This window comes from Flavobacterium xizangense, assembly GCF_054075145.1.
Genome location: NZ_JBSIPG010000007.1, coordinates 113768 through 168548 on the forward strand (window position 1 = coordinate 113768; position 54781 = coordinate 168548).

Here is a 54781-nt window from a genome sequence, read left to right on the forward strand (position 1 = left end):
CAGTAAAAAAGAAATCAAAATTGCAGTAAAAGACGGCTTCATTCAGCTTTTGAGTTTGCAATTTCCAGGAAAAAAGAGAATGCAGGCAGCAGAAATCTTAAACGGCATCACTTTTTCTGATGACGCCAAGATGTATTAAGGTCAGTAAAACAGGGGTTTCTACCTGATTTTAGTCGATAAACAACATGCTTTATGAACAAAAAAAGCAAGTTATTAACAATTATTGCTAAAATTAAAGAAAAGACTTGCACGCAACGGATTTCCTACTAAATTTGTGTATTAACAATTTTTTTTAACCAACAATTAATAACTAATTATTATGAACAAATCAGAATTAATCGATGCTATCGCTGCTGATGCAGGAATTACAAAAGCTGCGGCAAAATTAGCTTTAGAGTCATTTTTAGGAAATGTAGGAACTACTTTGAAAAAAGGAGGAAGAATTTCATTAGTAGGTTTCGGATCTTGGTCAGTATCTGCTAGAGCTGCTAGAGACGGTAGAAATCCACAAACTGGAAAAACTATCAAAATTGCAGCTAAAAATGTAGTAAAATTCAAAGCAGGAGCTGAATTAGAAGGAGCAGTGAACTAAGTAAGAAAGTTCTCTAAACTTATAATATAATTAAAACCCTCCTTATGGAGGGTTTTTTTGTGCGGTTTAACGATTTTTTTTGGGCAGTTCGAAATTTTATGACTAAATTTAATAAAAATTGTAGCCGTATGATTTCAGAAAAATTAAAAAAAGGACACCTGCTTATTGCCGAGCCTTCAATAATTGGAGATTTATCTTTTAACAGATCGGTAATTTTATTAGCAGACCATAACAAGGAAGGATCAATTGGATTTATCATTAATAAGCCTTTAAAATATACTATTAATGATTTAATCCCAGAGATTGATGCGAACTTTAAAATATACAACGGAGGTCCTGTAGAACAGGACAATCTGTATTTCATTCACAATATTCCTGAACTGATCCCGAATAGTGTCGAGATTTCTAATGGAATTTATTGGGGTGGTGATTTTGAATCCACGAAAGACTTAATAAACGACGGATCTATCAGTAAAAATAATATTCGTTTTTTCTTGGGTTATACCGGTTGGGATGAGAATCAGCTTGAAAATGAAATGCAGGGAAACTCGTGGATCATTGCCGATAATAATTACAAAAACAAAATTATCGGAAAATCGACCACTCACTTTTGGAAAGAACAAATCATTGAGCTTGGAGGTGATTATCTTATTTGGTCAAACGCACCAGAAAACCCATATCTGAATTAATTTTCAGATATGGATTCATTTAGTTTCTGCACTAATAAATGAGCCAGATTGCTTGTAAAATCTTTTTTTCGATATTTAGTTATCGGTTGTATTCCCATGATTACATTTGTCAGAAATAATTCGTCGGCTTTTTGAAGATCGAACGGTGAAATTATTTCTTCAGAAATTTCTATTCCTTCTATTTTTTTAGCTATGGCCAAAATTTGCTTGCGCATAATTCCGTTCAAACATCCTTCAGAAATTGGAGGAGTGATCAATTTCTTTCCTGTAAGCATGAATAAATTTCCCTGAAGAGCTTCGACTACATTTTTTGTATCATTTACTAAAATGCAGTTAGCCAAGCCATTCTCATGAGCAAAAACACTTCCTGTTACATTAATCATCTTATTAGTCGTTTTAATCGACGATAACAATTGTTTAGTCACATAGAAGTCTTTATATAGATCAACTTCATATTCAGTCGTATTTACAACATACAAAGTACCTTCAAGCGGCATTGCATGAATTAAAAACGAAACTTCATTTGTTTTTGGTAAATATAACCCTCCATCATTTCTATAAACAGTTATTCTAGCTCTTGCTGAATTAGAAATATTTTTTTCCTGAACAAGCTTTAAAATTTGTTCTTCAAAATACTCCATGGTAAAATTCATTGGAATTTCCATTCGAACCACACGCATCGAAGCCATCAAGCGGAAATAATGATCTTCCAGAAATAAAATTTTATTGTTTAAAATCTTCACTGTTTCAAAAACGCCGTCTCCGTATAAAAAGGCGCGATTTTGAGTTAATATATTTTCTTCCTGCGTTACGTTTCCGTTAAAATTGATCATAAAAAAACCCTGAATTTTGTTCAGGGCAAATATAAGGCATAAAATAGTTTTATACTAAACAGAACCTATAAGATGTTTCAGGTCTGAGATTTGATTCTCCCACAATTGTTTAGCCTCTCCTACTTCTTCTTTTTCAGCAAAATCAACTACCATTAAAGATACGTCTTTAGTTAATTCATCAACTAAGATATGAAGTTCAAAAAAATACTCTGTATCCTTACTGCTTTCATCAACCCATTTGAATTTTACTTTTTCACCCGTTTTTTTTGATGCTAAACGTGCTTTTTCCTGTGAGTCATTCCAAATAAAGGTAAAAAATTCGCCTCTTGAATTTACATTGTCTGCAAACCATTCTGACAAACCTGAAGGCGTTGATATATATTGATACAATAATTGCGGCGAAGAATTGATCGGGAACTCGATTTCGTAACGTATTTTTGAATCCATGTGCTGCGTTTAATTTTTTCGAAATATAAGAATATATGTCCAAAAACAATGCGTTTTTAAAAATATTTTTTTTTCTTCACTTTATGCTTGTATGCTTTAATATTATTTTTATCTTTGCACCCGCAATGAGGAAATCATTCCACTTGTAGTCCAGGCGAGGTAGCTCAGTTGGTTAGAGCGCAGGATTCATAACCCTGAGGTCACGGGTTCAACTCCCGTCCTCGCTACAAGTTCCGAAACCCATCCCAATTAGGGTTTCGGACTTTTTTTAAAACTCTTACGGCTAGTAATTACAGTAAATCGGCAACCCTACCGACAACCCTAAAGTAATTACATCATGGCAAAAAATCTATTATTCAATTGCTCTTACTCTGAAATATGGGTGCATCCGGAAAACTGGAAAACATTAACATCACAGAAGTCTTTAAAGCTTGACTGGTATGTTGAATGCAAATTTTATGATCCTTTATTCAAAGAAAAGTATCCAAAAGGCTTTCCCTTCAGGAAGAAATTAAATCGTTTCAAGACTTTAGAAGAACGAAAAGGAGTTATTAAAACGTGGCTCGAAGAAATTCCCAAGCTTTTAGAAGAGAAAGGATACAATCCAATTACTAAAAAATTCATGATCGAACCCATAAAAGAGGTTCAGCCAGAATTGGACAGTATTTGTCCAGAAACACCTTTTTTAATTGCATTAGATCTGGCTTATCAGAATATTGATGTTGCCAAAAGCTCAAAAGATGATATCCGGTTAATTTTGGTCCATATAAAAAGATCAGCAACGGAGCTTAGATTTGATGAGTTACCAATTGCAGAGGTAAAACGTAAACACTTTAGATTCATAATTGATAATCTGGAGCGAAAAGATGGCAAGTTCTCAGCTCACAAGTTCAATAAGTACCGAACATATCTTTCTATACTATATAATGAGTTGCTAGATTATGAAGCAGTAGACAGCAACATTATAAAAGACATCAGGAAGAAAGCAGCAATAAAAAACATTCGTGAAACATTAACTGAAGAGGAAAGAAAAAAAGTAAACGATCATTTGAAGTTAAATCATCCTTCATTTTGGCTATTTATGATTATATTCTTTCATTCTGGAGGCCGTATAACTGAGCTGATGAGCGTAAAAATATCAGATGTTGATTTAGTCAATCAGAAATATAAAGTTCTAATTAAGAAAGGCCCTCAATATACGTGGGTTGAACGTATCATAAAAGACATTGCACTTCCATACTGGCAAAAAGCAATTTTTGGAGGCAAAAAAACTGACTTCGTTTTCTCAGTTGGATTGATACCTGGAGAAAAACAAATCAGAAGAGATCAAATTCGTAGGAGATGGAAAACACACGTGAAAGATAAATTAGATATTACAGCTGATTTCTACAGTTTAAAACATTTGAACTTAGATGAAACAGTTGCTTTGCTTTCAATGAATGATGCTATGAGAATGGGTAACTTTAAATCAACTAAAATGCTAGAACAACATTATGCTGTTGGAGAAAAAGATCGTCAGTTTGACAGACTTAAAACACTTCGAAATAAATTTGCATAAACAGAAAAGCGATCAATAACGATCGCTTTTTTTATTGTTTCTTCTCAATTTTCATTGTCCTGCTTTCGCCACACTCATCAAACACTTTCGAAGTGAATTGCTTCTTTCCTAAAAATCGGGTTTTAATTCCTAAAAAACTCCACTCCCTTCGCTCCCAATAAGCAACAGCATCAGACTTATTATTAAATTGCCGATCATTCACAGCAACTTTTAATTTTTGACCATCAAAAGAAACAATTCCTTTTATAGTTATACATTTTGTTGTATCAATCCAGCTTTGTTCTTTTGGAATATTGTTTTTGATCGCATCAACTAATCCGGATACATCAGTTTCTCGTTTTGTGGTATCACGATATTTTAAAGTTTGCGAAATGATACTTTGAATCCTGCTTTCATTTATTCCGGATTTTGCTAACTTATTTTTCAGTTCTGAATTTTCATATAGCAGATAATCTTTGATTTCATCTTTAGATAATAATTCACTTGAAAACCTCAAACTATCTTGTTTCCTGCGCTGATTCGCATTTTCTGTTTGCCTGGTGTTTTCAGATTCCTGAAACTTATAATCCTTGTAAAACCAAACAACCGCAATTGCCAGGAACAGGATAAAAACCAATCTTATATTTTTGAGTATTAATTGTAACGTTATCATAATTTAATCTTTTACCTGAAAATGCATCCAATCATAATTTTTTTCACGTCCCAAACTTTCAAAACCGTGTTTATAAAAGATATCAATCATCTTTTTATATTCAGGTCTCGCAAATCTTGCTGTTTTAGAAGTTTCTTTTAATAAATTCCTATCAGGATCTAAATCTACTGCACAACCCCAAGAATGAACTGAAAGCTCAGAACCACCTCTCATTAATCTATAATTAAAACAACCTCCAAAATCATCAATTTGAAGTCTTTTAATTTCATCGATACCATACACTTCTAAAATTTCTTTAAATATCGCTTTCAACTTATCAGCTACTAATTTATGACAGCTCATTTTTGTAACATAAGTTGCAGTTGCCCAATTTAAAAACATTGGATAAGGCAAATCAATTGTAACCAAATAACCAGCACCGGTTTTATTTGGAATACCGTATTTTTCTTTTAATCTAGCTTGTGATATCATGATTATTCTTCTTTAAATTCCTTTTTAATTTCCTTATACGATCTGAAAACAGAAAATATTTTATCAATCAAATCATAACCTAAACTTTTCACATTTTCGATTACAATTGAGTGAATTTCAAAAACACAGCAGATACACATTACAACTATTGTAATAGTCCATTCAGCATCAGAAAAAGAAAACCCGAACGGTTTTATCTTAAACATGCTTTGAATTGTTTTTGCTCCAATTATCGCAAACATGTACATTGTCATTTTCAACAGCGAAAGGCGTAATTTTCCGCTTTCAATCACATCGTAATAAAACTTTATTTTAAACAATAGCCTTGCAAAAAATCGTTGGCTAGTAGTTTCCTTAGTCGCAAATTGCCCTTTCGCTTTTGCAGCTATTTTTGCCTCTTTAAAAGAAACCAATATTCCTGTGACAAAGTCAACGATTATTAAGCCGCTCAAAAACAGCAAAACTTGTTTCTCAATATGAAACGTAGACATAAGCGCAAGAGCAGGTATTGAAATCACAGCTCCTTTTGTTGTTGTAGTAATTTTTTTAGCAGCAATTAGTGGTTTTGCCAAATAGTTTAAGTAGGTAATTAATTCCATATTTTTAATTTTCAATTGATTTTAAACAGTGATCTTTTTCAAAGAAATCCAACACTTTAACCAGGCGTTTTCCTGATTTAGTTAAAGTTTCATCTCGCTGGTTTTTTCCCAATGCGCTGGATATCGTTTCATTTTCGGCTCCAAACTTATAACCGGATTCTATTCTTAGTTTTTTATTCCAAAGCGTTCTGAATTCTCGATTCGCGATTTTGTCGATTGTGATCGCACTCGATCTAAAGTAACCTTTTTTGTTTTCTACAAGACAGAAATTCCAGATTGATAACGGCAAGTATAAAATGTATGCAGTGATGAATAATAAAAAATTTAGCATAGTTCCCAATTTATAGGTTGAATCTCATAAATTGTCGTTCCATCTTCATAGAGATTCGTTTGCGTGTCAATTAAAAGACCTTGTTTTATTTTAGACCAATCCCTTTCCATTTTTGTCAAGGTTGAATAGTCGTTTTGACTTTCTAAGTATTCATTTAATTGATTTATTTTATCAGCTGGATAAAAAACTGTCTTTTCTTGAATAAACTTTTTAACCGTATTACCTTCGCTGTCTATAGAAACCGCAAAATCGTTAACGGTATAAAAATTTCCTTCAGGAGTTCCCTTATACGATATGACCTCTACTTGAACAATTGATTTTTCAATTCCTCTTAATTCTGTTTTTACTGGTATTGTTGTCTTTATCATTTCATGTGGTATTTAATGATTATTAGTACTTATATTGTTGTTACATTTATTGAGTTGCTTACCAATGATTTATTGTAATAAATATCTACCGCTAATATTTCAATTTTATATTGTGTAATTGTAGTAAGTCCGGTTATAGATTGTCCACTTGCAGTAATTCTTCCTTTATACATACTATTCAAATAGACTTCATAAAAATCAATTGTATTAGCACTACTTGGTGGAGTAAAATTCAACTGTATAGTAGTACTAGTTACTGTTCCTGCCGATAAATCAGCTATAGCATTTGGTTTTGTGTAGTTTGGAACATATACAATTGACGATGATGTAGAACCAGCAACAAATGCTATATCACCTTCAACTCCTCCTGAATTTGATGTTTGTTTAGCTATTGGAACATATAATTTCATTCTAATAGCCCCGTTAGATGTAAAAACACTATTATTTGCCTCACTTGCTCCAAAATTTGTACATCTAGGTAAAATCAAATTTTTATTCCCAATACCACTGGGTATTTGCCAATTTCCTATAAAATTCGTTGGCACGGAAGTACAATTTGGCATCTCAAAAATAAATGGCTTCACAATATCCTGACAAATTGATATTCCAGTTTGGATTATAACTCCCGGAACATATACTCTTATTAAATTAGACGAAGTTGCAAATGTGTTGCTTCCTAAATTTGTTATCAATCCTTCATTATCATAAAGATATGTAACCAATGACCTTACTGTCGGGTATGCAACATTATTAAATGTAAATGAATAAGTTCCAACCATTCTAAATTGGATATTCGCTCCTACTACGGAAAATTTTTGTATCCTTCCTAACGGTACACCTAATAACGAAGATACATCACTAGCGGAGGTAATAAGAGACGATATACCACCTATATAAGTATTTACCTGTCCTTTGCTTTTTGCGAAGTAATATGTTTTTAAACTTCCCATAATTTAGACATCTAAGAATATTGTAGTAGTAGATCCTCTACGCATAAAATGTCCGGTTGTTTTTTCAATGGTTGGAACAGGAGTTGTTTCCCATGTAAATGGCGTGGTAATTGCCCACGTAACGGTTACACCTGACAAAGTTCTAAAAGGAAACATCAACGAATTATTTAATGTTGCTGGAACTGTTATTGTACAATTTGCAGTAAACAATATTGTTTGTCCATGCCACGCATTTAAAACATTGGTGCTTGCTGAAATTTCAACTTGATCATCTTTAACTTGCTTTCCTGCAATAGCAGAAACATTATCAGTAATTTGTTTTTGAAGTTTTCCAAAAGCGGAAAGAATAGTATCGGTTGCAGTTATAGCAGCGCTACTAGCGAATGAAACACCCGTTAATACATAACCCATTACTAAAGCTAAAGTCGAATACTTATTTGTTGCGCCTTCAACAACGTCATCAGTCGACGCAATGAGTCCGTTTGTAATTTGAATATAAGTTGACCCTGAATAACGATATTCTTTGTTTTTCTGACCAGTAGTTAAATCAATATATATCTTTCCCGTTTCAGCAGGAATTACTGTAGTATGCCCACTTTCAACATAAAAGACGTTCGATAATAAATAACCTTCTAAAATATCATCAACGTAACTTGGAAGCTGAGAGGCCGGAACCTTACCTCCAACTAAATCAGCTTTTCCTGAAAGGTCAACTATCAATCCAACAAAATCAAGCAAACCTCCATTATTAGAAACATTAATCGCACGCATTACAATATGTACACTTTCTTCAGGCTTAATAATTAAATCCTGTGCATTCGGAAAATTAAACCTAAAGTTTCCGGTTCCTTGCATGTGATATAAAGTAACATTTCCTGATGTACCGTTTTTAAAAATAAAGTCTCTACCATGATAAAGAAAACCAGAATCAGATATCTGAAGTGATTTTAAAGACAACATTCCCTCTTCAAATTTTAAATAGGATTTATCATCAACTGGAACCGAATCGATATGGCCAGTATAAAACATTCTGAAAAAGCTTTTTGAAATTTTAGTTATGAACTCATCACCTACAATTGGAGGAGTTGGTTCGCCAACTTCGCTATCAGTAACTAAAACAAAAGTTACATCAACTGTGTTGTCTGGTCTTGGATCGGCTGTTGGACTTGAATCACTCTCTTGTCCAGGTATTCTAATAAATGTATTTAAGTTAGTTGCAACAACCCTATCTAATCTTTCTTTACCAGCTGATGCCAACGGAAAACTAATCGTTAAATCAGTTGCGTTTGAATATTGAACGTTATTTATTAACCATTCCCAACCAGCATTGAATGTCTTATCAAGACCTGAAGATTCAATTCCGTTTTGTTTAGTGATCTGATTATAAAATGGCAAGGTAGAATCAAAGTTCAAACTATTTCTAGTATATAAAACTGGCAACAATGCATTTTGCAGATCTACAACATTTGCATAAACAACTCCATCAACAGAATAATTAGAATACGCATCTAAAGCTGCTAATTCAAGTTTACTGTCATAAACGTTTACTATTTTCAATTGTCCGGCCAGAACATGTGGCATGAAATTTTTGAAATATGGTATTCCGTTTAATGAAAATTTCTCTGAGCTTATATTTAAGATTATGATCATTGTATTATTCTTGTTTTTGGAGAATATTTGCCACCTGTAGTGCAGCTTTTTGAACTGTTCCAGCTTGGAAAATCACCTATATTTCTTTCGATATACTTAACAACATCGATCATCATTAGATTTGCCTCTTCTCTCTTTTTATACCAAGCGTTTTTTCTTTCTTCTAACACTAATGGAGTTGAATTAGGAGTTGTTTTAACGACAAATCCATGAGAAGTTGAAACTCCACTCGAATCCATTTTAAACCTAGCAAAACTGAAATAAGAAAGAACCGTTGCAATTCCTTGAAAATTGTAAGTTCTATCGTTATATGGATAAGAACCGCCATCAATTAGCTTTTTCCAAGGTTGCTCATCTTTTTTCGCAATCAAATCAAAGTAAAAATCCTCTTCAACGAGTGTTTTAAAATCAAACTCTTGAGCTTCGTTTATGAAAGTGTTGAACTCTTGTGAATCATAGCCAATTGCTACTTGCAATTTTGCAGCAACGATATCTTTAGTTATTAATAGGATTGCCATCTGGATCAGTATTAGTTGGTAATGGTTCAGGATCTCCGATCATTCGTTTTGCTTCTTCAGTAGGATAACCAAATATATTCTCCAGCATCGCTACTGCAGAATCAAAAGTTGTCGTCTTACTTGCAACTGATAATTGAATCGCCAAAATAGAAGTTACACCTCCAACGGATCCTCTTAAAGTTGCTTGTGCTGTTCTAATTTCTTGAGCAGCTAAATCTTCTTTTGTTTTTTCGGCTGAATCAGGAGTATTGTTTTCATCATAATTAACTGTTCCATCATCCAACAAAGAGTATTGTTTAATGGTCCAATTATTAGATGGATTGATATCGTATTTATAATTTCTGAACAACTCTTTAAAAAGCATTTCCAACTTCTCCTGATCTTTTGAAATAAGAGAGTTGTAAATTGACTGAGCTTTTATAAGATCTTCTCCAGATGTATTCCCTAATTTCCCAGCAACATAATCAACAAGTTGTGGAGGAATATTTTTAAATGCCTTACGGATATAATTTGCAGATGAGTTTTCAAAGTGTGCGTACTTTTCAGATCTCACCTCATTTTTAATGGTATCAAATCTGATGTTTCCAGTTTTATTTTGTTCATCATCCCAATCATCTTCAACAAGCATTTTGGAACTAGAGTTTTCAAAACCAGATAAAGCTTTTATATTTTTTTCAAAAGTATTTTCGTCTTGTTTGCTCTCAAATTTTCTATGTCTGATAATAGTAGAATTTTCAAAACTTCTTTTTGCAGTTCCATTATAATACAATCCAAGTTGGCCCTCAGTATCAGCAAATGTGTAAGCCGTTTCGATTAAGCTTTTTGGATAAGTATATTTTTTTGAAATCTTGAAAAACTTAATCTGACCTTTGTAATTTTCCCAGCCTCCAGCAGCATCAACTTGTGCTTGAATTACGTCTGGTCTTGGATTGTAAACATCAAAAATATCAATCTCTTCTTTCTTTAAAGATTTACCCCAACCTTTAGGAGAAACTAAAATTTTACCACTAAAGTCGTTGCTGTCTTTTTTACCAACTTTACAAAGTGTATAAGGAATAATTTTAAAACTATCCTTTTCGTAATTCGCATTATAACCTACATTAATAAAAACACCTTGATGTCTTGAAACAACCTCTGAAATATCGAATAATAAATCATTAGGATTCTGTGGATCAAACTCATCTTCAGATAAATTTATATTTGACATGTCAACTTCAAATCCACCACCTCCAATAAAGCTTTCGTACAACCAAGCGCATTGATAAGCTGTAGGCGAATTATCGATCAGATTTTCGACTACAAGCGATTTGAGGTTATCTTCACCATCGAAGATAACCCCTAAACGTTTATTGAAAATTTCAAGTCTTTCTTGCTTGTATTGCTCTACAACTTTAGATTTCATAGAATTTTATTCTCCTTTGTTAATCAACTCTTCAACTTCTTCAATGGATGTCTGAATAGCTTCTAAAATTTTAAAAGCCACTTCTTTTTCCTCTTCAGATCCGTTAACTTCAAGTTCTTGAAATGCAATAAGAGCTGTTTCGTATTCTGATTTCAAATCTTCGATTGTTTTTACACCTTCAGTTGGTTGTTTTTTTGCAATTAAATCTGAAGCTAAAACACTTAATTCTTTTAATTGTTCTGGAGTTAATTCTGCAACCTTTTTACTTATTCCAGTAACTGTCGTTGCTTTTGTTTTGACATTGATTAACTCAAGTAAAGAGATAGTCTCTTCTACTGTTAGTCCGTTATTTCCGATTGAAACTAAACTATCATCTACACTTTTAGAATCATCTCCGGATCCTTCCACTTCAAGTCCTACTACATAAGATTCAAGTAATTCATCTATGTTTTTAGGTAGAACTCTAAACAAAGTTTTTCTGTTCGGGTTTTTAGATAATATTTTTAAAGCAGCTTCGTCTGTTAAATTATGCTTACTATAAACATCAGATGTTCCAGGTACTGGAATAATTACACCATCGTTTAATTCGAATATTGATTTTACTAATTCCATCTTGATTTCAGGATTAAAGTTTTTTAATTTTTGAATGTAGCCTCCGATTTTATTCGGACATGTGGAGCATGTTTCTCCAAAGATTTTGAAATGCAAATCGAAAATATGTTTTAAGTAAGGGATGCCATTTCTATCACGACCACTTAAAGTTTGATAACTAGCATCCCTAATCTCTTTTAATATTTCCTTTTGCTCCTCATTAAGGGATAACTGGCGGAACATACTCATTTGTTGAAATCCAAGTTTCTATTGCATCAAGACCTCCAGTCATTTGAAATAACTTAATTCCGGTTGCCTCTTCTTCACCTTCTTTTGTAGCTACTGCTATTTTGGTAATACCAGAATCAGCAGCAGAATTATAATTATCTTCTGTGATTTCCATTCCACTTTCAAGTCCAGCAATTTCATATGATAACTCGCCACTTGTACCAGTATCAATTTTTTGAGATAGTGTCACAACTCTTGCACCGTCTACAAGCTCTTGAACCCTCTCTCTTTCGTTCGGGCCTTTGTAAGTAATTGAAAATCTATCCGTATGGATATATCCATTTCCAAAATCTTTAATAGCCAAAGCATGTTCAATTGAACTTACTTTTTTATTTCCCTGAGCTGGATAAATTTTCGAACCAGTTTTAAGCACTAAGGCTGTTACTACAGTTCCTCTATTTGCTTTTTGTGTAGCCTCTTTATCAACATCATCCCAGTTGATGTACCATTTTTTGTATACACCTTGTTTTGGCCTGTGTCCACAAACCTGTGTAAATTGACCAGCTAATTTATTATCGCATGTATCTGCCATGATTTATAAGTTTAAAAAGGGAGCTGTTAGACTCCCTTGATTAATATTAGATAGCTGCTCTAAATGCGTATGGATTAGTCATTTTAAAGTCAACTAAATAGTTTGCTTTAATGTAGAAGCTCTCATCTTCTCCTCCGATATACTCAAGAGTAATATCTTCTAAAGAAGCAGCATCATCAACTCCAACTTGCAAATCTTCTTTTTTAGTGAACATTGCAAAGTGTGGTAAATGGATGTGCGGTGTAGCTCCAGTTACAAAGTCATTTCTTCTCCAACGATCATATTGAACAATCGGTTTTAAAGTTTCACCGTCGATCATAGGATCAGTAACACCTTTTAAAGTTGAATCGATATTGCCTTGAACTCCGTATCCATTCGCACGCTTAACCCATTTTTGATAGTTTTTGAACAATCTGTTTGATGTTAAAAAGATGTTTCCATCAAAATCATAAACATCATCCAAAACACTTTCATATAAGTCAAGTGCGTACGTAGCAGGCAAATTCAACTGATCAGTCATTGCGCCTGTATTCTTGTCTAAAGCAACAAAGTTCCCAGCAAACTCAGGAAGAGTTTTTAAATACTGTAATGTTGGTAAAAGACCCTTATCAATGATGTCATAAAATTGAGATTTACCAGCTTCGTCTGTCAAGATATCCTGAGCTGCAATATCTTTATCACCCATTAAAACAATACGAAGTAAATCCGCTCTCATTGCTTTAACAGTTAAATCTTCAATAAACAATGCTAATTCAGTTCCTGTAAGATCTTTTCTTTTATAGCCATTGTTTAAACCCCATTGAGTAAATGAATTTTCAAAATCAGTATAACAATACTTGATTCTTACTTCTGCCATTCTTGGGTTCCATTTTTGAGAGAAAGCAGGAAATTGAGGTGAGATTCCAGTACCTCCACATCCAGCAGATGCTTTAGTAACGTATTCAAAACCTTTCATTGCAGCTACTTGCTGACCTCCTTTTACACCAGGTACAATTGTAAAAAACTCAGATGTATCTTGTTGGAAAACATCATTCTTTACAATCTCCTTTAAGTCTGTAATGTATCTATCCGATGTGGCTAGATCCGTAAAATCTGATACTAATGGCATATCTTACTTATTTTTATTTTTAATTGCTTCACGTGCTTCACGTACTGCATCAGCGTCATAGGTGCTGTCACCCTTCTTTTTTTTCTTGTCTCCAGTTTCTGCTGGCGGAGCTTCATACTTTGAAGTGATACTTTTTCCAAGTGTATCAACTCTCTTGTCAAATTTTTGAACTTGATCTGAGATTAATTCAAAAGCTCCTTCATTATCTTTTTGCGTTTTAGCAAATTGAGTTTTGAAATTTTCAAACGAAGTTGTAAGAGTTTTTACAGAATTCATTACCTCGCTAAGAGATGGTTCTTCTGTTTCTTCAGATGCAGGAGCATCTTTAATTTCTGTAATTGCACCAGCAACGGTAACAATTGAACTTCCATCAGGAAGTAAATGTGTTTCGTCTTTAACTGGACTTCCAGTATCATCAACGACTTGATCGCCAACTTGTGGCTCTTCAGCTTCGCTTTTAACAGTTACGATTGAGCCGTCAGCCAAAGTGACGTCAATATCGAAAGTGTCATCTTTCGTGCTGAACTTCTTTTTTAGATTGTCTAAAAAGCTCATATTAAAATTATTTAAGGATTTACGTTTGTGATAATTGAAATAGCGTTCAAAGAAGTCCTCAATGATTTTAGGATTCTTATTAATACTTTCAAATAAAGAAGGATTCTCATCTAAGAAATCAGTTACGATAACTCCCAGATCATTTTTGTTTGATGAAAATAAGGCATCAGTTGCAGCCGGATCATCTACTAAATCAGAAGAAACAAACTCTTGTAAAATCAAAGATTCAACAGTTTCTTTATCTCCTTTCTCATTTGTGATCTCCTCATCTTCCCAAAAGCAACTTACTACTATTGAGTTTCCGAACATGTCCGGATTATTCTCTGACATATCCATAATGTAATCATACATTGAGATTCCTTTACCTTCAACTTGTGTTTTCTTGGTGATAGGATCTAAGTATAAATCAGCAAAACAATTTCCATTTTGAATATTGAAATTCTTGTAACGTCCAACATAAGTTCCTAAAGAAGTGGCGCACATACTTGGATGACCGAAACGGGATTTTACACCTTGAGTTTGTCCATTTCCTTTCTCGACTAAATCATTTATAAACTTTTCGTTGAAATAAGAATCGTTTTTATTCTTTCCAAAATTGGCAATACAAATATTTTTTAAAACGTTATTCTCTCTGTCAACGTTGGTAGTTGATGAGTTAAAATTTGGTAGAGAATTAAACTGAGTTCTTTTCATTTTAGTAATATATTATATTACTGTAAAATTAGTTTAAAACATTCTTGCAATTAGGTAATAATAATTACCTATATTTGTTTTATGATAGTTTTAATAGTAATCGGAACTCTCATTTTGTTGTTTGCTTGCTATCTCTGGATGAAGCTTTTTTTTATTTTGGTAAATAAACTATATCGTTTTGTTTTTAGAAAAAAAATACAGGAAAAAGAAAACCCGTACATCATTGAACAAAAAGCAAGAATGAAAAACGATCTAAATTTTGAAGAATATCAGAAGTGGATGAGGAAAAAAGGAGATGGATTTCCTATTCAAAAAGTAATGACAAGCGATGAAAAACAGCAACATGAGAAAATTAAAAAGTACCTATAGATTAGGTACTTTTTTTATTTAGATAATTTCACAACTATTTTTTTAATCATCTCCCAGTTAATTTTAAAATCTTCTGAGCACAAAATGTAAGCTTCTGTTTTATTGTTTCCATTACTAATATAGAAATGAAATTTTTCAAAAATATCAAGGTTACGAATCCAATTTGGATTTATCAAACCAAGCTTAGTTAGTTCTTTTATTTCTTTTGTGCGATGTTTTAATTTGATGTAAAGCATAAAGCAAATATAGTTATTTATAATAATATATTCTATTACCACAAATTTTTTGGGCATCTATATTTTTCACTTCGCACGGCTGTAGAAAGTGGACAACCACATCCACCTTCTTTTTTACTGCAATACATACCTTGAATTTCTGAAATAGAATAATCCGGAAGTATGGCCGTGTGTAATCCGTGTGTAGCAGCCGGACATTTTGCACAAATCGAAGCTCGTTCTTTTGCTTTGGCCAAAGTTGCTGGATCATCTGCTTGAAGATATTTACTCCAACCATTTATTATATCATCTAACTTGCCCATAAATCTGCTCCATCTGTTATTTTAGCGTAATCATCCATTTCAGATTTTAACTCTGTGAATGAAGTGTATACAACTGGTTTTGGTAAATTTAAATTAGCTTCAGATACTTTAGCTGCTAACAAATCATAATCAATGCCTTGTGAATTGCTTGTATTACTATACATCTGAATAACTGATCGAGGTAAAAACTGACTTGAAAAATCAATACCTGAGTTTGAGTTTATCGCTCTCAATAATTCTGTATTGTTTCTAGTAGCCTCAGCATTTATTACACTTTCTCCAACTGAAAGATGAGCTGGAATACTATCGCTTGTGCTGGTGCCTGGACCATCAATATCAACAGCTCCTTTTGCCAACTTCAAACCTGATACTTTAGCTGCTTGAGCTACTCCAGTCGCAATGATAATACCTCCTTGAATTGTTGCATTTACAGCCAAAGCAGCAGTTAACGGATTCGAAGCAAAAACAGCAGCTTGTTGGAATGCTTGAGTAGCATTTTTAACAGTCGTAAAGGTTATTTCTGCAAGTGCTAAAGCTTTTCCTAAAGCTGTTTGCTCACTTACGATTCCTCTTATTCCCTGAATAACTGCTAACTCCTGATTAACTTTAAACTCAGCGACTGATTTGTCAAGTGCTTTTTTCTGAGCAGCATACTTTTGGTTAATTAAATCAATGTCAGCACCATTCTTTTTGGCAGCTAACAATTCAGCATCATTTAATCTTTGCAATTCTGCTTGTCTAAAAGCAAATTCATTATCTGCATTTAACTGATCATTTGCTAATTTGTTTTCTAGATCGATAGCTTTCTTATCCAAATCAGCTTGCGCCTTCTCTTCTTCAACTGCTTTTTTGTTTTCAGCAAACGTATCATCAATTACTTTGATAGCCGTATTATATTCCTCCTGAGTGATCTTACCTTGATTCAACTTCTCAGTTTGAAACGCAGCTTCAGCTTCAGATATCCTATTTAAACGATCGATCTCTTGTGCAACTAACTCATCAGTTAAAAACTTATTAGCATCTAACTTAGTTTTGTTTGTATCCAAAAATACTTGAAGTTCTTTTTCAGCATTGGCAATTACAACATCAGACTGAACTTTCAAGAATTCATTTCGGATATTATTCTGATCCGTCAATAATTTAAGCTTATCAACTTCTGTCTTTTTTGTAGCTTCAAATTCTTTCTGAGCTAACTGTAATTTCTTATCTCGAATTTGCTCTTCGTACTTTAAACTATCAGCCAATGATTTAGCTCGAATACCTTGTTGCGAAATAAACAAATCCAGTTCGGCTTTTACCTTTTGAGCTGCTTCATCTAATAGTTTTTGTCTAGCTTCCTCAGCTTTTTTGGCAGCTTCTATTGCTGCCTGACGCGCTGCTTCTCTAGCTACTTCCTGATCTTCTAATAACTTATTTTGTTTGTTGATGTTCTTTTCTTGATTAGAATAAAACTCATTTTCAATATCCGTATTGGCCAGAACCGCTTTCTTTAAATTGTCGAAAAGCTCATCCGTATTATTGGTTTTACTTTCTACATATTCTTTGTAAGCAAATCCTCTTTTCTTTAATTCTTCAAATTCGATATCAGTTAGCTTGGCCTCGTTTTTAATTTGCAAAAGAGCTAATCTCATTTGCTCATCATTGTTTGCTTTTCTTTGATCAAAATCATCTTGTTCAAGTTTAGCTGCTTTTTGAAGTAAAGCCAATCTATCTTCTTCAGATTTGGTTCTATCCTTTGCCTGAATATTTAAACGATTAATTTCAGCTCTGTTTTTAGCGGTTTGGATCTCTTGTGATTCCATTGCATCTTCAAGATCCTGCTGTGCTTTTTTAAGTTTCGCAGCTTCATCATACGCCTCTCCCATTGCTTTACCCATGTCTTTAAACCCTTTGATTGGATTAGCTAGAAAGGATCCGATTTTTTTAAGTGTTCCTCCCAGATCATTAAGTCCAGTTACAAAGGACATAATTCCTTGTTGAACAACTTTGATAACGGCACCAAATCCAGACATCGCCTGTTCAACAACATCTACTACTGGTGTAAATGTTTTCAGATAACTAATCAATAATGCTATTGCTATAACAAGCAAACCTATTCCAGTGGCAGCTACAGCCAAAGCGAATATTCTCATTGCACCAGTTCCTAAGTTAGTTGCAATGGTTAGTGCCTTTTGTGACATACTCATACCTTCAGTTTCGGAACTTGCATTCCTCATTCTTTCAGCAGTCTCCGTGATGTCATCTTTGAATGGCTTCCAAAGTTTTGTGCCGACTTTTAGAGTGTCGTTAATTATGGATAATTGACCTCCAAACAAACCGCTTTCTTCAAGTGCTTCACTTATCGCTTCTTTGTAAGCTCCGATTCCCATTGTTTGTTGTTCCTGTTGAGATACATTACTTTTAATGATTTTGTTATTTGCATCTATTTTAGCGTTGATTTCTGCTAAAAGCTTTAACTGCTCCTCATCTTCTAAGTTTAGTTCATTTCTGATCTTCTTAAGTTCTGCGTTGTTCTTGGTTGCTTCGTTAATTGATTTGTTTTCCTGATCTAATGCTAAAGTTATTTTTTCATTTACAGTCAAAAACTTTTCATCAGCAGATATCAAATTAACAAGTTGCTTCTGGTTCATATTGTACTCAGAAGAAAGCTTGCTTACTTTTGCAGCGAGTTGAATATAAGTATCACTAGAAGTATCTCCGGCCTTTTTTAAAGCTGTCATTGATTCTCTATTCTTGTCAAGTTCCGTTTTTAACTGTGATGATTTTGCAATGATGGCATCCGTATCAATGTCTAATTCTATAATTTTTCTCTTATCCATTTTGTAAAAAATAATTGTCAGTATTTATTTTTCTATAAAAAGTTCTCTCGCTTATTTTAAGCACTTTAATCGCTTCTCTATTTGATTTATATATCTCATTGGTTAATTTATTTATAACAATTTTACCTTTGATTTCCTTTCCTTTTTTTGCTTGTGACATTTTTAGTTTGGATTCTTCAGAATGGATTGACCCTTTTTTTCTTTCAGACATTTTAATTTTAGTTTCATCCGTATGCCTAGATCCTTTTCGATGACTGGTATTTTTAGAATAAAACTCTTTCATAAAATTTGAATGTCGACTTATAAATTCTTCGGAATGTTTTTTACCTGAATTTGCTTTGCCTATTTTTATTTTAGTTTGTTCATCACACTTTCTTTTTCCTGCTTGTCTTATTTTTTCTAAAGATATTTCCGTGTGCTTATAACCTTTGTTGGATTTTCCAATACCTCCAATACCTCCTAATGTACAATTGTAATTACTTTCCTGATTTATGAAGTCTAATGAAACTATCTCTGCTTCTTTATTTAATGCATCTAATCTATTGTCAAATACAAACAGAATATCTCTTTTGAAATTCTCTTTTCCATATCTCTTTAAAGCTTTTAAAAAAATTCTTCCTGAGCCTAAATATCCATCTTCAATATTTTCAGTACTGTGAATGCCTATGTATATTTTATCATTTAATAGGTTTGTTGTTCGATAAACTAAGTGCTTCATTTTCTCTGCCATTTTAAAAATCTTCTATTACGTTTACAAATTGAGATACAACACCTGCTTTTGATAAATTTATAATCCACGGAATTGGTACAATTCCAAAGAATCCATTTCCTTTATATTGAACATCGACTACCATATATTTTTCCGTGACCGCAATTGAAATTGGCAATGCGAAATTATTTAGATCGTTTTGGCCGAAAGTAATTTCACTTGGCAGAGCTAAATCAGTATCAAAGTCAACTCTAATTGTTCTTGTATTGGTACTCTCATTGATTGAGATGTTTTGCATATGTGTTATTGTGATAAAAGTCAACTCTGGAGCTGGCGGTACGTACTCGCAAAGCATTGCGTTCTCAAACATGAAATGATTTGATTGAACAGCTGGTACCGTAAGTTCCAAATTGAAATCCCAAAAACCGCCAGACAAAACCGTAACTGTGATTGTGTTGGTTGATGGATTAACTACTGCAGTATAATATCTTTCTGGACCAAGTTCCGGAGGCGGTATAACTCCAAAAGAATTTGGCTGACCAACAACCAGAATATTAGTTGGCAAATCAGCATCAGTATCAAAATGAATAACTACATCACAACCTGAAGTTTCAATATTTGTAATTGTGATGAAGGTACCTGGATTACTTTCCGGTGGAGCTAAAGTTTTTCTATAATCAACTTCTATTATTTCGCACTTAGTTGTTTTTCCTTTGATGAAGTTGACAATTTTATTTACTAAATAATAGCTGGCTAGCTTGTCAACGTAAATCAAATTTTTGAACGTGAAGTTGGCGACATCTCTGGATTTAAGATTAAAATTTACTTCAAGAGTTTTAGACTTATCCAGTAAACTTTCCATATCTGGATAATTATCAAAGATGATTTCCTGCCAGCTCAATCTGGAATAATCTTCTTTTTGAATTGTTAAAACAGTTGTATCAGTATTTAAACTTTCAGAACCAATGGCAATTTCATCTCCAAAAGTATGAGGTTGCGCTCTTAGGAAATAGTATCTACCAGTTAGCTCTTTGTATTCAACTGTGTTGTCGTCTTTTATTTCTTTATTCCAGAACTTATAAGTATTCAGCAGCAATCCGACAACGTAAACCTTAAGTCTTTCCGGACTGTATATTTTAGAATTAACAATAGTAATTTCATCAGCTAAGTTTTCATTACTAACTGAAAGAAATCCATCATTATAATCAACATTATCATCGTTGTAACGATACTTGAAAAGGTTTTTCTGTGCATAATTTGAGAAAATATACTTTTCAGAAACCTTATTATTGAATTTATCGGACCAATCTTCTATGATATCACTCTGAACGATCTCTTTAATACTTCTAAAGTCAACGTTATTGGTGTATTTATCCTTAAACATTGTAAGCGCAAACTCCGTCATGATCTCATTCATAAAATCTTTTGCTTTGAAATCTAGCAATGCTTCTTCAAAGTTTGCATCATAACCTATTAGATAATCCAAAGTTGTAACCATCGAACCATTTAAAGGATTATTTACACCGCCTCCAATGTATCCGGTAACAGGAGAAGATATATAAAGCTTATCTCCAACAGCTGCATTGATATTGGCAGTAGTTATGGAAGAATCAAATGATCCTGTTGCTTTAACCTCATCAATTGAGTTTTTTAAAGTCCAGTTTAGGAAAGATGATGTAGTTGAATTGTTCGAGAAACTTCCAACAGCTTTAACTCTGAACACACCAGTTTGTTTGATGGTAGTAAACGTATTGTTGTTAGTTGCATAAGCATCATCGAATGTGGCCGGAAACAAAATAGAATAATAGAAATGAACGTATTCAATTCCGGTACCAGTTGGAACAGCAGATGTATTTTGTCCAATCTCTGAATTCTGAGAAGTGATTACATTAACAATTGGTTCCAAAGTAGGTACTGGTTTCGGGAATGTCATCCAATGATTTAAAAACTTTTCAGATTCAAAAACAGATCCACTATAAGTGAAACCAGTATATTGAAAAATACGATCCCACAAATAACTTGTTCTTGCGCTTGGCAACTGATAATCGATGTTCAGAGCATCAGTTGATGTTTTGTTATTGCCATTGTAATCAGCAATGATGTACATGTAATTTAGATCTCCAGCAAAAGAAGCAATTACATTATCAAGATTTTTAACGTGATTCAGATCCGAAATACCAACATCAGTTAGTGTTAAGTTTTCAATTGCTTTATAAAGATCAATATTCCCATCATAAACATATATATCATATCCTTTGCCCTCGGTTAATTGAGTGATGTTACCCCAACCCTTATAGATTAAGCATTCGCCAGTATCAGAATCAAATAAATCCACTACAGCTCTTTCATATGGGAGATTAGATTGACTACCAACTAAACCGACTTTATCTAAATTTCGGATGTTTTCCGCACATGCCGGAGCTATAAACTTGTTTGTGAAGTTGGTTTGCCGACTTGAAAACTTAGCAAGATCATTTACTTGCTTTGTTTGAGCAATCGGCTTACTATCTGAAAGCTTTATCTGCTTACCATTTATGTAAAGAATATAACTCATAATGCTTGCATGTATCTACTTGGTAATTCAAATTCTATATAATAGCTATACAGTTTTTTCTTTGGTTCTTTAATTAAGAATGTTGATGTTTTCAAACGAACTTCCATCCAGTCGTTAAGATTTGCCTTTGCGAATCGTTCGCCTGTAAACAGATAAACTTTAGGACTATCGATGATACCTTCTAAAATCAATCTGTCACGATCTGGCAATCTTTCACCAGCGCACCTGATGGTTTCTTCTCCTGTTTTTCCAAGTTGAAGAGTTGGTGATGAAGTATCTTCCAGATTGTAGAAATCATTTTCTATCTCGGATCCGTACTTTGCCGATCTGGTTCTAAAATGATTTTGAGAAAGAAGCCAATAACTAAAACGGCCATTCTTGTTTAGGAACTTTATATACACTCCACATCTAGCCTCTTCTTTATATAGCGTTAAATTTAAATTCTGATTTATGCCACCGATAAAAAACTGAATGTTGTTTTCTCCAACAACTAACGGTAAGAAGTTTTCAATGTTGATATCCGTCCGGCCATCTGAGATGTAAAGAGAGTTGAACTTTCCTTTTGAAAGGAACTCATGCTCCAATCCGTTCGACATGTTTTTCAATACAAAAGGTGATGTCGGATTTTGTGGATTATAAAAAGTAAACTCAAATGGATAACCGCTCCAGTATCTTAAATAAGTTGAATTATTGGATCTGTCTTCAACTGGAGATAGAACTGCTAACTTATTTGGAACAAACAGGATTTGATTCTTCTTATAATCGGTGATCTGGTCCACTCCTGTATAAAACTTTAAATCTCGTGATACTACTTCAATGGATGCATCTGTAAAGTTGATTCTGATCGTTACGGTACCTTCCAAATAAAAACCGTCCGATACATCATAAGTGAAAGTATTAGAATCCGCATCATTCAAATCATAAGCCGTATCATCAGCAAAGTTCTTAGTGTTGATCTCTGCTGAAATGTATTCTTGAAAGTTAAAATAGAACGTTCCGTTTGGATGTGGATAAAGCAAAACATCAATTCCTAGACCGATAATTTGAGCTGTAGCCGGAGTTAATTCCGAATCAGAACTAAATCTTACAATATGATTATTATAAGCAGTCAGCAGCTTATCTGTAGGTATGTCTTTTGTAAATACTATAGCCATTGTTTTATGGTATTAAGAATTGAATAAATGATAAAGAATGCGATGTATAGAGCTACATACTTTACCAAGATCACTTTTATTATATTTCTTCTGAATGCTCTCATTATGCTACTTGTTTAAAAATCTCTAATACATCAACTTCAATTCGGCTCATATATACTTCGCCAAGTTCAGAGATCATTTCTTCTATGTCATTGGCTAAGAAATCATCTACAACCGCACTAACTACTTTTTCTTTGTTAAATTCATTCGGTACCTGGATACCTTCATTTGCAATCTTTCGAGCTATTAAAAAAGCAAACTGTTTTTTCTTTTCTCTGAATATTGGAGGTAGGTTCTTCTTTACTTCAATCCACTCTTCAATTACATTGATCGGAGGAAACTTTCCGGATCTCCTTCCATTTTCCATAAACTCCGAATGAAAAGCGCCCCACATGATCATTTTTGTTGGTGTAGCTTCTGGCTCCAATTCCTTTTCATAATCACCAGATGCTCGAAGTCCTAGCTCATCATACTTTGCAATGAGCTTCAAACGAAGTGTTTCTAAATACTTATTGTAAATAGCTACGTTTCCACTTGTATCAAAAGCTCTATCACTCATATTCGATTGTGAATTTTATCTTCAAACCATCCATGTTAGTATCATACTCATTCTCAACTTCAGTTTCTTTCCACGCTGTTATGGTCCATCCATCACAATCGGAGAAAGCATTATACACTCTTTCGGATTCTGCTTCCAGATTCTTGATGTGAGTTTCATACTTATAATCATAAGTTGGATCACTAAACTTTGACCTAACCAGTAAAACCATTTCACCATCATATCGAGTTCCGGATATAGCTCCATGTTTATTGATTGCAAAACCTCGATCTTTCCAAAGAAGGAATAAATACTTTTGACGATCTACAAAAGGCAACAACTCATCTGGTGGATAATCACCTCTGTTCTGCCAATAATCCTTCCCGTACTTAAAAGTCCATTTTGGATTGGGAGCTGTTGCAGTGTTGAACTGACTAACTATTTGTTTTAGACTTTCTACTAGCATTTTCTTGTAATGTTTTATTGATATCGTATCGTTTCTTATCTATGCACAACTTTCGAAAGATCTTAGCATAAGCCAGCTTTAACCAATCATCACTTTTTAGCAGATCTCCTTTAGTCAAAACATCCAATGTCAAACTATATCCGAACTCTTGAAGTTCTTCAGCTCCGGCATTCTTCTCTTCATCTGAAAGCTCGTTTTCCAGTTCTTGAAATTCGATCCTGATCATATCTGATACTTGATGACAAACCCATTGATAAACTGCAAAGGCGTTAAACATCTCCAGCCGTACGAAATCTTTTTCCGTGATGCCAAAAACGATCTTAAAGACCTCAAGCATATTCTCATCAACAATGGCCATTCGTAGTTCTATGATATCAGACCATGTCAAAAACCAGAGGCTATCTACCTTTGGCTTGATGGTTTTATATTTGAATAGTCCGTTAACTCGCAATTCATTGTTTTGCTTTAGACTTCCCAGAACTGTATAATTTATGAACTCTCTAACATCTCCAGATAATCCGGAAAATTGCGAAAGCATCAATCTACTTTTAAATACATCATCTATGCTAACTTGCTTGAACCCCATGTTCCTTTTGGTTTTTTAAGTGAATTCGAAACTGCTATATATAAACAGTCGATCATTCCTTTTTGCTTTTTATTTGGGAACGTTTTAACCTGATCTAAAAAAGCATCATTCCAACTTCCTCTAATTAACTTTACTCTTTTGCTTTCACATATTGGTGAAATGTCAGTAGCTCTGGCAACTTTATCTTTGATCGGAGCAGCATCTTCTTTGATATTGATTTTGGTATCTCGTTTGATCTGCTGCACTAATGACTTACCACTTGCCTTTGGTTCTACATAAATCATTGATTTACTTGAATAGCCATGTAAAGCAGAAAATGCAATGGTATGTTTGACCAGTTCCGGAAACTCTTTAAATATTCCGGCTGCATGTCGTATGTACATTTCATTGTTAATGGTACCAAACTGCATATATCCACTTTCATCATTTTTAAGATCTTCTGAATACGCAGAATCGACAGCCGTATTCCAAACAATATTGTTGTACTCGATTTTCCAATCTATAATATCAAACCAAGCCACTTTTAAAACTCCACCTTCTGGAGGAGATTCTTCTTGTCCGTATTGATTTGAATATCCATAACTTCCAAGATCTGTTTTAGCCTCATTCAAAACATGAAATGGCATACGAACAGGATCTAATAAACCATTCACATATCTATCTTTTAACTCAGATGGTTTAACTCGGTCAGATAACTCAGCTGGCAAACAAATATGTTTTACAGATTCACCTTTCTTAACCAGAATGTAACCAGTAACATCTTCTTGATGCAACCTTTGCATTACAGTTATTGTTGGTGTATTCTCCTTATCAACCTTACGAGATGATAATGTCTTAGTATGCTCATTTGCACTTTTCCTGTCAGCTTCACTTAATGCTTGAGATGGATTCAAAGGATCATCATTGATAATAATGTGAGCGTGCTTTCCTGTGATCGTTCCGCCTGTTGATGTTGTGTATCTGGCACCTCCAGATGTATTATCATAATTCTGCTTTGTTGCTTTATCAGCTCTCAACCTAACATCCGGAAACAATGTTTTGAATTTATCACTCAGAATTATATCTCTTGACTTAACTGAATGTTCTGTTGACAGATCACTTGAGTATGAGTTGGTGATAATTCTAACTGTTGGATCTTGGGTCCATAACCAAACCGGAAACATGATTGTGCAAATTGTACTTTTCGATGTTCCAGGTGGAATGTTTATAATCACATCATATGGCTTCGCTTTTCGCTCAATTATAAACGGTGCTAAATACTGCAGTTCATCACATAGGTATTTAATATGCCAGTTATAAACAGGCTTTTCCTTTATGATCACATCCCAGAACAAACGAACAAAATCATAGAATGACTTTGTAACTCGTTCCCGTTGTACTGATAATATCGTTTCATTACTTATCACCTGGCTTTAGCTTTAATGATATTTCAAAGAGCTGTTCTTTCTCCTCCTCCGTTAAATTGGCAGTATCAAAAGATATTTTGTTTGAGTTCTCAACTTCTGTTTTATCTCTCCATGTATCCGACTTTCTATTTTTCAACCAGAATGATTGACTTCTGAAATCAGCTGGAATGGTTTTTTCAACTTCAACTATTTTAACCGTTTCCTTTTCAACTCGCTTTCCGGCTCTGTTGTATGAAACCTCTTTACACTTGATGGCCTGTTGTTCAATTACTGTTCTATCTTGTGTTGTTTTATACAGAGAATTAGCAACCTCCATGTCGGCTATTTTCTTTCCATTTCTTATGGACTCAAAAAACACATCGTTATCTTTCTTCCAATTGTTGATTGTCGTTTCGGTTACTTCGAAGAAATCAGCTAGATCTTTATCCGTTGCACCCAATAAACAAAGCTTGTAGGCTTGTTCGTTATACTCTGTTTTATAAAGAGCTGGACGACCGCCTTCGTTACCTTCTGCGTATTTATTTCCTTTTGGTGCTGGCATTTGAAACTTATTTTTATCTCAACAAATATACAATTTTTGGTAATATATAATATTACCAACTGAAAACAAAAAAAGCCACTCGATGTGAGTAGCTTTTTATATATTGATTCTATTTGACAAGTATCGCCTTTGGGTGTTTCCTTCCTAGTGAAATGTATTTCTTTTTGGCTTCGCCCTTCTTAGCGCTTAAGCTTTGTCTTTATGCTTTCGGTTTTGCGGTCGCTAACTTTACGGCCCACATACTCGCTTCTTCTAAAGTTGTAATTGTGATTGCTGCAAGTCTTGGATCGTAGTCCTTAATTTCTTCAACAACATTAATCAACTTGGCAATTTCACTTTTAAAGAAATTCACATTTCCCACATTGTCCGGATTGAATTCCGTTCTAACGATTTTTTCTCCTTTGGATAATTCTTGAGCTTCTGGCATACTGAATGATTTTTAGTTAAAATTATTGAGATAACAAATATAATCTTTTTAGTCATATAATATATTACTTATGTTAAATAAAAATAAATGTTAAATTTATTTCACGACACATTATTGTGTCGTATCTTTACTGGGTCGAAATGAAACATTTATTATTAACAATTAAATTTAAAAAAATGATTACAAAAGAAGTTTATTTGAAAGCTTTGGGTATTGTTGAAGCTTATCACATTCAAATCAGATTGGAGGCTTTAGAAATTAAAGAAGTTCAGGAAAAGCCAAAACAACAGTACAAAAATAAAGAACACTTAAATGTCGGTGATGCTGTAGAATGTGTAGAAGTACACGGAAATAGTAAAGGTAATTTAACTATTGGGAAAGAATATCCAGTTAAAAGAATCAATGGTCATTATTTTTATGTTGAAAATGATCAGGGAAAAATAAGACACTACAGTTTTTCAAACTCTCAATTCAGAGCATTAAATTAATCAACAGGGAGGGGTATAAAAGCCTCCTTTTAAAACAAAACAAATTATGCTTAAGATATTAAAGAATATAGATAAAAAGATTGTGATCTGGTTTAAAGCTGAAATTCTGGATTATCCTTATTGGAGAGTTTCAGATAAAGATAATGAGTGGATCGGCTGCTTCACATTTAAAAGAAAAGCCAAAAAGAATGCTAAAGCAAAGAATGCAAAGTATTTCATCGATTACAATTTTATTATCCTTCGGGATTACCATTCTAAGTAAACAAAAAAACCTCTCAATGCGAGAGGTTTTTTACCTTTGTCGAAAGGAAACTTAATTAAAAAATTAAATTCATTGCAAATATATGGAAACTAAAGACAAGATAATTAAAGTTCTTGATGAATTCGGGATGTCTGGAGTTAAAGCAGCTGAAGCGATGGGAATTGCTTATGATACATTCAGAAGTAGAAAGACCGGAAAAAATTCTGGCCACAAATTCAGCGAAAAGAATTATCAGGATCTAATCTCATTTATTAAATCAAGGGCTGAAAACTTGTTATAATTTAGGACACCCGCATTAATTGACTAATCAATAATGAAATATAACTTTGTATTCCTAAAAATGAAGTTATGACTGGAAAAGAAAAGGAAGCTGTAAAAGATCACATTAATAAAACAGCTGGATGGAATGAAAACAGTAAAGGATATCAAGCAATCAAGCAATTATTTGATAACAATGAGTGGTACATGTCAATGCAGGCAGAACCTGATCTTTATTTTGGAATTGCTCAATGGCTAAGGAAAATAGGTTTAGAAGTAGAAATTAGGCGTCAAGAAATAAAATTAGATGAAGATGCCTTGAGAAAATATTATATAAATGTAATGGGATTGCAGACCGAACCAAAAGAAGAAGAGAAAAGTTATTATGAACGCTACATAGTAAATAAGAAAAATGATTAAATAATAAGCCACTCCTAACAAGTGGCTTTTTTGTCTCCACCCTGTGGGCAAAGTTAACTCAAGGCTTGGTTTTACTAAGATTCTATTTTTTACGTTTTTTCTTTTTTGGAGTTAAATTTGTCGGATGTCCTTTCCTTCTTTTTTTAGTAGCTCCTCCGTTTTGTTCGAATGATTCTCTTCTTTCCCAAGCTTCAGCATCATCTCGCTTGCGTTGTTCTAATTCTTCGTTTGACCACATAGTTAATTATTTATATTAAAAGAAACTTCGTCTCCATGCTGATACAAGTTACCTCGATTGCTGCAAACACCTCTACCTGATTTTGATTCATAATCTTCACATTGTGCTTTTTTACACATATGTCGTTCGACACATTCGCCTTGTTGCATACACCAAATAAAATCAGGATTATCACTATCCGGAACTGCTTCAATCAATGTAACTTTTTCTAAACCTTCATTCTTTGCATCCTGTAAATGACTTTCAAGCGGACTGCAAAACGTATCATCAACACTTTGAAAGTATAATTTTGGTTTCTCTGTTTTCATATATCTATGATTTTATTAATAGCGTGTCTATTTGAATTTGTCCAGGTATCAACACGGCCGTCTTTATGTTCATCAACCCATTTTATCATATATTCCGAAAGTTGTTTGTGCCAAATCTTTTGATCTTCAACTGGCTTCCAATGATCGTTTTCTGATTTTTTAGCATTCTGCAAATATTCTTTTATCTCTCCGGTGGCATTTACCATCGGCAAGTACAGCCATGCTGGTGTGTAGCTAAACGAAAGTTTATCTGCAAAGCAAAGTTTCGAAGGATTTGCGCCATGTTTTTTAGCATAGTACCGAGAATGATACATTGATAACTCAGCCCATTTTTTACCAAATACGCTCATTATCTTTGCTCCCAGTTCTACATGTGTTTCTCCTTCTTCTCCGTCCATATTAGGTTTACCTACATAACCAAGATCGTGAACAAAGAATGCAATCCAAAGCCTTGGATCAAAAGGAAATCCATATAATTTAGTCCATGCTACTGCTACAAAAAATGGATGCAAGAAAAAACAATGCGCTCCAAACAATACTGATTTAGTTCCTATTTTCATTTTCATTTTTATTTACTTTAGAGTTAAAAAAATACAGTCTTTCCCGTTGTCAGTCTTATTATAATTTAGCAGGGGTTAACACAAAATTTCCTCCTTACATACCCTCTTTAGAAACAACCATTATAACTAGCAACCTTGCCGACCAGCAAAGATTTTCATATTACGTAAGGAGTGTTATACTGCTATCCTCATTGAGTGTTGCTGCAATGATCTGTAGTTGTTTTTTACTAATGCTTTTGCTTGGTTTACCTCAACTGCATTCCCGATGAACTTCTTTTGCTCAGTCTGGGTACCTATGAGTTTATAATCTTTCGGAAATCCTTGAATCTGTTTTAATTCTGGAATGTTCAGCATTCTCATTTTAATATCAACTACTCCATGAGAAACCATAAACTTTTTAATAAGGATCATAGTTTCAGAATCACTTTCATAAACTGGAATTGTAATCTCGCCAAGCTCAGTTGAAACCAAATAGAGAGGAGCTTTATCTTGTCGAGCTACAACCGTACAACATGGATTGTCAATGCTTCCATTATTTCCGCCCCAAGCAGGATTGAATATGTATTGCTTCGCTTTAACTAAATTGAACTTTGGATTCTGAGTTAAAGTTCCAATTGGCTTTTAGATATCTGAAGGGAGCGAATTCCCATATTGCTGATCTATAAAGTTGACATCAATCTTGCAAACCCGATCCTTCGTTGTGATCGTTGGACATGGTAAATCAATTGAATGAACTCCACCGTTACCATAATAAGTATTCAGATGAGAAGCTGTAACGACCGCTTGACTACCTACAGTTGTAATTGTTCCTGCTGGACCATCTACACCTATCACCTTTCCTTCTGGCCTGCCTGAGAAATACTTTTTAAGGAAAACAGATTTAACCAAAGCATGAGTTCCATTTGTACAAATAGTTCCCATAGGTTTTTCAATTGAATTAACTTTTTGTTCAGGATGTATTTTACCTCCATTGTACCGCTTGGTGAAAACCTCATCTCCATTTGCTACAAACTTTAAAAGTCCAGCGTAAATTCTTTTAAGAGTGTTTTCCGAAAGCTCTTTCTTTCTTTGAAAAATACTTACACCTTCATCTTCCAGATCTAAAACTTCACGAACTGCTTTCCATTTATCCATTGGAAACAATGTACTTTCAACTTTATCTTTCGTGTGAGTTTGTTCCGGCCATGCGATAGGCAAACAACTTGGAACCTCAACACCGTTTGCACGCTTATAATTAATGAGTTTAGGAAATTGAATAAACAATCTTTCACGGCTTTGGTAAGCTCCATAATTTGCAGAATTTAATATCTTATAATCAAAAGCATATCCGTATGAGCATACTTTATCTATCCAATGTAAATAGTCTTTTCCTGCTGTTCTTGAAACTGGTTTTCCTTTTTCATCAAGTGGCCCCCAACTCATAAACTCTCTAACATTTTCAACCCAGAAGTAATCAGGATCTAATTGAGTTAGATACATAAACATGTGCTCGGCTAATGTTCTGCTATCAGCATCTCGTGCTTGACCACCTTTAGCTTTTGAAAAGTTTGTACATTCCAAAGATGCCCAGATATTTATTTTACAATCCGGAAAAGCAATTCTAAGTGCATCAACTAAATGCTTAAGCTTTTTAACTACTTCAAAATCTCGGATGTCTTCTGTGAAGTGTAAAGTATCTGGATGATTTTGAGCATGGCTTAATATTGCATTCTTATCATGGTTAACACATGCAGCAACAAACATATTTGGAATATCCGTGAAATGAATTCCGGTTGAAGTTCCACCAGCTCCACAAAACAAATCAATCCAAAAAACCAATTGACTGTTTGAATCGGCCTGTTTTTTTACATGTCTAATAAATGCTTTAGTTTCTCTTTTTAGTTGTGAATTAATCATATAGCTATATCAAATAAAGTTGGAACACTGATTTTGTACTCAATTGATTTTAGGTAGAAAAGACCGTCATCATAATAGTTTGGATTAAGCTCAGCCGAAATTGCTTTTCGTTCCATCTCCAGAGCTTTGTAAGCCGTCGAGAACAAACCTCCAAACGGATCATCGATTGTATCTCCTTTCATTGTGAATCTATTAATCAGCCTTTCGATGATATCTAACTGAAGTGGGCAAATGTGCTTTTCCTTTTTTCGGTTCGCTTGATTTGCGTTAAGTGTCAGCATTCGATTTACATCTGTCCAAACCATATCAGTTGGTGATGTTGGCGGAATTGTCATAAACAATCGGCTTAACTTCCCTGCTTTGTCCAGATCGTTACATATTTTCAAATGCTCCTGAAAATTGTAAATGTTGGTTTTATCGAACTCTCTCCACTTATTGAAAACAGTTTTCATCTCAGCTGTTGAAAGTTCCTGAAAGCTCATAAATCTATTACCGGATGATTTCCAATAAGCATGAGCATCAAGCTGCCAATTGTCAACAGAATATTCTTCTTTAGTTTTAACACATGGTTCATCTGCATAAGCGTTGTTCATTTCACTTGGTCGCTTTCTGAAAAGCAAAACATACTCTGGAAGTCCAACTCCCATTTTTGTAGCATCTTTACATTGCTCTGACCATCCTAAGCGATATGTTTGATTATTTTCACGAACTACATCTGTTGTTACAGTTATCTTTCCAACTAAGTAAAAACCGTGTTTAACAAAGTGTGCAACCGTCTTTCCGGAGAAATCATCTATTGTTGTAAATGAAGTTCCATTTTGGTATGAATAACGGATCCTGTCTTTAACATGGATCGCTGCAATCTTACCTGGCTTTAAGGTTCTTAAAAGATGAGGAGTTAAATAATCCATTTGTTTAAAGAACTCATCATTCCCGTTGTTATGTCCGAAATCATTATAGTTGTCTGAGTACTCATAATGATCACCAAAAGGAATTGAAGTCAGAATCATATCAGTTGAATTATCGGCCATCTCTTCGTGAACGTGAATAGTATCATCATTGAACACAGTTGCATTTCCAATGGTCGAACTTCTTTTATTTTTGAATATCTGTCTTTTCATATCAGCTGTTATTTTGTCGATGTTAAGTCCGTATTCACGAACTATGTTTATCATTTCTGTTTGAAGCTCGATGTGCTTTCTCCATTTATCTTTTAGAGTTTTTAAAACCTCTCTTTCATTGTTAGTGAATATGGCCCAGACATTTACTTCTTTATCTTGTTTGAATCGGTACAGCCTGTGTATAGCTTGGATGAAGTCATTAAACTTGTAATCGATACCAACAAAAATCATGTTGTTACATTCCTTTTGAAAGTTGCATCCGGATCCTGCGATCTTTGGTTTGGTACTCAGAATCTGATACATTGAATGTTTAAAGTCAATGAGCAGCTTTTCCTTCTCAGTATTCTTTTGGCTGCCTGTAACAGTTCGCAAATCGATGAACTCTTCTCCTTTGAACTTCTTTTCAATTGCATCTCGTTCTTTGTCGATGTGGTGCCATAATATCCAGTTGCTATAGGGTGCGGTTTCTTTAACTATTTGATATGCTTTCTCAACTCGAAGATTAATAGATTCGTTTTTCTCTCTGGATGTATCAGGCAAACTTTTAGTGAGGTCTTTGAACATTACAATCTTACCTTCTTTGTTGGTGATTACTCCTTCCGGAATATTCTCAATCTCAACTTCATTGAAGTTTAATTTTGGCAAGTTGTAACCAGTATCATCATATCCGAGATCTGAAGGTTTATTGATGAACACCGCCCAAGATGAAACCCATTTCCAGAACTCCTCTTTTTTATTTTCATAAAGAGTAAGATGTCCAGCTTTCGTTGAATCTCTTTGAAAGAATCTTGTCAATGCGTGACCTCGATCGATCACTCCCAGATAATCAGCATAGTTTAATATCTCAATGAAATCATTTGGCGTTGGTGTAGCCGTTGCAACGAATCGATAATTAACTGCTCCGAAATGTTTTAAAACATAATTTGTAGTTTCAGTTTTAAGGTTTCTTAATATACTTGCTTCGTCAAAAGAAACACCGCCAAAGCATTCCGGATTGATATCACCTTTTCGAACTCTTTCGTAGTTTGTAACGTAAATAGCCAGATTCAAATCATTTACCTCATCAGTATCAGTAATGTATTTTATATCAAATCCGGTATTTAAAAGATTATTGTCATCTCTAAATTCTCCAACTACTCCTAAAGGCATACAGATTAAAAAAGGTTTGCCAGTTAATTCGATGATCAACCTGGCAATCTCTAATTGCATTAAAGTTTTTCCTAATCCGAAGCTGGCGAAAATAGCTCTACGACCTCCAGCAATTGACCAATGAATAATATCTTTTTGGTGTGGTAATGCGATTGGATTTATTTTACTTTTGTCAATGATGGTTCCGTAACTTTCAGCAACAACAATTTTGTTTTCTAAAAACTCTTTATAGTTCTTAACTGACTTTTGAATATTTATCATTGTTCCTTTGCGTTTAATTGTGGTTTAAAGAAGAAAGCATACTCTTCTCTTAAAAATTCGATTTCGACATTAGTTAGTTTGTGGCTGGATTTAATGGTGCCAATATCATTTAGTGTGATCGTGACCTCTTCTCCATTGTTCCGAAAAATGAAATAGGTGTTTTCTTTTGAAGTTGCTTTTACTATTGTTACAGGATCATTCATCTCTTACATTTTTTCATCACCATAAATCCATTTATACCTTCTCGGATATCAATCTCATCATCATTGTACATCTCGGTTATCACCTTTTGAAACTCTGCATCTGATACTTGTAATTGAATTAAAACATCAGCGAAAGAAGTTCCACAACTGCCATTGCTCGACTGATGTTTTGATTCAACTATTTCAAGTATTTTATTTTTCACGGCTTTTCAATTCGGTTTCTAAAACATCCTGATAAACTTTTTTTGATGGATACTTTTCCCATTTTGAGATAATCTCTTTAAGTTCTTCGACTGATAATGTTTTAACCGATTCATTGAGTTTTTCTAAATAGGCTTTCTGACTTCTCAATGTTTCTGGTAATTCTGGTAGTAATGTTTTTTCGTTTACCACTTCAGCTATATCCTTGAAAAGAATCTCAGTTACTTTGCTATCCCATTTTATAGTTGATGGATTTGTAAATGAAACATGTTCTTGAGTGGTAATCATTTCAGCAATGCTGCATCTCTCATCGAAATAATCCGAAAACCAACTCAATACTTTTGGAATTGTCAAACTTTCATAAAGCTCTCCGTACTTTCCAGATATTGCATTTTTAAAAATGAAAGTGATATCAACTATTTTTAAACTTGAATAATCTGAGATAATCATTTGTGCTATCATTTCAATCTGACTTTCTGAAAGTGGCCGTCTTAAATCTAAAGTTTCATTTAAAAACAAAATCCAGAGTTTTATAAAGTTGGACTGAAATTCCGGTCCGTTATCTTTTCCGATTTTAGATAATGATGGAGTATCTGTCTTAAAAACATCTTGAATAGTTCTTAGTTGTCCTGAATGTTTCAGGCAGTTACTTGGATTGTAAACCTTCAGCAATTGATCTGGCAAAATCTTGGCTAACTGTTTTGAATCCTGCGTTTGAATTTGTTTGTCCATGTTGATAATTATTTTTTAACTCAAAAAATCCTTTCCATCCTTTTGCTAATGATTGATTAATAATCAAGATTGCAGTTTCTTCAAGTCCATTGGCTAAATTTGAAAGCTCAACTAACGATGCTTGCTCACTTTGGATTGATTTGTATTTGAAATTATGTTCCTTGGATTTGTAAGCTTTCCATAATTGCCAGTGAGCTTTGAACTTCTCAGTTTCAAAAGGAAAAACAACTTCTGATTTTTGAATTTCTGTTTTTGCTTTTTTTGATTTTCCATTTTCAACTTCATTTCTATTTTCATTTTCAACTTCATATACAACTCCAATTTCAATTACAGAGTTTGCTTTAGGTTTTGGTTTTGTATTTGCTTTAGGTTTTGTTTCTTCTTTTGCTTCTAGTTTTGCTTCGTCATTTGCATAAGCAAAATTTTTCTTCTTATTTGAAGTACCGCCAGTTTTTCCAGCGTTTGCACGTTTTTCTGAAATTTCCGCATCTCTTACCATTCGTTTACAAATCAGAAAATCATCTTGAATTATTAAGACACCTTCTGATATTAATTCACCAAGTGGATTTTCAATTTCAAGCAAATCAAAAGCAGATAGTTTAGCAATCTGTAAAGCAAAATTTCGAACTTGCTTATCACTTTGCTTAAATTTTTGCTTAAGCAAAATTTTACCATATGTAACTTCTTTATGCAAAATGCACATGATCGAAATCATTACTCCATGAGCAGATGGTGAACACATTTTTAACTTTGAATTGTTCATCCAATCATCAACATATAGAGGTAAATAAGGTTGATTTGTTAAAGCCATTTAATGAATATTTACTTTGTTCTTATTTTTCGGATTGAACCGATGATTTAGGTTGTTATGAACCTTTTGATGGCAATCTTCGCAAAGTGTAACCAACCAACACAGATGATCTAATTCGATTCCTACGATTGATTTTCCGTCTACATAGTAAGTAATGTGATGAGTTTCTAATCTGATCATTGAATGACATTCAACGCATTTAAAATTATCTCTCAGCCTTACTTTTCCTTTCACCTCATCCCAATAAGGATTTGATTTTAATGACTTTCTGTAATTGGTTGGTCTACCTTTTTTATGCTGCAGTCTTGACATTACTTTTTAGCAACTTTCTTAGTGCTCTTTAAGGATTCAAAGAATGTTTTGTTTCTCTCACTTGAATTAAACAAATCTGATAGATCGTGATCTGGGATTTTTTTAATCTTCGCAAGCTTCAGTTCTCCATTTAGCCAGGTGTAGTAATAGTAATTCCCATTGAAAGCAACTTCGTAAGTTGTTGCAGGATCCAGATTCATTTCTGTGACACCTTTTTTAACTTCTTTGGACAGAAGTTCAACTTTGTTAAAAGATGCGCTTACAGTTTCCTTTGCTCGTTTTTCAGCTTCCTTTGCTCTTTCCGTTTCTCTGGCTGCTTCAATAAGTTGATTTTGATACACAGGAAGGTTTTCTTCTAGTTCAACCATGTAATCATTTCGGATGTGATCTTTCTCGTATTCATCCAGTAAGCGATCAGTGTCGATTTGCTTTGGCATTGCGATGAAGTTCTCACTCATGAACTTTTGAACATCTTCTGGAGTTTCGAATATTCCTAAGCTTTCAGGAACTTCACTCGTTTTAGCTGTAAACTCGATCACAGCTGGTAGATAATTTTTTACTACTTCCATTATAATTGTTTTTAAAATTGCGTATTAAGTCCGTCCTTTTTTTGATGGCATTCTCGACAAAGAATTGTGATGTTTCCCACGTTCCAGCATTGTTCCGATTTTCCGTTTTCTTTTGCTTTTTTGACTGATATATCATGTGAACAATCCAATCTGGTACCTGATCCATTCCGTCCACATTGTTCACAGAAATTGTATCTGTGTTCGTCGAATTGATTTTCCAATGCTTTTGCTTTTGCAACTCTCATTTTTGCTTCAATCTGAGCTGTTGTGAAATTTTCGCCTGTTGAGGTGCTGTATAAATTTGCCATTATTTAAACTCTACATCTATTGGTTGTTCTAAATCTTCATTTGGTAATGGGATCTGATATTGAAACATTTCCCATGCTAATTGGCGACATGCTTCGTGATATTCTTCTTGTCCAAATGTTGTGTTCTTAGTAGTTGATTTTGGTTTTCTAATGGTTTCGTGTGTGATCGGATTGATTGCTACTTCTCCGGATGTTTCATCATAAACCTCTTCAAAGCTTAAATTAGATTTCAGGAACTCATGAACTTCAGAATCCAGGTAAATATCGCCCCACTCTTCACGTAGTATGTTTTTCCAATGCTCAACGATAACTCCCCAGTAATAGCGGTTTTGCTTGTTACTTCTTTTTTGGTAATGTCGTTCGATGGTTACAGTTACTTTTTTACCTTCATAAACTCCAATTGCATCAACTATTAAGTTTCTATTTGCAACGAACTTTCCATTTTCAACCTCGGTATTAACTGCTATTTTTCTGGGAGTTGCCATTATTCAAATGCTTTAAGTCTTTCTCGTTTTCTTCTAATAGCTTCGGTAAGTCGTTTTTCTAACTTAGCTATGTCAACATCATTTCTTACAATTTCAAGGACAAAGAGACGTTTACTTTCATTTTTAAAACGAGGGTCATACGATACGAAATACCAGCTTTTACGTCCTGTTATATACATTGACCCTTGAATTTGCCAATAATATTTTGTACATATCTTTTTGAAGTTTTCAGTTGTTAGATTTTCTAAATAATAAAGATGAGTCTTGCTATCAGGGCATTTAGTTTCAATTCCTTTATCTGTTCCAATTAATCCATCAGGTGTAGCTCCAGCATCCTCTCCAAGTTCTATGAATTCTTGCTCATCTCCATAATTGTAAACTATAAGATTGTACTTTTTCATGAACTCAATAACAGCTTCAACTTCTGTTTCTTTTCCATGATTTACTGATCCTGTATTTAACTGTTTTTTTTCTCCAGTTGTAATTACTTCAAGAACTTTCTCAGTTACATAGGTTATTGCGCCCTCAGGAAACACATCACTATCTTCATATCCCATCAACCTCACATATTCAGATACTGTGAACCTTACTTTTCTTTTTTCCAGCCAAAGCTCCTCTTTGCTTTTTTGATTCATTTTATTAAGAGCGGATTCATGTTCCGCTCTTAATTCTTCTAAATCAATTCCTAAAAGATTACTCTTCGTTAGCATCGAAAATGTTTATATCCTTTTCATCAACATCAAACAACGGAATGTCATTTCCTCCAGTTGTTTTGCTACTACCTGTGCATGTGATACTAACACCTTGACCTATTTTGGTATTCATCAAAGCCTGAATAAGTACCGTTTGAGCTGCTAAAAAAGCTTTTTCACCATCATGTAACTTTGCCATGAAATACGTACCGCCTTTTGCATCAGCAGCTTCTTTGAATCCTAAAAAGAAACATTCAACTGGTTCTCCTTTTTTTGCAATCCATTCCGACTTTTCCATATATGAAACTGTCAATTTTCTATTTACTCCAGCTTTCTTCAATAATCCGATCGCATTTGTCGATGGCATGATAAAAGTTACTTCTCCGTTTTTAGGATATAAATTCGGCTTCTCTTCTGTTTGTTCTGTGTTCATGATTTATTATTTAATAGTTAAAATTTGATTATTGAATGCGATAATAGTGTTGTTTAATCCATCTCTGATTTGTCCAAGAGCTTTTAATATTTCCGGATTCTGGATGTTTGGAAAATCAGAAGTAAATTTTAAACTTTCGATGTATGCCATTGCTTTTTCACGATCAGGCTTCAACTCTTCAATCCTTTTACTTTCAGCTTCTGCCTTTTCTTTAGCTTCTTTTTCAGCTTTTTCTTTGGCTAATTTTTCATCTTTAGCTTTTTTCTCAGCTTCAACTTCTGCTTTACGTTTTGCCTCAGCTTCATCGATTGCTTTTTGTTTTGCATCAAGTTCTTTTTGCTTTTTAGCGTTGGCCAGATCGATTGCTTTTTGTTTTTTATCTCTAGCCTCTTGCTCTTTTTTGTCAGCTTCTGCTTTAGCTTTTTTCTCAGCTTCAAAAGCATCTTTTTCTTTAGCTAATTTTTCCGCAGCAACTCTTTGATTTTCCCTTTCAGTTAGAATTGATATTTTCTCTTTTAACTGTTGTTTTACAAGTTGAACTTTTGAAGCAAACTGTAAATCAAACTCTTCAAAAACTGTTGTATCTGCTTTATAAAAACGTTCCTCAAGATCAGTTTCTAAGGCTTCAATTGTTTCAAAAGTCAAATTATCTATTCTTGATTTTACAGTTTGATAAATGATTTCGATATTATTTTGAATTGCATCTTTACGCTCCTTATCTGCTTTTTCTTTTGCTACACGTTCAGCTTCTTTGATAGCCTCATATCGCTTAACTTCGTTTTGTTGCTTTTCTTCATGTGGAAGAGTGATGTCAACTAACTTTTTCGTTTCTATTTTCACTTCATCACGTACGATTTTAAGTTTAGAAGCGATCAACGTATCTTGTTTTTCAACCGTAGTTCTAGCAGTTACATAAGTGGTTCTTCTTTTCTTAGCCTCTTCGTAAGTTTTGTTGTCCGTGATGATTATAAAAGGATTTTCCTTTACAACTGCTTCTTGTTTTTCCTTCCATCCCTGCAATTCTGGAAGCATTGAAGCCTTTACTGATTCTAATGTGATTATCTCCATTGTTATTAAAATTTGATTTTACTATTTTACTTTTTTAAAACTTTCTATTGTTTCAGTTGAACAGAATCGATCTGATCTTTGAATTACATGCCCGAATGAGTTCCTTTTATATGGAATTACATTTCCTTCTTTATCGATCAACTCCAAAGAGTGTAATCCTGATTCTCGAACTGTTTTAACTTTTAAAAGCAATCCGGCTGGTGTTTTATATTTTTGGTTTACTTGTAGTGCCATAACAGATCTAGTTTAGAATTGAATCAATTTGATTGTAATACACGTACTTCCATTTTTTAGAATGCTCCTGAAAACACATTACACCTCCGTTTTCTTTCAAGTATTTAACTCTCAAATGCCTTGCGGTATGGAATCTGCTGTGAATATTTCTTCCCACTAACGACTGTAAAAACTCATTCACTTTCAATAGTTTTTCAGATTGGTCGAACGGAACTTGATTTGTAATCTTCTTTCCGTTTGTTCCTTTGTTTTTATGATCTTCACATCGATAAGCTGTTTTTGGTTTTTCGCTTTTCGGCGTCAAAACTTTTGCTTCCAATGTAATTTTGTATTTCGCTAAGTGCGCACAACTGTTTCCGCAATATTTTAAATGCTCTTTTATATTCGCTAAGTCTGCCATGATTATAATTTTGAGATTAACCATGTTGTAACTGATCCAATAGCACAACCAGTAGTAAAAGCGATGATGATTCCTATTATAAATAGGTTGAACATCCTGTTTGATCTTTCTGTATCTAAATCCATGATTATTTGATTTTTTCAAGTGCTTTTTCTACCTGAAGAAAATCACTTTGGTGAACGTTATGTGTTTTGTTACAAAGCCAGTCATTGAAAAACACTTTCCGGATGTTTGATTCGATATTTATAAAATCTTCATTAGCGGTTGTTTCAAATCTGAATCTTGTTTTCTCACTTAAAAGAAATCCTGATACCAATTCCGCCAGCTTTCCTTTGGATGAAACTATCAAAGTGAAAAATGGAACTTTATCTTCATTGAAAACTTTGAAGCAATTGCAAACAAAGTTTTCTCCACGTCTGTCGAAGGATAAAAACAGTAAGTCTGGTTTATCTTCTGCCATTTTTTTACTGGTTTCAAGTGCAGTATATATTTGAGCTTCTATAGTTGTTGACATGATTAATAAGGATTATCGGTTAGAAAAAGCAGATCGTTTTTAATTTCATCTGCGTTACTGGTTTCGAATTTTTGAGCTAAATCTGAGACTATGCTACTGGTTTTATAATCATCGCTTTTATCAAATAGTAATCTTAAAGCTTGGCCTAAAACCTTTTTTTCCTTTTTGCTTAATGCATCCATGATTCGTAGTGTTTGATGTTTAGCTTAACAACTTTATGCGTAGTAACCTGTGGTTCTTTCGAAAGAAGATCTTGTCTTTCTTTTTCAACTGGAATAATCGCAGTATAGAGTTCCATAAGTTGAGCATCTGCTTTTGCTAATCTCAATTTCATAAGATCATTCATTGAAGTATTACCTTCTCTGTAGTAGTGAACTGAAAATCTCACACAGATACTTCTCAGTTTTTGGAAAGCAGAAATTTTTTTTCTTATTGTTCGTGCTTTCTCTGTAATTTCTTCTAACTTTGGCATTCTCTTAGTTATTTATGCCCTGCAAGGCGTTAATAAAATTTGATCTAAAACCGTTCATGTCCGTGAGCGGTTTTTTTTTATCCTTTAGGATTACAGTTAATCCCTCCAAAAAGGAAAAAGGAAATTTGGTCGTAAATTGATTCTAGTCTTTTCATAATTTCTTAGTTTTTTATTTGGTTAAACAAGCAACTGCTTGCAATTTTAGTTCAGGTGATAATTCATATCGGCCCTTTCGGGTGGAGTTGGAAGCTCCCATACTATCCAACTCCAATTCTAAGTTTCTCTTACGGCTAGTAATTGAACTTAATCCTTGTTTAAAAAGCTCTTCGTGAATTTCTAATTCCTGTAATTGGCTTTTTATAAACTGTATTTTTTCAAGCTTGTTCATCGGTGAAAATTTCGTTTTCCTTTAATCCAGTATGATTCATTATTGCTTCAATGGATTTCTTCTTTGTGAGATTGTCATGAATTGGGGTTGACATTATCCATCTTCTCATTGTCAAGTAAGATTTTCCTAACTCTAAAGCTATTTTCATCTTAACCTCATCGGTTCCTAATTTTTCTTTTGCTGCTGTTGTTAGTTCCATTTTAATTATCTACTTTTGATTAGTCATTTTCTATACAGCAAATATAAAGTAAAATGAAAGTATTTTGCAAGTAATTTGAATAAAATTATTGCGTAATGCTTTTATTTATAATCATTTTAAATAATTTTAATGGAAACAATAGGCTCTAAGCTAAAAGACCTTATCAGGAAGAAAGGTATTACTCCGTATGAGTTGTCAGAAAATACAGGAATCTCACAATCTACATTAAGCAGAATCATAAATAAAGATTCAAAACCCAATATAAAAAATCGCAAAATACTTTCACAATACTTTAATATTTCCGAAAGCTACTTCCTGCTTGAAAGTGAAATGGAATCTTTGGAAGAAAACATAATTGAAAATAACAACGGTAACAAGTTTAAAGAGCTTGAAAATGGAAAATACATAATGACCGTTCCGTTAGTTCCAGCTAAGGCGTACGCAACTTATATAAGTGAATGTTGCGAAGGTGATTATATTGACGGATTTAATGAAGTAAATTTTTATGTTGATCAGTACGCACGTGGAAACTATGTAGCATTTGAGATAAAAGGTGATAGCATGGACAACGGAGGCTTATATGACAACCCTGAAGGATGCATAACGCTTTGTAGAGAACTTAATCGCCAACATTGGAAAGATGGCTTTAGAGATTCTCAATATGGATGGATTATTGTTCATAAGGATACAATTGTTTGTAAAGATATTGTGGACCAAGATCTTTTAAACGGAACTATTACATGTCATTCCAGAAATACAAGTCCGGAGTTTCAGGATTTCACTATTGAACTCAATGACGTAAAGCAAATATTCAAAGTAATTAAGAGAACCTTTTAAAAATAAGATATGACCAAAATTATAACACTAGCATTTGTAATGATCTGCTCTATTGTATTTAGCCAGGATACAGAATTTAAAATGTCCAAAGAAGGATTTACTGACTATGTTGTAACTCCTTGCGAGGGAAAAACACAAAGTGAGATCTACAAAAAAACTTTAGATTGGATTAATGTTACTTACAAAAATCCAAAGGAAGTTTTAAAAGCTAACTTAGAAAATGACTACGTTAGATTTGAAGGCTCTGCATCTGGATTAGTATGTGTAAATGCATTGGGAATGAAAAATTGTTACAATACAAAATACCAAATAGAAGTATCTTTTAAAGAAGGGAAGTATAAGTTCGACATTATTGAAATTCAATATTATGTAAGCTCTTCTCAGTATAGTTCCGGAGGTTGGTATCCATTTAATATGATCGGTATGGAACCTTATTACAATAAAAAGGGAGAAATAAGATCTGCTTATAAATACTATCCAGAATACATTCCACCATACTTTAATGATTTAAATAAGAGCCTACAAAATTTCGTCTTAAGCAATGAAATTCCAAGCAAAAAAGCTGATTGGTAATGAATGAAACAGATCTTAAAATATTCGAACTTATAAAGCTGCTTAAAGAATTGGGTACGATAGAATATGAAAAAGATTTCGGAGATTCAGTTGGCGTTTTAAAACAAAATATAATAAGGATAAAACAGGGCAAAGCACACTTCACAACTGAGCATATTAGAAAAGCATGTGAAGTATTTAATGTCAATGCTAACTGGATTTTTGGTGTAGAAAAAAAGGTTTTCAATTCGTTGAAACCTCAGCAAACAAAGGTATTACAGAATTAATAATGCCGGCAACCCCTTGAGACATTGAAACAATAAGAATCAGCAAAATCAGGATAAATAATAAATATTAACTTACTGATTTACAGTGTAATTACAAAGATGTAAAAGTATGGGTTTGTTTTTCATAACCCTGAGGTCACGGGTTCAACTCCCGTCCTCGCTACAAAAGGCAAAACCCTTAAACAGCAATGTTTAAGGGTTTTTTATTTTAATAAACTCATTATTTTACAAGGAACTTTATTAAATTAGTATCTTGCAATTAAGTAATTTACACACGTATGGATATAGTTAAATTTAAAATCACATCAAAAACAATAAAAGTCGAAGTACGAAATTCGAATAATTATGTTTTTAATTTTAATACTGCTTTAGAAATAGAAAAAGCAGATAGAGATGTTTTATTAAAACTATACAATGCATTAGATCTTCTTTTTAAGAAAGAAACTACCATCGAAAACAAAAACTACATTTCGCCAAATCAAACGAATATTCTGGATCAGATTTCTGCAGCTGACAGTTTACAGAATGAGGAATAAATACTTTATATATCTACAAATAAAAAATAAAGCCCTTAAGCAATAATGCTAAGGGCTTTATTTTTAAACTTTACTTTCCTTCAATAACAACTTCACAAAAAACAAAATCTCCAACAACATAAAAACCACTTAACCAAACGATTAAAGCATAAGACTTAAAATAATTTCATAACTTAGTAAGCAGAATTTTACAAAAAACACTTTTTATTTCTCATTAAAACTTAAATCTTATGAAAATCAAACAGAAATTATCATCAGGAATGGTTTTATTAGTTTTATCATTTCTGGCTTTTGCCTGCAAAAAAAATCCAGGAACGGATTCTGAATCAACAAAAAAAGATTCAGTCGTTACAACAACAGATTCTTTATCTTCAAAAAGTGGCGATCTTGTAACTGCCGCTAATTTTAATCGAGCAGAAACCGATCTGTATTTTAGCACTTCTGTTAAACAATCAGATGGTACTGGTACTCTTTTTCATTACAGAACTTTAATGCCCATAGACAATCAAACTGTTATTCGTGCCAATCGCGATGTTTTATATTCGTCTGGTGTTTTTGACCTCGACGCCGGCCCTGTAACAGTTACACTGCCAAATCCAGGCAAACGATTCATGTCGATGCAGACATTCGACCAAGATCAATATTCTGAAACTTATTATGCGCCCGGAACTTTTACTTTTACCAGAGAAAAAGTCGGCACCCGTTACTTAATGTTAGGAATTCGAACCTTTATAAACCCAAATGATCCGAAAGATTTGCCAATTGTAACCGCTTTACAAAATGCAATTAAAATTGATCAAAAAGAAAAAGGAACTTTTGAAATTCCAAATTGGGATAAAGTAAGCCAAAAGAAAGTTAGGGATTCACTAATTGAAGTATCCAAAAAACTATCGGATACAAAAGGAATGTTTGGCCCAAGAGGAAAAGTAGACGAAACACTTCATTTAATTGGAAGCGCCACGGGATGGGGAGGAAATCCTGAAAAAGATGCACTTTATCTTTCAGTCAATCCTGCCAAAAATGATGGAAAAACGGTCTATAAATTAAAAGTAAAAAACGTACCAGTTGATGGGTTTTGGTCTGTGAGTGTTTATAATAAAGACGGCTATTTTGAAAAAAATAATCTTGACACCTACACATTGAACAATATTACCGCAAAAAAAGATGCTGACGGGTCAGTAACAATACAATTTGGCGGTTGTGACGGAAAAACACCAAATTGTATTCCAACTGTTGCTGGCTGGAATTATTGGGTAAGACTTTATCGTCCGCATAAAGAAGTTTTAAATGGTACTTGGAAATTTCCTGAAGCTCAAATTGTCAAATAATATTATTCACAACATTGTTTCACTGCATTGTATAGAAAAGCCGATATTTTTTAACGGCTTTTTTTGTTTTATAGATCGTTTCGAAATAAAAAACAATCAATTTTTTGTAACATTTTCAAACATTAGCGTCAAAATATAGAATTTAATTGCGGTTCTTTGCAACTTATTACATTCGCAATTGAAATTGATCAATTTTTGAATACAATAATATTGAAACCAATGAGTTTAGACTAGTTAAAAACTAGTTGCTATATTTTCGTTATGCACAATAAAAAGTTTATCTCAAGTTTAAAAAAGGGTAATGAAACCGCCTTCAAAGAGGTGTATTTCAACTACTACGATAAATTGATAAACATTGCCAGACGGTTTAATTCTTCTGTACTTACACCTGAAGATTTTGTTCAGGAAACTTTCATACGATTATATAATAAAAGAGAATTACTCAACGAAGATGTTTTGCTGGACAAACAATTATTTGTCATCTGCAAGAATATCATCCTCAATCACATCAATAGAGAAAACAAAATAATTCAGCTTGATCCTCAAGTTGATATCTTACAGGAAGAAACTGATTCAACAGTTTTTGATGAGAGAAGAGAAAAACTACATAGTTTCATCAATGAACTTCCGGAGCAGCAACAAAAAATATTTACTTTACACAAACTGGAAAACCTTAGCTATAAGGAGATTGCAGAAATTACGGATCTTTCTGAAAAGACCATTGCCAATCATATTTATCTTGCCAGTAAATTTATTCGAAAAAAAATCGAAAACCATTAGGAACTTTTTTGTTCTCGTTTGTTATATAGAAAAACAAGAACAGAAAATGCATATTGAAGCATATAAAACTAATGTCAAAACAAAAAAAGACGCAAGTTTACTTGTCGCTCTTTTACAATTCGTCATTTCAGATTGTATTATAAATTTCGATAAAAAAGGTCAGGAAACCATTTTAAAAATCGAAACCAATCGTGATATTAAAGAAATGGTTTATAGCGTTTTTAGCAAACAAGGTTTTCATTGTCAAATCATTTAATACCCCAAAATCATGGATAAGGAAAACTTTGACGAAGAATTTAAAAAATTATGGAACGAAACTACTGTTTCAAATTCTGACAGCGAAAAAGAAGCTTGCTGGACACAATTTCATTCAAAAACTTTTGCTACCAAGAAAAAGAAAACCAAACCTTGGCGTTATTATGCGGCTGCGGCTGTTTTGCTTTTTGTTTTGATTGGAACTGGAATTTTCTTTAACAACAAACCTCAACAAGAAAATGCAATTCTTGCTGAAAACGTAATTGAAAATACCTCTTCAAAAATAAAATTTGTTGTCTTGCCAGATGATTCAAAAGTAGAATTGAGTCCGAATTCTAAAATTACTTACGGGAATAATTTTGCTTTGAATCGAAAAATCGAAATTGTCGGCGAAGCTTATTTTAAAGTCAAAAAAGATAAACAACATCCTTTTCAGGTTTTTTGCCATGAAACCACCACAACCGTTTTAGGAACATCTTTTATTGTTAAACAATCTGATAAAAAAGATGTAACGGTTGAACTTTACGAAGGAAGTGTTCAAATGAATGTAAAAGGCCAAAATCAAAAATGGATTTTGAAGCCGGGTGAAAAATTTACTTACGGAAACGAAACTGCTTTAGTAGCAGAATTTAGCCGATTCATTGACTTTGACGACGAAAAACTTTCTGCTGTAAGCCAGTATATTGAGGAAAATTATGGCTATAAAGTAATTCTTCCGAAGGAAAATTTAGATCAGAAAATCACAATCCGAATCAATAAAAAAGAGGATTTAAAAACAATTGTACAATTAATATCAGAAATGTATAACCTAAACTTTGAAATAAATGAAGATTTAAAACAGATTACTTTTCAGTAGAAAAGAAAAAAAGGATGCAAGCCGCGAAACTACACATCCTCCTTATAATCAGGATAACACGAGGTTATTCCATTTAATAATAATCCAAAAATACAAAATTTCATGAAGCATATAATTTCAGCATGCTTTTTTTTAATCAGTTTATGGGCATCTGCTCAAAAGGTGACTGTAACTGTAGATCAAAATGTAACCTTAAAAGAATTCTTTAAGCAGATTGAAAATCAAACCGATTTTAAATTTGCTTTTACAGATCAAATCGACACCGATAAAAAATATTTTACCAAGAAAAACACATACAAGCAAATCGAAGTTGAGAAACTGATTTCGGAATTAAACAAAACGGCAGCAGTACAATTTTCTATTGTTGGCAATAATATTTTTGTGAAGCAGAAATCTCCATCTCAAAAACAAGCTAAAAAAAAAAGCAAGCTGAAAGGCCAGATTATTGATGATGAAAAACAGCCCGTTATCGGTGCCAATATTTTCATTAAAGAATTGGAAACTGGCACCGTAACGGATTATAATGGAAAATTCAACATCGAAGTTCCAAATGGCACTTATACTTTTATAATTAGCTACGTTGGATTTAAAAACCAAGAAAAACAAATTACGATTTCTGATGATGCCAATATCAATTTCAATATTGAATCTGATAGTCAGCAATTAGGAGAAGTTATTGTTACCACGAACAAAGCTACTGATATCAAAAACACGCAAATGAGTGTCAACAAGCTTTCGATGCAGGAAATAAAACGAATTCCTGTTGCAATGGGCGAACCAGATCCTTTAAAATCGATTTTGACTTTGCCAGGAGTTACTAATGCCGGAGAAGCTTCATCAGGATTTAATGTTCGTGGAGGTGCTGCTGATCAGAATTTGATTCTTTTAGACGGCGCTCCTGTTTATGCCGATTCGCATATGTTTGGATTTTTCTCCATTTTTAATGCCGATGCTATCAGCGGTTTAGAATTATACAAAGGCGGAATTCCTTCAAAATATGGAGGACGAGTTTCTTCTGTTTTGGATGTTACGCAACAAATCGGAGATTTTCAAAATTATAAAGTAAATGGTGGAATTGGGATAATTTCTAGCCGACTTTTGGTTCAAGGTCCAATACAGAAAGATAAAGGCTCTTTTATTGTTTCTGGCCGAACTTCGTATGCGCATTTATTTTTAAAATTGGCCGACAATAAAAATTCGGCTATGTTTTATGATTTGAATGCCAAATTTAATTATCGCTTTAATGCCAATAATACTTTGGCTTTTTCGGGCTATTTCGGAAATGACGTTTTTGATATCAATGATCGTTTTTCCAGCAAATACGGAAATACAATGGGAATTTTAAGCTGGAAACATAAATTCTCAGATCGATTGAACACCAATTTATCTGCTTTTTACAGCGATTATAAATTCAACTTGGGACTTTCTTCAGAAAATTTTGAATGGGATAGCAACATCAAAAGTTACGGATTGAAATACAATTGGTTTTATCAGAAATCAGAAAAATTCAAAATCAACTACGGAATTGATGGTTTGTATTATAACTTCAATCCGGGAGTTGTGCAGCCAACAAGTTTAGATTCGCAGTTTAATTATCAGCAATTGGACAAAAAATATGCTTTAGAAACTTCGGCATTTATTGATTTTGAAAATCAGATTACAGAAAAACTGAATTTCAGATACGGCCTTCGCTATAGCATGTTTTATCGTTTAGGTTCAGAAGAAATCAGTACTTATGAGAATGGTCAGGCTGTTGTTTTTAATCCGCTTTATAATATTTATCAGGAAGGAACTCCAACGGGAACAATATCTTACGGAAAAGGAAAAAAGATAAGCAGTTTTAACAATTTTGAACCTAGAGCCGCTTTGTCTTATGCTTTTAATGATGATACTTCGATTAAAGCAAGTTACAACAGAATGGCGCAATACATTCATATTTTATCAAATACGCAGTCTCCGCTGCCAATGAGCATCTGGACGCCGAGCGGTCCTTTTACAAAGCCGCAAATGCTGGATCAATATGCAATGGGTTATTTTAAAAATTTCAAAGACGGCGATTATTCTTTTGAAGGCGAACTCTTTTATAAAAATGTTCAAAATCGAATTGACTATATTGATGGAGCTGATGTTTTGGCCAACAACAATATTGAACAGGTTATCCTGAACGGAAAAGCCAGATCGTACGGAATGGAATTATTACTTAGAAAAAACACAGGCAATTTTACCGGATGGATTTCTTATACTTTATCACGCGCCGAACAAAAAACGCCAGGAAGAACTCCTGAAGAACCGGGGATCGCAAACGGCGACTGGTATTTATCGGGATATGACAAATTGCATAATTTGAGCGTTGTTGGAAGTTATGAATTCAGTCCAAAATGGTCTTTTAATGGTAATTTCACTTTACAATCAGGCCAGCCGGTAACGTATGCCAATGGTTATTATGAATTTGGAGGCATTCATGTTCCTAATTATTCTTTGCGAAACGAAAACAGACTTCCACTTTTCCATCACCTCGATGTGGCTGCAACTTATACGCCAAAACCAGAAAAAAAGAAAGGTTGGCAAAGCTATTGGGTATTTAGTATTTACAATATCTACAACCGAAAAAATGCAGCTTCGATGAATTTCACTACAAATGAAGATACCGGACTTAATGAAACTCGAAGGCTATCAATCTTCGGAATTGTTCCTGGGGTTTCTTATAATTTTAAATTTTAATGAGATGAATAAATTAAAAAAATACAACATCATGAATAGAGCATTGGCCTTTATAAGTCTCATTTTGGTTTTGATTTTCAGTTCCTGCGAAGATGTCGTAAATCTGGATTTAGAAACCGGTGATACCCAAATTGTAATCGATGCCGAAATTGTCTGGAAAAAAGGAACTGCCGGAAATGAACAGACAATAAAAATCAGCAAAACAGCTCCTTATTATAATGGTTCAACGCCAAAAGTTTCTGGAGCACAAGTTCGAGTAGAAAATAGCAATGGCGATGTTTTTACTTTTACAGAAACCGCGGCTGGAATTTACAAATGCACCAACTTTGTTCCGGTCATCAACATGGATTATACATTGTTTGTTCAGGCCGAGGGACAAAGTTTTACTGCTGTAGAAAAACTGACTTCAGTAACGCCAATCGATAAAGTGGAACAAAAAATCGTTCCTGATTTTGGTGGAGAAGATGTAATCGAAGTTACTTTTTATTATAAAGACCCAGCGGATCAAGTCAATTTTTATTTAACCGATTATCAAAGCGAGTTTCTAATATTTCCAGAATATGAAATAACAAATGACGATTTTTATAACGGAAATCAAATCAGTACGAGATATTCTCATGAAGATATGAAGCCAGGAAATACTTTGAACATTTTACATCGCGGTATTTCTAAAAACTTTTTTAATTATATGAAATTAATTTTAGACGCTTCAAACTCAAATCCGTTTCAGGTTCCTCCGGGGAATATTAGAGGAAATATTGTCAATACAAACAATGCTAATAACTATGCATTAGGTTATTTTAGACTTTGTGAAGCAGATGCTGTTTCTTATGTTGTGAAATAGATTATTTTACGAAAAAACAAAACCCTTAACTTTAATGTTAAGGGTTTTTATATTTAAATCAATCCTAAAATTTTTCCGTAAGCTATTGCTGCTTTATGCACTTGAACCGTCCAATCTTCTGCTGCATTATCATCGGCTCCGTCAGAAATATATTTGAGGCATAAAAATGGAATGTTTTCTTTCATTGCAATCATCGCCAAAGCATAAGCTTCCATATCTACCACATTATAGGCATCAGAAGAATGCTCCATTTCAAAATTATCACCAGTCCCACAAACGCCTTCCTGAAGATTATCCATTAGCAAACCATATTCTAAAAGCGGAGGCAAACCTGACAATGGTGTTTCATATAGTGCAAAACCCAAGCCTCGAACGTCCATGTCTCGTTGCACAAATTTGGTACAACAAATTACATCACCTTTTTGAAAACTGTTACTTCCTGCCGATCCAAGATTTATAATTACAGAAGGCTTTTTATTTTGAATTGCTTTTGACAATTCATAAGCCGCATTCACTTTTCCGATTCCGGTAAACAAGACATTATTTTCTTTAAAAACTTCCGCTGCTTCAGATTCGAGTGCAAAACAGAATAATATATCTTCAACGGCAAAAGATTCCGTTTGATTAATTTTTATCATTGGTGATTTAATTTCAGGTCGCAAAAATACGCTTAAAATTGTTTATGCTACATTAATGAAAAGTTCTTTTTAAAGAAGCATTATTCTGGTATCACAAAACTAATTCTTCAAAAATTGGATCCTGCAAAAGTGCTGCAGAGAGCGATTCCATTTCATGTTTAGAAGCGTGAACTTGCCATTCTAAGGTAATATGATCCAAATTACGGCGCTGGATAACCAATTTTGATTTTATTGAGTAGTCAGAGAACAATTCTTTACATCTTTTATAACCATCATTGTTGCGGTTAAATGTAACACGAAGGATTTTATGTTCATTGCTAATGTCTATCTTATCTTGAAGAACAGTAAGAAAAGTTAAAATCAAAAGAATCATCAATGCAGCGCAGGCCGATGCAAAATAATAGCCCGCTCCTACTCCCATGCTCACAGCTGCGACAGACCATATTGTAGCCGCTGTTGTAATACCTGTAACGTGATTATCTGACCTGAAAATTACTCCGGCACATAAAAATCCTAAACCAGTTACTATATTTGAAGCAATTCGGTCTGCATTTGCAGGTCCGCCAATCCATTGAGACATAAATGTAAAGAAACAAGCGCCCACAGAAATCATTATCGTGGTACGAAGACCTGCCGCTTTTCCTCTATATTCTCTTTCAGCACCAATTAGAGCTCCCCAAAAGGCAGCTAAAAGTAATCTGATGACGATTTCTACTTCCATTTAAATTGTATTTTTCAGTTAAAATTACGCAAAAAACACAAAACCTTCAAAATCAAAATGACTCTGAAGGTTTTGAACTTATCTTAAATTGTCTTTGAGACTTTTAGTGTAATACCTATTTTTTCAACATATAGAAACATAGACTTTATGTAAAAAAAAAGGGAGTAAAAAGAAACTAGTTTCTAACACATAGTCTACTATATTTATTTTATCAAGTGAAACGCCTTTTTTAAGTGTCTCAAATCTATGTTTCTATGTGCTAGAATAATTATCCCACGCTCATCTTTAATTATTCTTGTATTCTTTTTCCTTTTGAGCATACCAATCTTTCATCACATAAAAAGCTTTCTTTTTTATTCCGTTACTTGAAATTAAACCTTTTCGATTGAAGAAATCCTGAATATTTGGCAATTGTCTTCTTGGCGATCTGAAGTCAACTAAAATCCAAGGCGAAACTCCCGCCAAACCTTCAATACGATTAAACATCTGTGTATTTTGAATGTACAATTCTTCCTGATATTCTTCGTTCCAACGCTCTTTCTTGTCGCCATGCAAACCTTGTAAAGCTTCGCCTCCAAATTCACTCACAATAACGGGTTTGTTATACGGAATTACCCATTGCATGTCTTTGCAAGATTCGTTTGTCCCTCTGTACCAACCTAAATACTGGTTAAAACTCACAATATCAACATATTCATTCATATTATCCTGCAATGTATTAACGTTGTTTGGGCTTTTGGTTACTTCCATCGCCATACTGATTAATCGGGAATTATCCTGTGTACGAGCATATTTTGCCAATTTGCTCAGGAAAACATCTCTATCATCACCATGAGGAGTTTCATTGGCAATCGACCAAATCACGATTCCACAACGATTTTTATCTCTGTAAATCATATCATGCAATTGATGTTCGGCATTGGCGTATGTATCTGGATTTGTCCATGAAATGGTCCAATAAACCGGAACTTCTGACCAAATCATCAATCCCATTTTTTCGGCTTCTTTTACCATGTTCTCATTATGCGGATAATGCGCAAGACGAACGTAATTACAACCTAACTCTTTTGCCCATGTCAATAAAGTATGTGCATCTTCTGTAGACCAGGCCCTTCCTGACCTAAACGGCGCTTCTTCATGAATACTGATGCCTCGCAAAAAGACTTTTTTTCCGTTTAACAAAATTTCTTTTCCTTTTGTCTCAATAGTTCTAAAGCCAATATTATCCGCAATATTTTCATCAGTTTTGCTGATTGTTACTTCGTATAATTTTGGTTTTTCAGGAGTCCATAAAACTGGATTTGCTTTTATTTCAAAATAGGCCATTCCTTTAGCATCGGTAGTAACCTCTTTTTTGATTTTTAATTCGGGAATAGAAATCGAAACCGACTGATTTGCCGTTTCACTATTCAACTTAACCCAACCTGAAATTTTTCCTTTTTCTTTTTTATCCAATTGAACCAAATAATCTTCGATATATGTATTTGGAACCTGAGCCAGAGTAACATCTCTAGTAATTCCACCATAATTCCACCAATCCATATTTACCGTTGGAACATTATCTTTATGGCGTTTATTGTCTACTTTAACCACTACAAAATTATTTCCGTCAACCAATAAATTGGTTACATCAAAATTAAAAGGTGTGTAACCTCCAACATGAGTTCCGGCTAATTTTCCGTTTACATACACTTTTGCATCATAATTTATTGCCCCAAAGTGAAGAATTCCTTTTGTCTGCGAATTTTTCTTATAATTAAAGTCTTTTTGAAACCAAACTGTTCCTTCATAAAAAAACAATTTTTCGTCCTTTGAATTCCAGTCTGACGGAATATCCATAACTGCTGAAGTTGCAAAATTATACTCCGACAATTCTGAAGTATTGAATTTTTTGTTTTCAAAAAATCCATTGTCTTTTAAAGGCATCAAACGATAATCATAATATCCATTTTCAAGTGGATCTACAATATAATGCCATTTTCCGTTTAAATTAATATTATTTCTTGCCGAAATATTAGATAACAATGGGACTTCCTGAGCCATTGTTTTTCCAATAAACAAAAAAGCATAACAGAGCAATGTAAATTTTCTCATAACTAAAAACTTATTTTTTTTGATTTCTTAAGACTCTAAAGTTAAATTTTTATCACAAAAATTAAGGTTACAAAAGTTCAGATTTTTTTCAAAACACCCCATCAAATACTTATCAATTATATGCTAAAAACTGTCTTGTAATGCATTTTGAGCTAGATATTATTAATTTTTATAAAAGACTAATGATTCTAAAAGTTTGCTTTTCCTTATAAAACTGAAATTTTACTTTTTATCTATTTTTTTAAACCACCTTCTCTATATTATTCACCCTAAATGTTTAAACGCAAAATGCAAAATTTTTAATAATAAAGTTTTTTTTCGTTCTCAAAATCACTAACTTGTTTATGCTTAAGAACATGATACAATAATTTTCT

At 33.5% G+C, this 54781-nt stretch carries 72 protein-coding genes and 1 tRNA gene (1 of these 73 only partly in view); 20 read left to right on the top strand and 53 right to left on the bottom strand.

What is annotated here, in order from left to right; all coding sequences use genetic code 11:
* The 3 genes from fmt to ACWA1B_RS16295 all read left to right on the top strand — a co-directional run.
* Nucleotides 1-139, top strand: partial view of a methionyl-tRNA formyltransferase gene (fmt, locus tag ACWA1B_RS16285; RefSeq protein WP_456908656.1) — the end only. Its footprint begins 809 nt before the window's first position; 139 of the gene's 948 nt are visible here — the last part of the coding sequence; the start codon falls outside the window, past its left edge; it ends in the stop codon at nucleotides 137-139.
* 180 nt (nucleotides 140-319) lie between these two features.
* Nucleotides 320-592 (top strand): HU family DNA-binding protein, encoded by a 273-nt coding sequence (locus tag ACWA1B_RS16290; RefSeq protein WP_012022249.1) that lies wholly within the window; start codon nucleotides 320-322, stop codon nucleotides 590-592.
* A 128-nt stretch (nucleotides 593-720) separates the two neighbouring features.
* Nucleotides 721-1281 (top strand): YqgE/AlgH family protein, encoded by a 561-nt coding sequence (locus ACWA1B_RS16295; protein WP_026727618.1) that lies wholly within the window; start codon nucleotides 721-723, stop codon nucleotides 1279-1281.
* Here ACWA1B_RS16295 and ACWA1B_RS16300 read toward each other — a convergent pair.
* Entirely contained in the window at nucleotides 1278-2114 is an 837-nt protein-coding gene (locus ACWA1B_RS16300; RefSeq protein ID WP_456908659.1) for an aminotransferase class IV, read from the bottom strand. The genes ACWA1B_RS16295 and ACWA1B_RS16300 overlap by 4 nt on opposite strands.
* Nucleotides 2115-2168: 54 nt before the next feature.
* A complete protein-coding gene (locus ACWA1B_RS16305) occupies nucleotides 2169-2561 on the bottom strand; it encodes an START-like domain-containing protein (protein WP_026727620.1) in 393 nt (130 codons plus the stop codon).
* 153 nt (nucleotides 2562-2714) lie between these two features.
* Here ACWA1B_RS16305 and ACWA1B_RS16310 point away from each other — a divergent pair.
* Both ACWA1B_RS16310 and ACWA1B_RS16315 read left to right on the top strand, forming a co-directional pair.
* Nucleotides 2715-2788: transfer RNA gene (locus ACWA1B_RS16310), tRNA-Met, on the top strand.
* 110 nt (nucleotides 2789-2898) lie between these two features.
* Complete coding sequence (locus ACWA1B_RS16315; protein WP_456908661.1) at nucleotides 2899-4119, top strand: hypothetical protein; 1221 nt, start codon at nucleotides 2899-2901, stop codon at nucleotides 4117-4119.
* Nucleotides 4120-4150: 31 nt separating this feature from the next.
* Here the strand turns inward: ACWA1B_RS16315 and ACWA1B_RS16320 are convergent, their stop codons facing one another.
* The 13 genes from ACWA1B_RS16320 to ACWA1B_RS16380 all read right to left on the bottom strand — a co-directional run bounded on the left by ACWA1B_RS16320 (nucleotide 4151) and on the right by ACWA1B_RS16380 (nucleotide 14827).
* On the bottom strand, nucleotides 4151-4771 hold the full coding sequence (locus ACWA1B_RS16320; protein WP_456908663.1) for a hypothetical protein: 621 nt from the start codon (nucleotides 4769-4771) through the stop codon (nucleotides 4151-4153).
* A gap of 3 nt (nucleotides 4772-4774) precedes the next feature.
* On the bottom strand, nucleotides 4775-5242 hold the full coding sequence (locus ACWA1B_RS16325; RefSeq protein WP_456908665.1) for a M15 family metallopeptidase: 468 nt from the start codon (nucleotides 5240-5242) through the stop codon (nucleotides 4775-4777).
* A 2-nt stretch (nucleotides 5243-5244) separates the two neighbouring features.
* Nucleotides 5245-5841 carry a hypothetical protein gene (locus tag ACWA1B_RS16330; RefSeq protein WP_456908667.1) on the bottom strand — a complete coding sequence of 199 codons (597 nt, stop codon included), beginning with the start codon at nucleotides 5839-5841 and terminating at the stop codon, nucleotides 5245-5247.
* Nucleotides 5842-5845: 4 nt separating this feature from the next.
* Nucleotides 5846-6172, bottom strand: coding sequence for a hypothetical protein (locus tag ACWA1B_RS16335; RefSeq protein ID WP_456908669.1), 327 nt, complete (start codon nucleotides 6170-6172; stop codon nucleotides 5846-5848).
* On the bottom strand, nucleotides 6166-6540 hold the full coding sequence (locus ACWA1B_RS16340; RefSeq protein ID WP_456908671.1) for a hypothetical protein: 375 nt from the start codon (nucleotides 6538-6540) through the stop codon (nucleotides 6166-6168). Before ACWA1B_RS16340 ends, ACWA1B_RS16335 begins: the two co-directional genes overlap by 7 nt.
* Nucleotides 6541-6569: 29 nt before the next feature.
* Entirely contained in the window at nucleotides 6570-7319 is a 750-nt protein-coding gene (locus ACWA1B_RS16345; RefSeq protein ID WP_456908673.1) for a fibronectin type III domain-containing protein, read from the bottom strand.
* A gap of 174 nt (nucleotides 7320-7493) precedes the next feature.
* Nucleotides 7494-9140: a hypothetical protein gene (locus ACWA1B_RS16350; RefSeq protein ID WP_456908675.1), complete on the bottom strand. Its 1647-nt coding sequence runs from the start codon at nucleotides 9138-9140 to the stop codon at nucleotides 7494-7496.
* The gene (locus ACWA1B_RS16355; RefSeq protein WP_456908677.1) at nucleotides 9137-9658 is read right to left on the bottom strand and encodes a DUF6712 family protein; all 522 of its coding nucleotides are present in this window, start codon (nucleotides 9656-9658) and stop codon (nucleotides 9137-9139) included. Before ACWA1B_RS16355 ends, ACWA1B_RS16350 begins: the two co-directional genes overlap by 4 nt.
* Nucleotides 9636-11060, bottom strand: coding sequence for a hypothetical protein (locus ACWA1B_RS16360; RefSeq protein WP_456908679.1), 1425 nt, complete (start codon nucleotides 11058-11060; stop codon nucleotides 9636-9638). The genes ACWA1B_RS16355 and ACWA1B_RS16360 overlap by 23 nt, the downstream gene beginning before the upstream one ends.
* 6 nt (nucleotides 11061-11066) lie before the next feature.
* On the bottom strand, nucleotides 11067-11900 hold the full coding sequence (locus tag ACWA1B_RS16365) for a hypothetical protein (RefSeq protein ID WP_456908681.1): 834 nt from the start codon (nucleotides 11898-11900) through the stop codon (nucleotides 11067-11069).
* The gene (locus ACWA1B_RS16370; protein WP_456908683.1) at nucleotides 11872-12471 is read right to left on the bottom strand and encodes a hypothetical protein; all 600 of its coding nucleotides are present in this window, start codon (nucleotides 12469-12471) and stop codon (nucleotides 11872-11874) included. Before ACWA1B_RS16370 ends, ACWA1B_RS16365 begins: the two co-directional genes overlap by 29 nt.
* 46 nt (nucleotides 12472-12517) lie before the next feature.
* The gene (locus tag ACWA1B_RS16375; RefSeq protein ID WP_456908685.1) at nucleotides 12518-13579 is read right to left on the bottom strand and encodes a hypothetical protein; all 1062 of its coding nucleotides are present in this window, start codon (nucleotides 13577-13579) and stop codon (nucleotides 12518-12520) included.
* A gap of 3 nt (nucleotides 13580-13582) precedes the next feature.
* Nucleotides 13583-14827 carry a hypothetical protein gene (locus ACWA1B_RS16380; protein ID WP_456908687.1) on the bottom strand — a complete coding sequence of 415 codons (1245 nt, stop codon included), beginning with the start codon at nucleotides 14825-14827 and terminating at the stop codon, nucleotides 13583-13585.
* Nucleotides 14828-14908: 81 nt separating this feature from the next.
* On the opposite strand from ACWA1B_RS16380, the gene ACWA1B_RS16385 reads away from it, so the two are divergent.
* Nucleotides 14909-15196, top strand: a complete 288-nt coding sequence (locus tag ACWA1B_RS16385; protein WP_456908688.1) for a hypothetical protein — start codon at nucleotides 14909-14911, stop codon at nucleotides 15194-15196.
* Between the two features lie 271 nt (nucleotides 15197-15467).
* Here the strand turns inward: ACWA1B_RS16385 and ACWA1B_RS16390 are convergent, their stop codons facing one another.
* From ACWA1B_RS16390 to ACWA1B_RS16440, 11 genes are all read right to left on the bottom strand, one after another.
* Nucleotides 15468-15734: a hypothetical protein gene (locus ACWA1B_RS16390; RefSeq protein WP_456908690.1), complete on the bottom strand. Its 267-nt coding sequence runs from the start codon at nucleotides 15732-15734 to the stop codon at nucleotides 15468-15470.
* Nucleotides 15722-18553, bottom strand: a complete 2832-nt coding sequence (locus ACWA1B_RS16395) for a hypothetical protein (protein ID WP_456908692.1) — start codon at nucleotides 18551-18553, stop codon at nucleotides 15722-15724. The genes ACWA1B_RS16390 and ACWA1B_RS16395 overlap by 13 nt, the downstream gene beginning before the upstream one ends.
* Nucleotides 18546-19283 (bottom strand): NUMOD3 domain-containing DNA-binding protein, encoded by a 738-nt coding sequence (locus ACWA1B_RS16400; protein WP_456908694.1) that lies wholly within the window; start codon nucleotides 19281-19283, stop codon nucleotides 18546-18548. Before ACWA1B_RS16400 ends, ACWA1B_RS16395 begins: the two co-directional genes overlap by 8 nt.
* Before the next feature lies 1 nt (nucleotide 19284).
* Nucleotides 19285-21816 (bottom strand): hypothetical protein, encoded by a 2532-nt coding sequence (locus ACWA1B_RS16405; RefSeq protein WP_456908696.1) that lies wholly within the window; start codon nucleotides 21814-21816, stop codon nucleotides 19285-19287.
* Complete coding sequence (locus ACWA1B_RS16410) at nucleotides 21813-22970, bottom strand: hypothetical protein (RefSeq protein ID WP_456908698.1); 1158 nt, start codon at nucleotides 22968-22970, stop codon at nucleotides 21813-21815. The genes ACWA1B_RS16405 and ACWA1B_RS16410 overlap by 4 nt, the downstream gene beginning before the upstream one ends.
* A gap of 103 nt (nucleotides 22971-23073) precedes the next feature.
* The gene (locus tag ACWA1B_RS16415) at nucleotides 23074-23571 is read right to left on the bottom strand and encodes a hypothetical protein (protein ID WP_456908700.1); all 498 of its coding nucleotides are present in this window, start codon (nucleotides 23569-23571) and stop codon (nucleotides 23074-23076) included.
* Nucleotides 23564-24016, bottom strand: a complete 453-nt coding sequence (locus tag ACWA1B_RS16420) for a hypothetical protein (RefSeq protein ID WP_456908702.1) — start codon at nucleotides 24014-24016, stop codon at nucleotides 23564-23566. The genes ACWA1B_RS16415 and ACWA1B_RS16420 overlap by 8 nt, the downstream gene beginning before the upstream one ends.
* Nucleotides 23985-24602 (bottom strand): hypothetical protein, encoded by a 618-nt coding sequence (locus tag ACWA1B_RS16425; RefSeq protein ID WP_456908704.1) that lies wholly within the window; start codon nucleotides 24600-24602, stop codon nucleotides 23985-23987. The genes ACWA1B_RS16420 and ACWA1B_RS16425 overlap by 32 nt, the downstream gene beginning before the upstream one ends.
* A complete protein-coding gene (locus tag ACWA1B_RS16430) occupies nucleotides 24578-26008 on the bottom strand; it encodes a phage terminase large subunit family protein (protein WP_456908706.1) in 1431 nt (476 codons plus the stop codon). The genes ACWA1B_RS16425 and ACWA1B_RS16430 overlap by 25 nt, the downstream gene beginning before the upstream one ends.
* Nucleotides 25998-26549, bottom strand: coding sequence for a terminase (locus tag ACWA1B_RS16435; protein WP_456908708.1), 552 nt, complete (start codon nucleotides 26547-26549; stop codon nucleotides 25998-26000). Before ACWA1B_RS16435 ends, ACWA1B_RS16430 begins: the two co-directional genes overlap by 11 nt.
* Nucleotides 26550-26748: 199 nt before the next feature.
* Nucleotides 26749-26976, bottom strand: coding sequence for an Acb2/Tad1 domain-containing protein (locus tag ACWA1B_RS16440; protein WP_456908710.1), 228 nt, complete (start codon nucleotides 26974-26976; stop codon nucleotides 26749-26751).
* Nucleotides 26977-27152: 176 nt separating this feature from the next.
* On the opposite strand from ACWA1B_RS16440, the gene ACWA1B_RS16445 reads away from it, so the two are divergent.
* From ACWA1B_RS16445 to ACWA1B_RS16460, 4 genes are all read left to right on the top strand, one after another.
* Nucleotides 27153-27464, top strand: coding sequence for a hypothetical protein (locus ACWA1B_RS16445; RefSeq protein WP_456908712.1), 312 nt, complete (start codon nucleotides 27153-27155; stop codon nucleotides 27462-27464).
* 46 nt (nucleotides 27465-27510) lie between these two features.
* The gene (locus ACWA1B_RS16450) at nucleotides 27511-27726 is read left to right on the top strand and encodes a hypothetical protein (RefSeq protein WP_456908714.1); all 216 of its coding nucleotides are present in this window, start codon (nucleotides 27511-27513) and stop codon (nucleotides 27724-27726) included.
* Nucleotides 27727-27808: 82 nt separating this feature from the next.
* Nucleotides 27809-28006, top strand: coding sequence for a hypothetical protein (locus ACWA1B_RS16455; protein ID WP_456908715.1), 198 nt, complete (start codon nucleotides 27809-27811; stop codon nucleotides 28004-28006).
* A gap of 68 nt (nucleotides 28007-28074) precedes the next feature.
* Complete coding sequence (locus tag ACWA1B_RS16460; protein WP_456908717.1) at nucleotides 28075-28404, top strand: hypothetical protein; 330 nt, start codon at nucleotides 28075-28077, stop codon at nucleotides 28402-28404.
* Between the two features lie 82 nt (nucleotides 28405-28486).
* On the opposite strand, the gene ACWA1B_RS16465 is transcribed toward ACWA1B_RS16460, so the two are convergent.
* From ACWA1B_RS16465 to ACWA1B_RS16580, 24 genes are all read right to left on the bottom strand, one after another.
* The gene (locus ACWA1B_RS16465) at nucleotides 28487-28642 is read right to left on the bottom strand and encodes a hypothetical protein (protein WP_456908719.1); all 156 of its coding nucleotides are present in this window, start codon (nucleotides 28640-28642) and stop codon (nucleotides 28487-28489) included.
* Between the two features lie 2 nt (nucleotides 28643-28644).
* Nucleotides 28645-28950, bottom strand: a complete 306-nt coding sequence (locus ACWA1B_RS16470) for a hypothetical protein (protein WP_456908721.1) — start codon at nucleotides 28948-28950, stop codon at nucleotides 28645-28647.
* Nucleotides 28947-29516: a hypothetical protein gene (locus ACWA1B_RS16475; protein ID WP_456908723.1), complete on the bottom strand. Its 570-nt coding sequence runs from the start codon at nucleotides 29514-29516 to the stop codon at nucleotides 28947-28949. The genes ACWA1B_RS16470 and ACWA1B_RS16475 overlap by 4 nt, the downstream gene beginning before the upstream one ends.
* Before the next feature lie 168 nt (nucleotides 29517-29684).
* A complete protein-coding gene (locus ACWA1B_RS16480) occupies nucleotides 29685-29981 on the bottom strand; it encodes a DNA cytosine methyltransferase (protein ID WP_456908725.1) in 297 nt (98 codons plus the stop codon).
* Between the two features lie 150 nt (nucleotides 29982-30131).
* Complete coding sequence (locus ACWA1B_RS16485) at nucleotides 30132-31406, bottom strand: DNA cytosine methyltransferase (protein WP_456908727.1); 1275 nt, start codon at nucleotides 31404-31406, stop codon at nucleotides 30132-30134.
* Complete coding sequence (locus ACWA1B_RS16490; RefSeq protein WP_456908729.1) at nucleotides 31403-33937, bottom strand: DNA methyltransferase; 2535 nt, start codon at nucleotides 33935-33937, stop codon at nucleotides 31403-31405. The genes ACWA1B_RS16485 and ACWA1B_RS16490 overlap by 4 nt, the downstream gene beginning before the upstream one ends.
* The gene (locus ACWA1B_RS16495) at nucleotides 33934-34140 is read right to left on the bottom strand and encodes a hypothetical protein (RefSeq protein ID WP_456908731.1); all 207 of its coding nucleotides are present in this window, start codon (nucleotides 34138-34140) and stop codon (nucleotides 33934-33936) included. The genes ACWA1B_RS16490 and ACWA1B_RS16495 overlap by 4 nt, the downstream gene beginning before the upstream one ends.
* Nucleotides 34137-34343, bottom strand: coding sequence for a hypothetical protein (locus ACWA1B_RS16500; RefSeq protein ID WP_456908733.1), 207 nt, complete (start codon nucleotides 34341-34343; stop codon nucleotides 34137-34139). Before ACWA1B_RS16500 ends, ACWA1B_RS16495 begins: the two co-directional genes overlap by 4 nt.
* Complete coding sequence (locus ACWA1B_RS16505) at nucleotides 34333-35073, bottom strand: hypothetical protein (protein ID WP_456908735.1); 741 nt, start codon at nucleotides 35071-35073, stop codon at nucleotides 34333-34335. Before ACWA1B_RS16505 ends, ACWA1B_RS16500 begins: the two co-directional genes overlap by 11 nt.
* On the bottom strand, nucleotides 34988-35884 hold the full coding sequence (locus ACWA1B_RS16510; RefSeq protein WP_456908737.1) for a hypothetical protein: 897 nt from the start codon (nucleotides 35882-35884) through the stop codon (nucleotides 34988-34990). The genes ACWA1B_RS16505 and ACWA1B_RS16510 overlap by 86 nt, the downstream gene beginning before the upstream one ends.
* Nucleotides 35885-36196 (bottom strand): hypothetical protein, encoded by a 312-nt coding sequence (locus ACWA1B_RS16515; RefSeq protein ID WP_456908739.1) that lies wholly within the window; start codon nucleotides 36194-36196, stop codon nucleotides 35885-35887.
* Nucleotides 36196-36765, bottom strand: coding sequence for a hypothetical protein (locus tag ACWA1B_RS16520; protein ID WP_456908741.1), 570 nt, complete (start codon nucleotides 36763-36765; stop codon nucleotides 36196-36198). The genes ACWA1B_RS16515 and ACWA1B_RS16520 overlap by 1 nt, the downstream gene beginning before the upstream one ends.
* A gap of 11 nt (nucleotides 36766-36776) precedes the next feature.
* On the bottom strand, nucleotides 36777-37073 hold the full coding sequence (locus tag ACWA1B_RS16525) for an HNH endonuclease signature motif containing protein (RefSeq protein WP_456908743.1): 297 nt from the start codon (nucleotides 37071-37073) through the stop codon (nucleotides 36777-36779).
* The gene (locus tag ACWA1B_RS16530; protein ID WP_456908745.1) at nucleotides 37073-37558 is read right to left on the bottom strand and encodes a hypothetical protein; all 486 of its coding nucleotides are present in this window, start codon (nucleotides 37556-37558) and stop codon (nucleotides 37073-37075) included. The genes ACWA1B_RS16525 and ACWA1B_RS16530 overlap by 1 nt, the downstream gene beginning before the upstream one ends.
* The gene (locus ACWA1B_RS16535; protein WP_456908747.1) at nucleotides 37558-38268 is read right to left on the bottom strand and encodes a YqaJ viral recombinase family protein; all 711 of its coding nucleotides are present in this window, start codon (nucleotides 38266-38268) and stop codon (nucleotides 37558-37560) included. The genes ACWA1B_RS16530 and ACWA1B_RS16535 overlap by 1 nt, the downstream gene beginning before the upstream one ends.
* Nucleotides 38252-38683, bottom strand: a complete 432-nt coding sequence (locus ACWA1B_RS16540) for a hypothetical protein (protein WP_456908749.1) — start codon at nucleotides 38681-38683, stop codon at nucleotides 38252-38254. The genes ACWA1B_RS16535 and ACWA1B_RS16540 overlap by 17 nt, the downstream gene beginning before the upstream one ends.
* A gap of 6 nt (nucleotides 38684-38689) precedes the next feature.
* Entirely contained in the window at nucleotides 38690-39715 is a 1026-nt protein-coding gene (locus tag ACWA1B_RS16545; protein ID WP_456908751.1) for a hypothetical protein, read from the bottom strand.
* Nucleotides 39716-39772: 57 nt separating this feature from the next.
* Entirely contained in the window at nucleotides 39773-39985 is a 213-nt protein-coding gene (locus tag ACWA1B_RS16550) for a hypothetical protein (RefSeq protein WP_456908753.1), read from the bottom strand.
* A gap of 7 nt (nucleotides 39986-39992) precedes the next feature.
* Entirely contained in the window at nucleotides 39993-40385 is a 393-nt protein-coding gene (locus ACWA1B_RS16555; RefSeq protein WP_456908755.1) for a hypothetical protein, read from the bottom strand.
* 127 nt (nucleotides 40386-40512) lie between these two features.
* Nucleotides 40513-40899: a hypothetical protein gene (locus ACWA1B_RS16560; RefSeq protein ID WP_456908757.1), complete on the bottom strand. Its 387-nt coding sequence runs from the start codon at nucleotides 40897-40899 to the stop codon at nucleotides 40513-40515.
* Nucleotides 40900-40901: 2 nt separating this feature from the next.
* Nucleotides 40902-41081, bottom strand: coding sequence for a hypothetical protein (locus ACWA1B_RS16565; RefSeq protein ID WP_456908759.1), 180 nt, complete (start codon nucleotides 41079-41081; stop codon nucleotides 40902-40904).
* Entirely contained in the window at nucleotides 41069-41371 is a 303-nt protein-coding gene (locus ACWA1B_RS16570) for a hypothetical protein (RefSeq protein ID WP_456908760.1), read from the bottom strand. The genes ACWA1B_RS16565 and ACWA1B_RS16570 overlap by 13 nt, the downstream gene beginning before the upstream one ends.
* Before the next feature lie 169 nt (nucleotides 41372-41540).
* Nucleotides 41541-41759, bottom strand: coding sequence for a hypothetical protein (locus ACWA1B_RS16575; protein ID WP_456908762.1), 219 nt, complete (start codon nucleotides 41757-41759; stop codon nucleotides 41541-41543).
* Entirely contained in the window at nucleotides 41746-41958 is a 213-nt protein-coding gene (locus tag ACWA1B_RS16580; protein ID WP_456908764.1) for a hypothetical protein, read from the bottom strand. Before ACWA1B_RS16580 ends, ACWA1B_RS16575 begins: the two co-directional genes overlap by 14 nt.
* Before the next feature lie 129 nt (nucleotides 41959-42087).
* On the opposite strand from ACWA1B_RS16580, the gene ACWA1B_RS16585 reads away from it, so the two are divergent.
* From ACWA1B_RS16585 to ACWA1B_RS16630, 10 genes are all read left to right on the top strand, one after another.
* Entirely contained in the window at nucleotides 42088-42795 is a 708-nt protein-coding gene (locus tag ACWA1B_RS16585; protein ID WP_456908766.1) for a LexA family transcriptional regulator, read from the top strand.
* 9 nt (nucleotides 42796-42804) lie between these two features.
* The gene (locus ACWA1B_RS16590) at nucleotides 42805-43368 is read left to right on the top strand and encodes a DUF4468 domain-containing protein (RefSeq protein ID WP_456908768.1); all 564 of its coding nucleotides are present in this window, start codon (nucleotides 42805-42807) and stop codon (nucleotides 43366-43368) included.
* Nucleotides 43368-43634: a hypothetical protein gene (locus ACWA1B_RS16595; RefSeq protein ID WP_456908770.1), complete on the top strand. Its 267-nt coding sequence runs from the start codon at nucleotides 43368-43370 to the stop codon at nucleotides 43632-43634. Before ACWA1B_RS16590 ends, ACWA1B_RS16595 begins: the two co-directional genes overlap by 1 nt.
* A 278-nt stretch (nucleotides 43635-43912) precedes the next feature.
* Nucleotides 43913-44170: a hypothetical protein gene (locus ACWA1B_RS16600; protein WP_456908772.1), complete on the top strand. Its 258-nt coding sequence runs from the start codon at nucleotides 43913-43915 to the stop codon at nucleotides 44168-44170.
* A 230-nt stretch (nucleotides 44171-44400) separates the two neighbouring features.
* Complete coding sequence (locus tag ACWA1B_RS16605) at nucleotides 44401-45498, top strand: DUF1214 domain-containing protein (protein WP_456908774.1); 1098 nt, start codon at nucleotides 44401-44403, stop codon at nucleotides 45496-45498.
* 261 nt (nucleotides 45499-45759) lie between these two features.
* Nucleotides 45760-46278: an RNA polymerase sigma factor gene (locus ACWA1B_RS16610; RefSeq protein WP_456908776.1), complete on the top strand. Its 519-nt coding sequence runs from the start codon at nucleotides 45760-45762 to the stop codon at nucleotides 46276-46278.
* Between the two features lie 46 nt (nucleotides 46279-46324).
* Nucleotides 46325-46534, top strand: coding sequence for a hypothetical protein (locus ACWA1B_RS16615; RefSeq protein ID WP_456908778.1), 210 nt, complete (start codon nucleotides 46325-46327; stop codon nucleotides 46532-46534).
* Between the two features lie 12 nt (nucleotides 46535-46546).
* Nucleotides 46547-47389, top strand: a complete 843-nt coding sequence (locus ACWA1B_RS16620; protein WP_456908780.1) for a FecR family protein — start codon at nucleotides 46547-46549, stop codon at nucleotides 47387-47389.
* A 102-nt stretch (nucleotides 47390-47491) separates the two neighbouring features.
* On the top strand, nucleotides 47492-50110 hold the full coding sequence (locus ACWA1B_RS16625; protein ID WP_456908782.1) for a TonB-dependent receptor: 2619 nt from the start codon (nucleotides 47492-47494) through the stop codon (nucleotides 50108-50110).
* Between the two features lie 4 nt (nucleotides 50111-50114).
* Nucleotides 50115-50954 carry a DUF4249 family protein gene (locus tag ACWA1B_RS16630; RefSeq protein ID WP_456908784.1) on the top strand — a complete coding sequence of 280 codons (840 nt, stop codon included), beginning with the start codon at nucleotides 50115-50117 and terminating at the stop codon, nucleotides 50952-50954.
* 53 nt (nucleotides 50955-51007) lie between these two features.
* On the opposite strand, the gene ACWA1B_RS16635 is transcribed toward ACWA1B_RS16630, so the two are convergent.
* The 3 genes from ACWA1B_RS16635 to ACWA1B_RS16645 all read right to left on the bottom strand — a co-directional run bounded on the left by ACWA1B_RS16635 (nucleotide 51008) and on the right by ACWA1B_RS16645 (nucleotide 54407).
* Complete coding sequence (locus ACWA1B_RS16635) at nucleotides 51008-51592, bottom strand: 5'-methylthioadenosine/S-adenosylhomocysteine nucleosidase family protein (RefSeq protein WP_456908786.1); 585 nt, start codon at nucleotides 51590-51592, stop codon at nucleotides 51008-51010.
* A gap of 91 nt (nucleotides 51593-51683) precedes the next feature.
* Nucleotides 51684-52313, bottom strand: coding sequence for an MgtC/SapB family protein (locus ACWA1B_RS16640; protein WP_456908788.1), 630 nt, complete (start codon nucleotides 52311-52313; stop codon nucleotides 51684-51686).
* A 285-nt stretch (nucleotides 52314-52598) separates the two neighbouring features.
* Complete coding sequence (locus ACWA1B_RS16645; protein ID WP_456908790.1) at nucleotides 52599-54407, bottom strand: glycoside hydrolase family 2 protein; 1809 nt, start codon at nucleotides 54405-54407, stop codon at nucleotides 52599-52601.
* Between the last annotated feature and the right edge of the window lie 374 nt (nucleotides 54408-54781).

Bases quoted from the DNA above. Each gene is read 5' to 3' on its own strand.
- ACWA1B_RS16365 (WP_456908681.1), bottom strand. From the start codon at position 11,900: ATGAGTATGTTCCGCCAGTTATCCCTTAATGAGGAGCAAAAGGAAATA.
- ACWA1B_RS16520 (WP_456908741.1), bottom strand. From the start codon at position 36,765: ATGGAAGTAGTAAAAAATTATCTACCAGCTGTGATCGAGTTTACAGCT.
- ACWA1B_RS16565 (WP_456908759.1), bottom strand. From the start codon at position 41,081: ATGGATGCATTAAGCAAAAAGGAAAAAAAGGTTTTAGGCCAAGCTTTA.
- ACWA1B_RS16495 (WP_456908731.1), bottom strand. From the start codon at position 34,140: ATGAATGATCCTGTAACAATAGTAAAAGCAACTTCAAAAGAAAACACC.
- ACWA1B_RS16315 (WP_456908661.1), top strand. From the start codon at position 2,899: ATGGCAAAAAATCTATTATTCAATTGCTCTTACTCTGAAATATGGGTG.
- ACWA1B_RS16600 (WP_456908772.1), top strand. From the start codon at position 43,913: ATGGATATAGTTAAATTTAAAATCACATCAAAAACAATAAAAGTCGAA.
- ACWA1B_RS16390 (WP_456908690.1), bottom strand. From the start codon at position 15,734: ATGGGCAAGTTAGATGATATAATAAATGGTTGGAGTAAATATCTTCAA.
- ACWA1B_RS16460 (WP_456908717.1), top strand. From the start codon at position 28,075: ATGACTGGAAAAGAAAAGGAAGCTGTAAAAGATCACATTAATAAAACA.
- ACWA1B_RS16610 (WP_456908776.1), top strand. From the start codon at position 45,760: ATGCACAATAAAAAGTTTATCTCAAGTTTAAAAAAGGGTAATGAAACC.
- ACWA1B_RS16400 (WP_456908694.1), bottom strand. From the start codon at position 19,283: ATGGCAGAGAAAATGAAGCACTTAGTTTATCGAACAACAAACCTATTA.
- ACWA1B_RS16645 (WP_456908790.1), bottom strand. From the start codon at position 54,407: ATGAGAAAATTTACATTGCTCTGTTATGCTTTTTTGTTTATTGGAAAA.
- ACWA1B_RS16465 (WP_456908719.1), bottom strand. From the start codon at position 28,642: ATGTGGTCAAACGAAGAATTAGAACAACGCAAGCGAGATGATGCTGAA.
- ACWA1B_RS16585 (WP_456908766.1), top strand. From the start codon at position 42,088: ATGGAAACAATAGGCTCTAAGCTAAAAGACCTTATCAGGAAGAAAGGT.
- ACWA1B_RS16510 (WP_456908737.1), bottom strand. From the start codon at position 35,884: ATGGCTTTAACAAATCAACCTTATTTACCTCTATATGTTGATGATTGG.
- ACWA1B_RS16355 (WP_456908677.1), bottom strand. From the start codon at position 9,658: ATGGCAATCCTATTAATAACTAAAGATATCGTTGCTGCAAAATTGCAA.
- ACWA1B_RS16420 (WP_456908702.1), bottom strand. From the start codon at position 24,016: ATGCTAGTAGAAAGTCTAAAACAAATAGTTAGTCAGTTCAACACTGCA.
- ACWA1B_RS16395 (WP_456908692.1), bottom strand. From the start codon at position 18,553: ATGGATAAGAGAAAAATTATAGAATTAGACATTGATACGGATGCCATC.
- ACWA1B_RS16615 (WP_456908778.1), top strand. From the start codon at position 46,325: ATGCATATTGAAGCATATAAAACTAATGTCAAAACAAAAAAAGACGCA.
- ACWA1B_RS16435 (WP_456908708.1), bottom strand. From the start codon at position 26,549: ATGCCAGCACCAAAAGGAAATAAATACGCAGAAGGTAACGAAGGCGGT.
- ACWA1B_RS16595 (WP_456908770.1), top strand. From the start codon at position 43,368: ATGAATGAAACAGATCTTAAAATATTCGAACTTATAAAGCTGCTTAAA.
- ACWA1B_RS16415 (WP_456908700.1), bottom strand. From the start codon at position 23,571: ATGAGTGATAGAGCTTTTGATACAAGTGGAAACGTAGCTATTTACAAT.
- ACWA1B_RS16385 (WP_456908688.1), top strand. From the start codon at position 14,909: ATGATAGTTTTAATAGTAATCGGAACTCTCATTTTGTTGTTTGCTTGC.
- ACWA1B_RS16575 (WP_456908762.1), bottom strand. From the start codon at position 41,759: ATGAACAAGCTTGAAAAAATACAGTTTATAAAAAGCCAATTACAGGAA.
- ACWA1B_RS16410 (WP_456908698.1), bottom strand. From the start codon at position 22,970: ATGGCTATAGTATTTACAAAAGACATACCTACAGATAAGCTGCTGACT.
- ACWA1B_RS16290 (WP_012022249.1), top strand. From the start codon at position 320: ATGAACAAATCAGAATTAATCGATGCTATCGCTGCTGATGCAGGAATT.
- ACWA1B_RS16345 (WP_456908673.1), bottom strand. From the start codon at position 7,319: ATGGTTGGAACTTATTCATTTACATTTAATAATGTTGCATACCCGACA.
- ACWA1B_RS16640 (WP_456908788.1), bottom strand. From the start codon at position 52,313: ATGGAAGTAGAAATCGTCATCAGATTACTTTTAGCTGCCTTTTGGGGA.
- ACWA1B_RS16530 (WP_456908745.1), bottom strand. From the start codon at position 37,558: ATGGCAACTCCCAGAAAAATAGCAGTTAATACCGAGGTTGAAAATGGA.
- ACWA1B_RS16450 (WP_456908714.1), top strand. From the start codon at position 27,511: ATGCTTAAGATATTAAAGAATATAGATAAAAAGATTGTGATCTGGTTT.
- ACWA1B_RS16485 (WP_456908727.1), bottom strand. From the start codon at position 31,406: ATGATTAATTCACAACTAAAAAGAGAAACTAAAGCATTTATTAGACAT.
- ACWA1B_RS16630 (WP_456908784.1), top strand. From the start codon at position 50,115: ATGAATAAATTAAAAAAATACAACATCATGAATAGAGCATTGGCCTTT.
- ACWA1B_RS16335 (WP_456908669.1), bottom strand. From the start codon at position 6,172: ATGCTAAATTTTTTATTATTCATCACTGCATACATTTTATACTTGCCG.
- ACWA1B_RS16455 (WP_456908715.1), top strand. From the start codon at position 27,809: ATGGAAACTAAAGACAAGATAATTAAAGTTCTTGATGAATTCGGGATG.
- ACWA1B_RS16555 (WP_456908755.1), bottom strand. From the start codon at position 40,385: ATGGCAGACTTAGCGAATATAAAAGAGCATTTAAAATATTGCGGAAAC.
- ACWA1B_RS16570 (WP_456908760.1), bottom strand. From the start codon at position 41,371: ATGCCAAAGTTAGAAGAAATTACAGAGAAAGCACGAACAATAAGAAAA.
- ACWA1B_RS16505 (WP_456908735.1), bottom strand. From the start codon at position 35,073: ATGGACAAACAAATTCAAACGCAGGATTCAAAACAGTTAGCCAAGATT.
- ACWA1B_RS16620 (WP_456908780.1), top strand. From the start codon at position 46,547: ATGGATAAGGAAAACTTTGACGAAGAATTTAAAAAATTATGGAACGAA.
- ACWA1B_RS16350 (WP_456908675.1), bottom strand. From the start codon at position 9,140: ATGATCATAATCTTAAATATAAGCTCAGAGAAATTTTCATTAAACGGA.
- ACWA1B_RS16440 (WP_456908710.1), bottom strand. From the start codon at position 26,976: ATGCCAGAAGCTCAAGAATTATCCAAAGGAGAAAAAATCGTTAGAACG.
- ACWA1B_RS16535 (WP_456908747.1), bottom strand. From the start codon at position 38,268: ATGCTAACGAAGAGTAATCTTTTAGGAATTGATTTAGAAGAATTAAGA.
- ACWA1B_RS16300 (WP_456908659.1), bottom strand. From the start codon at position 2,114: ATGATCAATTTTAACGGAAACGTAACGCAGGAAGAAAATATATTAACT.
- ACWA1B_RS16375 (WP_456908685.1), bottom strand. From the start codon at position 13,579: ATGCCATTAGTATCAGATTTTACGGATCTAGCCACATCGGATAGATAC.
- ACWA1B_RS16320 (WP_456908663.1), bottom strand. From the start codon at position 4,771: ATGATAACGTTACAATTAATACTCAAAAATATAAGATTGGTTTTTATC.
- ACWA1B_RS16515 (WP_456908739.1), bottom strand. From the start codon at position 36,196: ATGTCAAGACTGCAGCATAAAAAAGGTAGACCAACCAATTACAGAAAG.
- ACWA1B_RS16475 (WP_456908723.1), bottom strand. From the start codon at position 29,516: ATGAAAATGAAAATAGGAACTAAATCAGTATTGTTTGGAGCGCATTGT.
- ACWA1B_RS16330 (WP_456908667.1), bottom strand. From the start codon at position 5,841: ATGGAATTAATTACCTACTTAAACTATTTGGCAAAACCACTAATTGCT.
- ACWA1B_RS16550 (WP_456908753.1), bottom strand. From the start codon at position 39,985: ATGGCACTACAAGTAAACCAAAAATATAAAACACCAGCCGGATTGCTT.
- ACWA1B_RS16340 (WP_456908671.1), bottom strand. From the start codon at position 6,540: ATGATAAAGACAACAATACCAGTAAAAACAGAATTAAGAGGAATTGAA.
- ACWA1B_RS16490 (WP_456908729.1), bottom strand. From the start codon at position 33,937: ATGATAAATATTCAAAAGTCAGTTAAGAACTATAAAGAGTTTTTAGAA.
- ACWA1B_RS16380 (WP_456908687.1), bottom strand. From the start codon at position 14,827: ATGAAAAGAACTCAGTTTAATTCTCTACCAAATTTTAACTCATCAACT.
- ACWA1B_RS16635 (WP_456908786.1), bottom strand. From the start codon at position 51,592: ATGATAAAAATTAATCAAACGGAATCTTTTGCCGTTGAAGATATATTA.
- ACWA1B_RS16605 (WP_456908774.1), top strand. From the start codon at position 44,401: ATGAAAATCAAACAGAAATTATCATCAGGAATGGTTTTATTAGTTTTA.
- ACWA1B_RS16470 (WP_456908721.1), bottom strand. From the start codon at position 28,950: ATGAAAACAGAGAAACCAAAATTATACTTTCAAAGTGTTGATGATACG.
- ACWA1B_RS16405 (WP_456908696.1), bottom strand. From the start codon at position 21,816: ATGAGTTATATTCTTTACATAAATGGTAAGCAGATAAAGCTTTCAGAT.
- ACWA1B_RS16540 (WP_456908749.1), bottom strand. From the start codon at position 38,683: ATGAACACAGAACAAACAGAAGAGAAGCCGAATTTATATCCTAAAAAC.
- ACWA1B_RS16370 (WP_456908683.1), bottom strand. From the start codon at position 12,471: ATGGCAGATACATGCGATAATAAATTAGCTGGTCAATTTACACAGGTT.
- ACWA1B_RS16360 (WP_456908679.1), bottom strand. From the start codon at position 11,060: ATGAAATCTAAAGTTGTAGAGCAATACAAGCAAGAAAGACTTGAAATT.
- ACWA1B_RS16425 (WP_456908704.1), bottom strand. From the start codon at position 24,602: ATGGGGTTCAAGCAAGTTAGCATAGATGATGTATTTAAAAGTAGATTG.
- ACWA1B_RS16625 (WP_456908782.1), top strand. From the start codon at position 47,492: ATGAAGCATATAATTTCAGCATGCTTTTTTTTAATCAGTTTATGGGCA.
- ACWA1B_RS16325 (WP_456908665.1), bottom strand. From the start codon at position 5,242: ATGATATCACAAGCTAGATTAAAAGAAAAATACGGTATTCCAAATAAA.
- ACWA1B_RS16580 (WP_456908764.1), bottom strand. From the start codon at position 41,958: ATGGAACTAACAACAGCAGCAAAAGAAAAATTAGGAACCGATGAGGTT.
- ACWA1B_RS16445 (WP_456908712.1), top strand. From the start codon at position 27,153: ATGATTACAAAAGAAGTTTATTTGAAAGCTTTGGGTATTGTTGAAGCT.
- ACWA1B_RS16305 (WP_026727620.1), bottom strand. From the start codon at position 2,561: ATGGATTCAAAAATACGTTACGAAATCGAGTTCCCGATCAATTCTTCG.
- ACWA1B_RS16295 (WP_026727618.1), top strand. From the start codon at position 721: ATGATTTCAGAAAAATTAAAAAAAGGACACCTGCTTATTGCCGAGCCT.
- ACWA1B_RS16525 (WP_456908743.1), bottom strand. From the start codon at position 37,073: ATGGCAAATTTATACAGCACCTCAACAGGCGAAAATTTCACAACAGCT.
- ACWA1B_RS16590 (WP_456908768.1), top strand. From the start codon at position 42,805: ATGACCAAAATTATAACACTAGCATTTGTAATGATCTGCTCTATTGTA.
- ACWA1B_RS16560 (WP_456908757.1), bottom strand. From the start codon at position 40,899: ATGTCAACAACTATAGAAGCTCAAATATATACTGCACTTGAAACCAGT.
- ACWA1B_RS16545 (WP_456908751.1), bottom strand. From the start codon at position 39,715: ATGCTTCCAGAATTGCAGGGATGGAAGGAAAAACAAGAAGCAGTTGTA.